The sequence below is a fragment of the Flavobacterium rhamnosi genome (assembly GCF_048286515.1).
In the GTDB taxonomy this organism is placed as follows: Bacteria; Bacteroidota; Bacteroidia; order Flavobacteriales; family Flavobacteriaceae; genus Flavobacterium.
In genome coordinates, this window is sequence record NZ_JBLVPS010000025.1 from 1 (window position 1) to 54,806 (window position 54,806).

General features: G+C 37.4%; 40 protein-coding genes. 21 read left to right on the forward strand and 19 right to left on the reverse strand.

The window, feature by feature from the left end:
• The first annotated feature begins 486 nt into the window (after window positions 1-486).
• The 7 genes from ACNQGN_RS16170 to ACNQGN_RS16200 all read left to right on the forward strand — a co-directional run bounded on the left by ACNQGN_RS16170 (window position 487) and on the right by ACNQGN_RS16200 (window position 8,584).
• Complete coding sequence (locus ACNQGN_RS16170; RefSeq protein ID WP_417988869.1) at window positions 487-729, forward strand: hypothetical protein; 243 nt, start codon at window positions 487-489, stop codon at window positions 727-729.
• A 507-nt stretch (window positions 730-1,236) separates the two neighbouring features.
• Window positions 1,237-2,307: a type I restriction endonuclease gene (locus ACNQGN_RS16175; RefSeq protein WP_417988870.1), complete on the forward strand. Its 1,071-nt coding sequence runs from the start codon at window positions 1,237-1,239 to the stop codon at window positions 2,305-2,307.
• 223 nt (window positions 2,308-2,530) lie between these two features.
• A complete protein-coding gene (locus ACNQGN_RS16180; protein WP_417988908.1) occupies window positions 2,531-2,707 on the forward strand; it encodes a hypothetical protein in 177 nt (58 codons plus the stop codon).
• A 662-nt stretch (window positions 2,708-3,369) separates the two neighbouring features.
• Window positions 3,370-4,467 carry an SGNH/GDSL hydrolase family protein gene (locus ACNQGN_RS16185; RefSeq protein WP_417988871.1) on the forward strand — a complete coding sequence of 366 codons (1,098 nt, stop codon included), beginning with the start codon at window positions 3,370-3,372 and terminating at the stop codon, window positions 4,465-4,467.
• The gene (locus tag ACNQGN_RS16190; protein ID WP_417988872.1) at window positions 4,457-5,836 is read left to right on the forward strand and encodes a sialate O-acetylesterase; all 1,380 of its coding nucleotides are present in this window, start codon (window positions 4,457-4,459) and stop codon (window positions 5,834-5,836) included. The genes ACNQGN_RS16185 and ACNQGN_RS16190 overlap by 11 nt, the downstream gene beginning before the upstream one ends.
• A gap of 30 nt (window positions 5,837-5,866) precedes the next feature.
• A complete protein-coding gene (bglX, locus tag ACNQGN_RS16195) occupies window positions 5,867-8,161 on the forward strand; it encodes a beta-glucosidase BglX (RefSeq protein ID WP_417988873.1) in 2,295 nt (764 codons plus the stop codon).
• 237 nt (window positions 8,162-8,398) lie between these two features.
• Complete coding sequence (locus ACNQGN_RS16200) at window positions 8,399-8,584, forward strand: hypothetical protein (RefSeq protein WP_417988874.1); 186 nt, start codon at window positions 8,399-8,401, stop codon at window positions 8,582-8,584.
• A 24-nt stretch (window positions 8,585-8,608) separates the two neighbouring features.
• Here the strand turns inward: ACNQGN_RS16200 and ACNQGN_RS16205 are convergent, their stop codons facing one another.
• From ACNQGN_RS16205 to ACNQGN_RS16230, 6 genes are all read right to left on the reverse strand, one after another.
• Window positions 8,609-9,898 carry a glycoside hydrolase 5 family protein gene (locus tag ACNQGN_RS16205; RefSeq protein ID WP_417988875.1) on the reverse strand — a complete coding sequence of 430 codons (1,290 nt, stop codon included), beginning with the start codon at window positions 9,896-9,898 and terminating at the stop codon, window positions 8,609-8,611.
• Between the two features lie 135 nt (window positions 9,899-10,033).
• A complete protein-coding gene (locus ACNQGN_RS16210; RefSeq protein ID WP_417988876.1) occupies window positions 10,034-11,275 on the reverse strand; it encodes a glycoside hydrolase family 26 protein in 1,242 nt (413 codons plus the stop codon).
• Window positions 11,268-12,464, reverse strand: coding sequence for an AGE family epimerase/isomerase (locus tag ACNQGN_RS16215; protein ID WP_417988877.1), 1,197 nt, complete (start codon window positions 12,462-12,464; stop codon window positions 11,268-11,270). Before ACNQGN_RS16215 ends, ACNQGN_RS16210 begins: the two co-directional genes overlap by 8 nt.
• Window positions 12,465-12,472: 8 nt before the next feature.
• Window positions 12,473-13,666: a glycoside hydrolase family 130 protein gene (locus ACNQGN_RS16220; RefSeq protein WP_417988878.1), complete on the reverse strand. Its 1,194-nt coding sequence runs from the start codon at window positions 13,664-13,666 to the stop codon at window positions 12,473-12,475.
• Window positions 13,667-13,690: 24 nt separating this feature from the next.
• Window positions 13,691-15,082: an MFS transporter gene (locus ACNQGN_RS16225; protein ID WP_417988879.1), complete on the reverse strand. Its 1,392-nt coding sequence runs from the start codon at window positions 15,080-15,082 to the stop codon at window positions 13,691-13,693.
• 33 nt (window positions 15,083-15,115) lie between these two features.
• A complete protein-coding gene (locus ACNQGN_RS16230; protein WP_417988880.1) occupies window positions 15,116-16,261 on the reverse strand; it encodes a glycoside hydrolase family 26 protein in 1,146 nt (381 codons plus the stop codon).
• A 279-nt stretch (window positions 16,262-16,540) separates the two neighbouring features.
• Here ACNQGN_RS16230 and ACNQGN_RS16235 point away from each other — a divergent pair, with 279 nt between their 5' ends.
• The 6 genes from ACNQGN_RS16235 to ACNQGN_RS16260 all read left to right on the forward strand — a co-directional run bounded on the left by ACNQGN_RS16235 (window position 16,541) and on the right by ACNQGN_RS16260 (window position 26,848).
• On the forward strand, window positions 16,541-17,419 hold the full coding sequence (locus tag ACNQGN_RS16235) for an AraC family transcriptional regulator (protein WP_417988881.1): 879 nt from the start codon (window positions 16,541-16,543) through the stop codon (window positions 17,417-17,419).
• 319 nt (window positions 17,420-17,738) lie between these two features.
• Window positions 17,739-20,930 carry a SusC/RagA family TonB-linked outer membrane protein gene (locus ACNQGN_RS16240; RefSeq protein WP_417988882.1) on the forward strand — a complete coding sequence of 1,064 codons (3,192 nt, stop codon included), beginning with the start codon at window positions 17,739-17,741 and terminating at the stop codon, window positions 20,928-20,930.
• Between the two features lie 17 nt (window positions 20,931-20,947).
• Window positions 20,948-22,543: a RagB/SusD family nutrient uptake outer membrane protein gene (locus ACNQGN_RS16245; RefSeq protein WP_417988883.1), complete on the forward strand. Its 1,596-nt coding sequence runs from the start codon at window positions 20,948-20,950 to the stop codon at window positions 22,541-22,543.
• An 18-nt stretch (window positions 22,544-22,561) separates the two neighbouring features.
• Window positions 22,562-23,596 carry an IPT/TIG domain-containing protein gene (locus ACNQGN_RS16250; protein ID WP_417988884.1) on the forward strand — a complete coding sequence of 345 codons (1,035 nt, stop codon included), beginning with the start codon at window positions 22,562-22,564 and terminating at the stop codon, window positions 23,594-23,596.
• Between the two features lie 86 nt (window positions 23,597-23,682).
• A complete protein-coding gene (locus ACNQGN_RS16255) occupies window positions 23,683-24,921 on the forward strand; it encodes a glycoside hydrolase family 27 protein (RefSeq protein ID WP_417988885.1) in 1,239 nt (412 codons plus the stop codon).
• Between the two features lie 787 nt (window positions 24,922-25,708).
• Window positions 25,709-26,848 carry an acyltransferase family protein gene (locus ACNQGN_RS16260; protein WP_417988886.1) on the forward strand — a complete coding sequence of 380 codons (1,140 nt, stop codon included), beginning with the start codon at window positions 25,709-25,711 and terminating at the stop codon, window positions 26,846-26,848.
• Window positions 26,849-27,422: 574 nt separating this feature from the next.
• Here ACNQGN_RS16260 and ACNQGN_RS16265 read toward each other — a convergent pair.
• Complete coding sequence (locus ACNQGN_RS16265) at window positions 27,423-27,707, reverse strand: hypothetical protein (RefSeq protein WP_417988887.1); 285 nt, start codon at window positions 27,705-27,707, stop codon at window positions 27,423-27,425.
• Window positions 27,708-28,025: 318 nt separating this feature from the next.
• Between ACNQGN_RS16265 and ACNQGN_RS16270 the strand changes: the two genes are divergently transcribed.
• The 7 genes from ACNQGN_RS16270 (at window position 28,026) to ACNQGN_RS16300 (ending at window position 34,924) form a co-directional block, all read left to right on the forward strand.
• Window positions 28,026-29,501, forward strand: coding sequence for an MFS transporter (locus ACNQGN_RS16270; RefSeq protein ID WP_417988888.1), 1,476 nt, complete (start codon window positions 28,026-28,028; stop codon window positions 29,499-29,501).
• Window positions 29,502-29,751: 250 nt separating this feature from the next.
• On the forward strand, window positions 29,752-30,801 hold the full coding sequence (locus ACNQGN_RS16275; protein WP_417988889.1) for an MFS transporter: 1,050 nt from the start codon (window positions 29,752-29,754) through the stop codon (window positions 30,799-30,801).
• A 78-nt stretch (window positions 30,802-30,879) separates the two neighbouring features.
• A complete protein-coding gene (locus ACNQGN_RS16280; RefSeq protein WP_417988890.1) occupies window positions 30,880-33,096 on the forward strand; it encodes a molybdopterin oxidoreductase family protein in 2,217 nt (738 codons plus the stop codon).
• A gap of 18 nt (window positions 33,097-33,114) precedes the next feature.
• A complete protein-coding gene (locus tag ACNQGN_RS16285) occupies window positions 33,115-33,684 on the forward strand; it encodes a 4Fe-4S dicluster domain-containing protein (protein ID WP_417988891.1) in 570 nt (189 codons plus the stop codon).
• A 10-nt stretch (window positions 33,685-33,694) separates the two neighbouring features.
• The gene (locus ACNQGN_RS16290) at window positions 33,695-34,207 is read left to right on the forward strand and encodes a Rieske (2Fe-2S) protein (protein WP_417988892.1); all 513 of its coding nucleotides are present in this window, start codon (window positions 33,695-33,697) and stop codon (window positions 34,205-34,207) included.
• Window positions 34,208-34,236: 29 nt separating this feature from the next.
• Window positions 34,237-34,485, forward strand: coding sequence for a DUF6755 family protein (locus ACNQGN_RS16295; protein ID WP_417988893.1), 249 nt, complete (start codon window positions 34,237-34,239; stop codon window positions 34,483-34,485).
• 175 nt (window positions 34,486-34,660) lie between these two features.
• Complete coding sequence (locus ACNQGN_RS16300; RefSeq protein WP_417988894.1) at window positions 34,661-34,924, forward strand: helix-turn-helix transcriptional regulator; 264 nt, start codon at window positions 34,661-34,663, stop codon at window positions 34,922-34,924.
• 245 nt (window positions 34,925-35,169) lie between these two features.
• Here the strand turns inward: ACNQGN_RS16300 and ACNQGN_RS16305 are convergent, their stop codons facing one another.
• The 8 genes from ACNQGN_RS16305 to ACNQGN_RS16340 all read right to left on the reverse strand — a co-directional run bounded on the left by ACNQGN_RS16305 (window position 35,170) and on the right by ACNQGN_RS16340 (window position 51,346).
• Window positions 35,170-35,787 (reverse strand): hypothetical protein, encoded by a 618-nt coding sequence (locus ACNQGN_RS16305; protein ID WP_417988895.1) that lies wholly within the window; start codon window positions 35,785-35,787, stop codon window positions 35,170-35,172.
• Between the two features lie 175 nt (window positions 35,788-35,962).
• Window positions 35,963-37,309, reverse strand: coding sequence for a TlpA family protein disulfide reductase (locus ACNQGN_RS16310; protein WP_417988896.1), 1,347 nt, complete (start codon window positions 37,307-37,309; stop codon window positions 35,963-35,965).
• A 149-nt stretch (window positions 37,310-37,458) separates the two neighbouring features.
• Window positions 37,459-38,196, reverse strand: coding sequence for a fibrobacter succinogenes major paralogous domain-containing protein (locus ACNQGN_RS16315; RefSeq protein ID WP_417988897.1), 738 nt, complete (start codon window positions 38,194-38,196; stop codon window positions 37,459-37,461).
• A gap of 50 nt (window positions 38,197-38,246) precedes the next feature.
• Window positions 38,247-43,262 carry a beta strand repeat-containing protein gene (locus ACNQGN_RS16320; protein ID WP_417988898.1) on the reverse strand — a complete coding sequence of 1,672 codons (5,016 nt, stop codon included), beginning with the start codon at window positions 43,260-43,262 and terminating at the stop codon, window positions 38,247-38,249.
• A 50-nt stretch (window positions 43,263-43,312) separates the two neighbouring features.
• Entirely contained in the window at window positions 43,313-48,283 is a 4,971-nt protein-coding gene (locus ACNQGN_RS16325) for a beta strand repeat-containing protein (RefSeq protein WP_417988899.1), read from the reverse strand.
• A 9-nt stretch (window positions 48,284-48,292) separates the two neighbouring features.
• The gene (locus tag ACNQGN_RS16330) at window positions 48,293-48,979 is read right to left on the reverse strand and encodes a hypothetical protein (RefSeq protein WP_417988900.1); all 687 of its coding nucleotides are present in this window, start codon (window positions 48,977-48,979) and stop codon (window positions 48,293-48,295) included.
• Window positions 48,976-49,287, reverse strand: a complete 312-nt coding sequence (locus ACNQGN_RS16335; RefSeq protein WP_417988901.1) for a hypothetical protein — start codon at window positions 49,285-49,287, stop codon at window positions 48,976-48,978. Before ACNQGN_RS16335 ends, ACNQGN_RS16330 begins: the two co-directional genes overlap by 4 nt.
• Window positions 49,288-50,059: 772 nt before the next feature.
• Window positions 50,060-51,346, reverse strand: a complete 1,287-nt coding sequence (locus tag ACNQGN_RS16340; RefSeq protein WP_417988902.1) for a DEAD/DEAH box helicase — start codon at window positions 51,344-51,346, stop codon at window positions 50,060-50,062.
• Window positions 51,347-51,992: 646 nt separating this feature from the next.
• Here ACNQGN_RS16340 and ACNQGN_RS16345 point away from each other — a divergent pair.
• Window positions 51,993-52,169 carry a hypothetical protein gene (locus ACNQGN_RS16345; RefSeq protein WP_417988903.1) on the forward strand — a complete coding sequence of 59 codons (177 nt, stop codon included), beginning with the start codon at window positions 51,993-51,995 and terminating at the stop codon, window positions 52,167-52,169.
• A gap of 207 nt (window positions 52,170-52,376) precedes the next feature.
• On the opposite strand, the gene ACNQGN_RS16350 is transcribed toward ACNQGN_RS16345, so the two are convergent.
• From ACNQGN_RS16350 to ACNQGN_RS16365, 4 genes are read right to left on the reverse strand one after another with little or no spacing between them, the layout of a single operon-like run.
• Complete coding sequence (locus tag ACNQGN_RS16350; protein WP_417988904.1) at window positions 52,377-53,147, reverse strand: metallophosphoesterase; 771 nt, start codon at window positions 53,145-53,147, stop codon at window positions 52,377-52,379.
• Window positions 53,147-54,094, reverse strand: a complete 948-nt coding sequence (locus ACNQGN_RS16355) for a HipA domain-containing protein (protein ID WP_417988905.1) — start codon at window positions 54,092-54,094, stop codon at window positions 53,147-53,149. Before ACNQGN_RS16355 ends, ACNQGN_RS16350 begins: the two co-directional genes overlap by 1 nt.
• On the reverse strand, window positions 54,091-54,420 hold the full coding sequence (locus ACNQGN_RS16360) for a HipA N-terminal domain-containing protein (protein ID WP_417988906.1): 330 nt from the start codon (window positions 54,418-54,420) through the stop codon (window positions 54,091-54,093). The genes ACNQGN_RS16355 and ACNQGN_RS16360 overlap by 4 nt, the downstream gene beginning before the upstream one ends.
• A complete protein-coding gene (locus ACNQGN_RS16365) occupies window positions 54,407-54,628 on the reverse strand; it encodes a helix-turn-helix transcriptional regulator (protein WP_417988907.1) in 222 nt (73 codons plus the stop codon). The genes ACNQGN_RS16360 and ACNQGN_RS16365 overlap by 14 nt, the downstream gene beginning before the upstream one ends.
• Between the last annotated feature and the right edge of the window lie 178 nt (window positions 54,629-54,806).

The window sequence follows — 54,806 nt, forward strand, 5'->3', positions numbered from 1 at the left end:
CTGACGGTGATTTTGCGGTTTACTAGTTGAAACCACTGGTAACGCTGAGCGTGTGGCTGTTTTTAAGTGTGTCTTTTTATTTTACTCATAGGCATGCGGGTTTTAGCGGGTTAAACTACTGCGAGACTATGAAAAAGATGAAGCGGTGCTAAGAATGTAAGCGGGTAGTGCCAAGAGAATAAAAAATGGCGCAGAACTCAGCTTATTGCATCAGAGGCATTGGCATACCTTAACCACAAATAAGTGAGCCCACGCCATGGTCGTGAGCATCTTAACTTATCATCTCGTGGTTTTAAAACGCCAATTTTCTGATACGAGATTCAAAGCGAATGCTTCAAATATTTTTATATGAAGAAACGCAAATTTAATAAATGATTATCTATTATTTCAAATAAATACATAATCTAAAAAGCAAATGTATGAAATATATTCTTATATTGTCAAATTTGACAATTATTTTTCTGCAATTTGCCTCAATTTCACATTGTGAAAGAAATTAGAAAAAAATATTATATAAAATTCGGAGAGAATCTGAAGGTTCTTTTAACTAAATATGGAAAAGATGTTATGACAGTGGCATCCATAGGTAAGATTGAACCTAAACAGGTTTATAGAGTATTGAATGGTGAACATGGCGCGTCAATGGGGACAATAATCTCCATTGCAAAAGGTTTAGAAATACCCGCAAAAGAGTTGTTTGATTTTGAATTTGATTTAAAAAAAGAATAATTGGATTATAAATTGATATTCCGGTGCGAAGGGGGTTCTGCGTCAATTTTGGTAAAAATATAATATAAAAGTTTGCACATTTATTTTCAATAAATCCTTTTCCTTTTACAAAGACTATCCCAATTTTATCGAATAGATTTATATTATATACTCTTCTTTGTACTCTACTTCAAATGTCCTTTTTTTTACCATTTTTTACTAAATTAATAGACTTATTAAGAAAAATGGTGTTCTCCCAGTCAATTATTGAGCACCAAAATTGACGCAGAAACCCCTTTGCAGCGAAATCCCCAAATCTTGTTTAGACGATCTATTGTTGATAAAAAAGAATATAATTGTAGTCTAAATCGCCTATATTTACTTTCTAATTAATAAAAAAACGCAGTTAGAAGGTTATTAGACATGCTGATGCTGTAGGCAATCATTTTTGAGAATGTTGCTCAAATTGAAGTAGCTATGAATAAAATCATTACTTTTAAGATCTAAACAAAACCAACCGAATAAAATATGGAAGCAGATTTAAAATTAAAACTTGAGCAATTGCATCAAAGAGTTGATTCATTAAGAGATCAAATCAATACTGAAGAAGCTACAAAAAATGCCTTTGTGATGCCATTTATTCAAATATTGGGATTTGACATTTTTAATCCAACAGAAGTAATTCCAGAATTTATTTGTGATATTGGAACAAAAAAAGGTGAAAAAATAGATTACGTAATAAAAAAAGATGGAGAGCCAATTTTAATAATAGAGTGCAAACATTGGAAAGAAAATGCCGATGCGCATAATTCCCAACTTCATAGATATTATCACGTTTCAAAATCACGATTTGGGGTTTTAACAAACGGACATACCTATAATTTTTATGCCGATTTGGAACGACCAAATATAATGGATGAGAAACCCTTTTTTACTTTAGATTTAGCTAATCTAACAGATTTTAGCTTAAAAATTCTTGAAAATTTCACTAAGCAAGGTTATAATTTAGTAAGTATATTAGATTCAGCAGAAGCGCTAAAATATATAAAAGCAATACGTAATGAATTCGAAAAAGAATTGCAAAATCCTTCTGATGAATTGGTGAAGCTTTTAGTAAATAGATTTTTCGATAAACCATTTACTGCTCCAAGACTTGCTGCTTTTAGAGAATATACAAAAAAAGCATTTTCCAATTCCATAAATGAATCAATTAATTTCAGACTTAAAAATGCTTTAAACATCAATGACACAATTCCTTCGAAAGAAAATCAAAAGCTAACTTCGATTGATGAAAATGTTGATACACCAAAATTTATAACAACGCAAGAAGAAATTGAGGGATCACAAATTATAAAAGCAATTTTAAGAGAATCGATTCCTTCTAACCGAATCTTTTTCAGAGATACACAATCTTATTTTGGAATTTTATTAGATGATAATAACAGAAAACCTTTATGTAGATTACACTTTAATTCTTCCAATAAACATATCGAATTATTTCATAATGGAAAAGACAACGGAGAGAAACAAGTGTTATTAAGCCTTGACGATATTTATAAATTCAAAAAAGAGTTATTAGCAACAATCAACAACTATTAAGTTATGACTGCCTAGAACAGGCCGTCAAACGCAATCGCTGGTTTTCGGTTTAGTGTAAATTCTTTTTCCTATTTTCGCTTTCTCCTAACGGAGAAAACTCGTTCGTCAAACCACGACTACGTCTGGCTGCGAAGCTAACTTACGATGACCATGGAAATGTTAAATAAAATGATGAGAAAAATAAAAGAACTAGACAAAATGTTATTCTTAACTAGGTTATTTTATTGGAAAATTGAACAAAAATAAGGGAATGCCTTTATACGAAAAAGGTGTTGAGTTGCCCAGCGATATTTCAGGAGTACTTTACACAATAATAGATGATAGCGAAAACTGGAAGTTTAGATTAGTAAAAGAATTAAAAGCTGCAGGATATGCAGTCGATGCAAATGACATTTTATGAAAACATAACATAACAGAGTTTCGTTGGGCTTGAAAAACCAATGATGAAACTTCTGTTGAATGGAAGTGCTTGGATCCTCAACTATGGGGTTGTCGTAAAGTTTAGAGAGAACATTATAAGCTGATTTAGTTTCCTCTTTTTTGGAGTGGTTTCAGTTATTAATAAAAATGGTTTTATCTAAGTTGATTCTAGATCACCAAAATTGACGAAGAACCGTGAAAGAGTACAGCTTATCCCGTTTAAACTGGACAGGTGAAACAGAGAGTTATACTCCCTATCTTTTCAATTCAAAAGAGTTCATTATTTCACTGATTCTCATGCCTTCAAAGATTACAAATACCACATATTTTATTTCTTCAGTTACTTGTCCGGTTTTTACCAGGATTATTTCTATTCTTTTGTCTCCAGAGAGTCACTTTGAATCCTTCTTCTAAATTGAATTCAAGTTCTTAAGACCTGCAAGAGTGGTTAATCTGATAATTTCTCCAGTTCCACCCCACTATTTAATTGGCCTCAATTGATTATCTTATAGTTGTTTTAATACTATGCATTATTAATATATTATTCTAGCTATTTTTAGATTGTAAATTGATATTATAGTATCAATCCTAAATTTATAAAAAACATAATTTTACATAATTCTAATTAAATTTTATTTAAAAATGATATTTAAAAAACAGCTGTTATTTTTACTTCTTTGCCTAAGCCTATCTTCTTTTGCTCAATTACGGAAATTAAATCCCGCTTTTCATTATTCAGGAAGAGTCGAAAACCTAACAGATGATAAAGTCAATTTGATAGGCTCGGCTTCTTCCGTTTCGTTTAATTTTGAAGGAAATTCTTGTGCTATTTCCTTGCAAAGTGTTGATTACACGGAACATCACAATTATGTTTCTTTAGAGCTAGATGGAGATTATATTGGCCGGCTGAAAATAGAAAAAGGCGGAGTGCAGTCTTTTTCAATAGCAGTTTCAAAAAAGAGAAAAACGCACCGTCTTACTATTTATAAAGCTACAGAAGCCTCGAACGGTCTGGTTTTATTTGCGGGAACAACAGCCAAATTGTGCAAAATAACTTCTGAAAATAAAAAGAAAATAGAATTAATAGGGGATTCCATCACCTGCGGAATGGGCAATGACTTATCTTCGATTCCTTGTGGCGCTGGAGAATGGTTCGATCAGCACAACGCATATTTGGCTTATGGTCCTGTAGCTTCACGAGCTTTGAATTTAGATTATGTGTTGAGTTCCGTTTCCGGAATTGGGATGTACCGCAACTGGAACGACGAGCATATAGACGAATCCATTATGCCGGAAGTATATGAGAACCTTTATTTGAATAACACGACTAATAAGAAACCGTACGATTTTACTTTTCAACCGGATTTGGTTAGTATTTGTTTGGGCACGAATGACCTTTCGGAAGGCGACGGGAAAAAAGAACGATTGCCTTTTAACGAAGAAAAATACGTTTCCAATTACATCAATTTTATCAAGACAGTTTATCAGCATGCGCCTAATACCAGAATTGCGTTACTGAACAGTCCAATGGTTTCAGGAGACAGAAATATAACTTTGGTGCGTTGTTTGAAAAAAGTAATTCAGGCCTTTGAAAATGACAAAGCGCATAAAACCATTGCCCTATTCGAATTTCAACCTATGAATCCTAAAGGTTGCGGATATCATCCTGATATTGCCGATGACCAAATTATGGCAAATCAATTAATTCCTTTCTTTAAAAAAATACTCGATGAAAAATAAAATAGCCTCGTTTGTTTGCTTTCTCCTACTTTGCAATACCGCTTTGGCAAATGTTACATTGCCGAATGTACTTTCGGATAATATGGTTTTACAACGTAATTCGCAAGTTGCCATTTGGGGTTGGGCGAATCCACAGGAGGAGGTAGTTATAACTCCAAGCTGGAATCATCAGGAATATAAAATCAAAGCCAGCAATCAAGCTAAATGGGAAATTAATATACCAACGCCAAAAGAAGGCGGACCGTATACAATTGCTATAAAAGGATACAACGAAATTGTGTTGAAAAATATTCTTATCGGAGAAGTATGGATTTGCTCGGGACAATCTAATATGGAAATGTCCGCCAGTTGGGGAATCGAAAACGGGGATGAAGAGGTGAAAAATGCTACGAATCCCAATATCCGATTTTTTATGATTCCCAAATTAACGGCAACTTCACCACAAAATAATGTGGTGGGAAGTTGGACGCAATGCACACCGGAAACAATGAAGTATTTTAGCGCAACAGGCTATTTCTTTGCTAAACGATTACAGGAAGAGTTGAAAAACGTGCCTATCGGTTTAATTGGTTCGAATTGGGGCGGAACACCAGCTGAGATTTGGATGCCGGAAGAAGTCATTCAAAGCGATGCGGTTTTACTGGAAAGTGCCAAAACCAGGAAAGAAGAATCTTATGGGCCACACCAACCGGGACGTGCTTTTAATGCAATGATTTATCCTTTGACAGGATTTAAAATTGCAGGTGTGATTTGGTACCAGGGGGAATCCAATGTAGGGTCACAAGTTTATGATAAAACCTTTTCGGCATTAATCACTTCTTGGAGGAAATTATGGAATTATGAGTTTCCGTTTTATTACGTTCAGATTGCGCCGTATAAATATGGTGAAAATCATTATGGAGGTGTTGAAGTTAGAAATGCGCAACGCAAAGTAGTACAGGAAGTTCCCAATACGGGTATGGTCGTAACGAGTGATATTTCACCGGTTGACGATATTCATCCAAAAGACAAGAAATCAGTTGGACAGCGCTTAGCAAATTTGGCTTTAGCCAAAACGTATAAAACCAACACCAATTTAGTTAACGGACCTCTTTTTAAGGAAATAAAAACAGCGAAAAGTACCGTTATTGTTTCGTTTGATTATGCTGACGGACTGTACTTTAAAAACAAAAAATCAAATCAATTTGAAGTAGCAGGCACAGACAATGTTTATTATAATGCGGTTGCTGTAATCCAGAAAAACCAAGTAATTTTGAAGTCGGATAAAGTGAAAAATCCGGTAAAAGTTCGTTTTGCATGGACGAACACGGCACAATCAGAGTTATTCAATAAAGCATATTTACCTGCTTCGTCTTTTACAAGTGAATGATAAAAAATTAATATAGCCCGAAAGCAAATTATGAATACTAAAGAAATAATTACAGCAGGAATTTTTACCCTGATTACCATCTCAACTATGAATGCACAGAACAAGCCACATTTAGATATGACAAAACCGATTGAAGAGCGTATCGATTTGTTACTGAAGCAAATGACTTTAGAAGAAAAAGTGGGTCAAATGAACCAATACAATGGTTTTTGGGAAGTAACAGGACCTGCGCCAAAAGGAGGAAATGCGGAATTGAAATACAAACATCTCCGGGATGGTTTGGTAGGTTCGATGTTGTCTGTTCGTGGCGTGAAAGAAGTGAAGGCAGTTCAGAAAATTGCAGTTGAAGAAACTCGATTGGGAATACCATTAATCATTGGTTTTGATGTTATCCACGGGTACAAGACTTTGAGCCCGATTCCGTTGGCAGAAGCTGCAAGTTGGGATTTGGAAGCCATAAAAAAATCAACTCAAATTGCTGCAGATGAAGCTTCGTCAGTTGGAATCAACTGGACTTTTGGTCCCAATGTGGATGTTTCAAACGAGGCACGTTGGGGTCGTGTGATGGAAGGCGCCGGAGAAGATCCGTATTTGGGAAGTAAAATTGCTACGGCAAGAGTAACAGGCTTTCAGGGTGATACGAAGGCGGATTTGCTCAAAGTAAATACGATTGCAGCTTGCGCAAAACATTTTGCAGCCTATGGTTTTGCTGAAGCAGGAAGGGATTATAATACAGTAGATATCAGTAATTCAAAATTGTATAATTCGGTTTTACCACCTTTCAAAGCTGCTGCTGATGCCGGTGTTCGTACGTTTATGAATTCATTTAATATTTTAAATGGTGTTCCTGCAACAGGAAACAGCTTTTTACAAAGAGCTATATTGAAGGGAAAATGGAATTTTGACGGATTTGTGGTTTCAGACTGGGCTTCGGTTCGTGAGATGATTGCGCACGGCTACGCCAAAGATGGTGCTGAAGCAACTCAAAAAGCAGTAACTGCAGGCTCTGATATGGACATGGAATCACATTTGTATGTAACGGAATTAGCTAAATTAGTCAAAGAAGGAAAAATAAATGAGGCTTTGGTTGATGATGCAGTTCGCAGAATTCTAAGAGTGAAATTTGAACTGGGATTGTTTGATGATCCGTATAAATATTGCGATGAAAAACGTGAAAAAGCAACGCTTGGAAACAAAGCCAATAACGAAGGTGTTTTGGATATGGCCAAAAAATCAATTGTTTTGCTGAAAAATGATTCTAATTTGCTTCCGCTAAAAAAATCAGGACAAAAAATTGCTTTGATTGGTGCTTTGGCAAATGACAAAAACAGTCCGTTAGGAAGTTGGAGGATTGCTTCGGATGACAATACAGCCGTCTCGGTTTTGGAAGGAATGCAACAGTACAAAGGAAACCAACTGACTTTTGAAAAAGGAGCGGATCTGACGGTGGGAAAAACAGCTTTCGTAGATGAATTAGTTTTTAATACCACCGATAAAAGCGGATTTGATACTGCCAAAAAAGTAGCGGCCAATGCTGATGTTGTGGTTATGGTTTTAGGAGAACATGGTTTTCAGAGTGGGGAAGGACGAAGTAGAACCGATCTTAATTTGCCTGGCGTACAACAGGAATTATTAGAAGAAATTTATAAAGTGAATCCAAATATTGTTCTGGTTTTAAACAACGGAAGACCATTGGCTTTGCCTTGGGCAGCGGAACATATTCCTGCTATTGTTGAAGCCTGGCATCTCGGAACACAAACCGGAAATGCGGTTGCTCAGGTACTTTATGGCGATTACAACCCAAGTGGAAAACTACCAATGTCATTCCCAAGAAATGTAGGTCAATGTCCTATTTATTACAATAACTACAGTACCGGAAGACCTGTAAATAGCGATAAAAATGTTTTTTGGTCTCATTATACCGATGTGGAGAAAAGCCCGCAGTTTCCTTTTGGTTTTGGGTTGAGCTACACCACTTTTGAGTATAAAAACCTAAAAATAAATAAATCGACTTTCGCCAAAGGAGAGTCAGTACACGTTTCAGTGGAGGTTACCAATTCAGGGAATTATGACGGAAAAGAAGTAGTTCAATTGTATATTCATGATGCTGTAGCGAGTTTAGCCAGACCAATAAAAGAACTAAAAGGATTTGAACTGATCCACTTGAAAAAGGGCGAAACGAAAACAGTTACGTTGCTGTTAACCGACAAAGAATTAGGATTCTTTGATAATGACGGAAATTATTTAGTTGAGGCAGGAACTTTCAAAATCATGATTGGAGGAAGCTCTGACAAAGGATTAGAAGGTGGGTTTGAGTTACAGTAAGTTCTATTGTAAAAGATATTTTTAACACATAGAATTTTTAAAATTTTATGTGTTTTTTTTTATCTTTAAATTCTATGATTTTCAATCATTAAATGCAATATAATAGTTGCAGAAAAAGTGGTTTATTGCTGTCGCAAATTTCTATGCTTATGACACAATTTCGGTTCAGTAGCTAATTTTTAGAATGGAGAAAACAGTGTCAGAGCTGCTTTTAATAAAGGAATTACCCATTTTTATTTGGCCAACAAGTATGGCCCGGTTCCGGGTTCAGCGGAAACGTATTGTGCTAAAATCCTAAAGAGTAATTTTCAAGGAAATCTGCGTGATGAAATCGTAATTACGACCAAAGCCGGTTACACGATGTGGAATCTGAATTTCACCCTTTTTAACAGCCATTTTGTAGAGACGCACGGCTGTGCGTAGCAACAAAATGGCGTTAAAAAATAATTATTTCAATTTCAAATTATACATTTTTACCAATTCTAACGTTAATTTATCAGAAGAGAAAACGGTGTTCAAACCTTGTGGTTCCTGTGGAGGATCAGCGGTGAAGGGATCACCTATATTCCATTTTCCTGTTGCATTTATAGCTTTTCCTTCGCCACCAAAACCCCAAAAATTAATACCTTGTAAGGTCTCATTATTGTTGTGACTTAACACTAATCGGTCAAAGAAGGCTTTGTAAAACGCATTTCTATCCACTACTGAAGAATTTGGCAATAGACTTTCGTCGGCTCTTGGCAATCCGAACTCTTCAATAACAATAGGTCTACCTGATTTTTTGGCTATTTCAATATGTTCATTTATGTATGCAGTAGCTTTTTCAATCGCAATTGGTAAAGTTGTTTGTGCATCTTCCGCCTTGAACCAACCCCAGTTTTTTGGCCAGATATGCATCGTCAAATAATCAATTTTTGGATTTAGGTGGGTACGTTCAAGAGTAGCCAGGTCGTCATTTGAACCCGCTTTTCCTTCAGAGCCTGTCGAAATTAAATGATTGGGGTCTAAACGATCAATCAAATCCACTGTTTTGTTCAGCCAGAGCGTAAATTTTTCTTCGTTTTCAATACTAAGAACGCGGGGTTCATTGCCTACTTGCCAGGCCATAATAGCAGTATCCTCTGTATATTTTTTGTTAGTATAAGCGTTTGTTCTGCCCAAAATGTACTTGATGTGATTTTCAAAAGCCTCCATACACGGTTCACAGCTGTGGTACTGCTTTATATAATCCATAAATTGTGGCCAGGTGTTTGGTTTTACATTCGGATTTGGAATTTTTCCGTAGCCATTCCATTCTAAATATTGTGACATACCACCAGACCATTCCCAGTTGTTATTGAGATACAGAACCGCATACATATTGCGTTGTCCCATTTCCGAAATCAGAAAATCCAAGCCGTCCAATAGATCCGCATTGTATTTTCCCTGTTCGTATTGCAAAGCCGGACTAACAGTATAATCGTAGGTTCCGCCATCAGCACCTACTAAAATTCTAAGATTGTCAATGCCGTTTTTCTTCATTAAATCCAGTTCGCGAAGCAATCGTTTACGATCACCCACTTTTTTGGAACCCAGTAAAGTGCCATACCAATAATTGGTGCCAACATACGAATACGGTGTGTCACCTTTGTAAAATTGTGTTCCTTTTACGGTTATTGGCGCTTGTTTTTGTGCCGAACAAACTGTTGCCGAAGCCCCAATAACGAGTAGCATAATTTTTGAAACTAAATTCTTCATATTTTTTTATTTAAGGGCTATTTCCAGCTGTGCGTTGCAATTTTTTACTTTTTAAAGAAAAAATATAAAGATTTCCACTACTAGGGCTGGGGCGATAATTGTCTTAAGGAGGCTATTATCGTGTCATTCTTGCTTTTAATTTGGCAATACGTACATTTTGGGTAACGTATTCACTAAGATGGACTTTGGTTTATTTACAAAACTTGTGAAATCAGCGGCATTTGTGGCAGAAGGAGTCGGTACGTAATAGGCATCTTTAGTATTATTCCAAAACATTACAAAACTAATTTCTACACTATTTGCGGTCATTGCGTTGTATAAATAAGTAGAGAACCAACCAGAAATTGGCGTGTTTGTTGCTGTAATCAGATAACCCGTTTCAGTCATTGCTGCAATTTTCACTTTGGTTTTAGCCAAGTCAGAAACTATTTTGAGTTTTGCATTTGCTCTGTCTGAACCTGCTTGTCCCTGATTATTAAAATCTCCATAGTTATCTATTCCTAGCACATCTACGTAGTTGTCACCGGGATATCGACTCAAATAAGCGGTTGCTGTGGAGTAAGAATTATCAGGAGAAAATGCATATAAAACGTTGTGGATGCCTTTGGTGTTTTTTAGATAATCAACCGTAAATTGATACGCTGTTTTATATTCCTCAGGCGTACAATAATTGGCACCCCACCAGAACCAGTTTCCGTCAAACTCATGAAAAGGTCTAAAAATAATGGGGATTAATTCACCATTGTCTCCTTTTAGATTGGAAATTACTGCTGCTATTTTATCCAGTTTTGTTTTATACCAATCGTGTTTAGAACCGCCAGGCAAAATGCTTTTGAAAGCGGTAACTTTTTGGTCGGCAGTCATATCATCCGCATAAAAACTATCTTCTTTGTTTGGCTCTCGCAAATGCCAGCAGAAAATAGTAATCATGCCTTTTGCGTAAGCGGCTTTCGCATCATCTGTAATCTTTTTTTCTTGTTGGTAAAACCAATTATCGGCTTGACCAGTATTGTTTTTATCGGTAATAAACATGAAATCCGCACCTAGTATTACCGGATCATTTCCAGTCGTTTTTTTGATATCGGACATCGATGTGGAACCATTGTTATAAAAAGAATTGAAAGCATCTTGTTGACCGATGGCAAATTTAGTTTTAGCCAGTTTCTTTAAATTATAGAATAAAGCAACCGTTTCTGCAGTGGCACCAGCATCCACCATATATGTTTTGACATTGAGTGTAGTTAAAGCATCTGTTGGAGTACCTGGTACAGTGGTTGGTGGAGTTACAACAGGATCTGGAGTATCAGGATTTGAAGAACAACCAGAAATCAAAAGCGTTAAACAAATGACTATTTTAAAAAGATATGCCTTATTCATTTTTGATTGTTTTAATACGGTTAATAATTTCTATACAAGCACGACCATTGTGATACGGGCATTTCCAAAAACCAGCTTTGTCTTTTTCGATTAAGGAATAATCTGCATTTATCCCCCAATACCATTCTCCATTTTTAATGTCGAGAATGTAAGTTTTAATAAAATCCCAATTCTTCAGCACTACATTTAGATATGTTTTATCTCCGGTTAGTTCATAAGTATTAAAAAAGCCAATCATCAATTCCGCTTGTGGCCACCAGTGTTTTTCGGCAATTAATTCATTGCTTTTCGGGTCTAATTCATACCATAAACCACCATCTGCATCAATTCCTTCCCTGGTGACATCCGTAAGCTGGATGGCGTGTTTTGTATAACGTGCAATCAAGGCAACGTCTTGCGAAATTTCGGCACATTGCAATAGCAGCCAGGCCGCTTCAATATCATGACCATAGGAAATAACATCTGGTTTTTCCATCCAGTTTTCGTCAAAAAACAGACTTAAATGGCCTGTTTCTTCATTTATGAAATGGGTGTCAATTACGTGTAGTAATTCAATAATATCTTTTTGTAAAGTGTCGTTTTTCCAGACTTTATATAAATTGGCATAGGCTTCCACGATATGCAAATGGGTATTCATTGTTTTCTTTTCGTTGGCGTCTTTATCGCTCAGGCGTAAATCATCAATGTTTTTCCAATCGCGGGTAAAAGCTTCGAGATACCCTTTATGGATTGAATCGTAACTGTGTTCTTGAATTTTTTTGTACAAAGCAATGGCAACTTCCAATGCTTTTTCGTCTTTGGAAACAGCGTAATATTCCGTCATGCCATAAATCACAAATGCAATCGCATAGATTTGATTTTTGGTGTCTTTTGGAGTTCCATCGAAATGGAGACTCCAAAAAATTCCACCAAATTCCGTATCATAAAAATGAGATATAATATAGTCAAAAGCTCTTTTTGCAATTTTTTTATGGTGTTCGTCTTTGGTCAGTTTGTATGCTGAAGAAAACGTCCATAGGATTCTTGCATTTAAAACGGAACCTTTTTCTGCTTTAGGATTTATTTGGTCGTTATGATCTATCTGGCCAATAAATCCCTCATTTTCACTGTCAATTGTGCACTTCGACCAATAGCCAAGAATAGAATCGAGTTCAGCAGTAAGTTCGGATTGCAGTTGTTTTAATTGCATGGACACGGTTATGAAATTGCTTTGTTTTTATGTACTTGTTTAATGATTGTATTGACAGAACCTGCTGAAGTAAAAGTGTCTTCAGGAGTGTTCATTACATAATCAATCAGTTTTTCAACCGAGGAAACGGCCACATGCATTCTGGTGTCTGAAGAGGCATAGTAGATAAATACAGTTCCGTCTTCGTCTTCAATCCAGCCATTAGAAAACAGTACATTGGAAACATCTCCAACTCTTTCTATTCCTTCAGGAGCCATAAAATGTCCGGCAGGTTTATGGATTACTTTTGAAATATCATTTAAATCAGTCATAAACATATACAGGGTATAGCGCAGTCCGGCAGCAGTATTTCTAACGCCATGCGCCAGGTGTAACCATCCTTTAGCAGTTTTGATAGGAGCTGGTCCTAAACCATTTTTAAGTTCGTAAACAGTATGGTATTGTTTTCCGTAGATGATGGATTCCTGCTGCACAATTGGATTTGTCATATCATCAATATAACCCAATCCAACACCCCCACCATTTCCGATGTCAATAAACCCATCTTGTGGACGTGTATAAACGGCGTATTTTCCGTTTACAAATTCAGGATGAAATACTACGTTTCTTTGTTGTCCGGTATTCGAAATCAGATCAGGTAAACGTTCCCAATTCACCAAATCTTTGGTACGAACAATTCCTGCATTAGCAATTGCGGAGCTAGTATCTCCTTTAGGAGCATTTGGGTCTTTTCTTTCCGTACAAAAAATGCCGTAAATCCACCCATCTTCGTGTTGTACCAAACGCATATCATACACATTAGTATCCGGTTCTTCCGTTTGGGGCAGGACACAAGGCTCCTCCCAAAATTTAAAATTATCAACCCCATTTGGACTCTCCGCAATAGCAATAAATGATTTTCGATCAAAACCTTCTACACGAACGGCCAGAATGTATTTATTATTCCATTTCATAGCTCCGGAATTTAAAGTTGCATTAACACCAATTCTTTCCATAAGCAAAGGATTAGTAGTCTCATTTAAATCATATCTCCATTCAATTGGAGCATGCTTGGCTGTTAAAACAGGGTTTTTATAGCGCTCGAATATACCGTTGCCAACAGAAGATTGTGGTTCATTTTTTTTCGCTATCAATTGTTGAAATTCGTTTTTAATTTCAATTTTCCTTTTTTGGAAATCGGTACGTATTGTTTGTGTATTCATAGTTGAAAGTTCTAAAATCAAGTATTATTTAGTTAAATTTCTTTTGTCGTTAAGTTCTTGTTCGATAATCTGTAATTTTTTTTCTGTAAGCGGATAGCATAAAATGAAAAGCACGGAAAGCACCGCTGCTGCTGCAGGAAGAATGCTTAGCATCATCTGGATTCCATTTTGAGTAACTGCAGTTTGTTCAATATTTGCCTGAAAACCATAGTAGCCTAAAAGCCATCCGGTTGCTGCACCTCCAATGGTCCATCCAAATTTTTGAGACATTGAGGAAGCTGAAAACACCAATCCTGTGGCTCTTCTGCCTTGTTTCCATTCGGAATAGTCAGCGCTATCAGCGTACATCGACCATATTAAAGGGAATATGCAACCTGCACAAATGCTTATCAATACCTGGAAAACCATAATCAGCAGTACCTCTTCTTTTCCGAAAAAGTAGAAGGCAACACTTAAGACAGCAGCCAGGGACATTGCTCCGAAAAAGGTATTTTTTTTGCCAATTCTATTTGCGATTGGAGTCGCGGCAATCACCCCGATAATATTTGCTGCCTGACCCAAAACTAAGTACAGGGAAGTAGGAGTCATGGCAAAAGTTTCTCCAAAAAGGTTAAAGCTATAACTTACAGTGTTGCTCACATAATATTTAAAGTAATACACTGCTGCTCCATCGCGGATGGAATTGAATATTAAGGCACCAATTCCGGCACCAAGGAGGATCCACCAGGGTTTGTTTTTCCAAAGGTCTTTCAGGTCTTCTTTTAAATCAGTTTTCTGATCTGAAATGGGTTGCACTCTTTCTTTTGTGAGAAAAAAACATCCCCAGAAAAAGATAGTAGTGATAATTCCAAAAACAATGATGGTGTACAACCAACCTGTTTTTGAATTCATGTTGCCGCCAAAATGATTTACCAATGGCTCAATTAACCAAAGGGCCAATAAACTTCCACCAAAAGCAAAAACCATTCGATAGGAAGAAAGCGTAGTACGTTCTTTTCTATCCGAAGACATTACGCCCAAAAGGGATGCATAAGGAACATTAATTATAGAATACACCATCATCATTAACGAATAGGTTATATAGGCGTAGATTATTTTTCCTTTTTCATCAAAATCGGGTGTATAAAAGGTTAGTATTCCTATAATGGCAAATGGTATGGCTGTCCACAAAAGATACGGTCTGAATTTTCCCCATCGTGTTTTTGTACGGTCAGCAATAATTCCTACCAATGGATCAAAACAGGAATCCCAGATTCTTGTGATCAGGAACATAGTTCCCACAACAGCAGGTGCCAAGCCGAAAACATCGGTGTAAAAAAACATTAGATACATACTGAATATCTTCCAAAACATGGAGGAGGCAGCATCTCCCAAGCCGTAACCAACTTTTTCTTTTATACTTATTTTATTATGCATTTTTTGGGGTTTAAAGGTCTAGAGGTTAATTAATTATTTTTTATATAGGTTTTCTTTTGCAGCTTCTTTTTCGAATAAAATTTTGTCAAGATTATAAAAAGCTAAGAAGTCTTTTTCGCTTACCTGCCCTTTATAAGGTGCGTAATAATGCATTTTTTGTTCTTTTTCTTGCCAACCATGGTTTCTCCAGACTAAGACATAGGAAATCTTATAATCACCTATGGCTTTAATAAGGGTGTCAGTCCACCATTTATCATAAGGAATTGCCTCGTAACCTGTTTCGGCAAAGGCCATGATTTTATTCTGTTCTTGAGATACTTCGTTCATTATTTTGAATTGTTTTTGGCAATTTTCAATAAAGGAATTGTCTTTTGTAGGGTCGTCGTACTGATACTTGTCAAAACTCAAAATGTCTGCATAATCAGAACCCGGATAGTATTCCAAAAATTCTTCTTTTGTTTTGAAATCTGCAGTATTGTAAACATATAATAAATTATGAACACCCTTTTTTTGCAAATAATCAAAGGTAAATTTCCATAAATGCTTGAATTCTTCCGGGCTGCCATTGTTTTTGCACCACCAAAACCAATTTCCGGTGAGTTCATGATAGGGACGATATAACATCGGAATTGGTTTTCCGTTTTCATCTTTTAAAGTTAAAATATATTTTGCTGCTTCATCTAACCAAGATTTAAATTTTTCGTGACTTTCACCGCCTGGTAAAGCCGAAGCCAAGGATTTTGGAGTGGTGTCCCAGGCATTATTTCCTGTCAAGGGATTATCAAAATGCCAGCTTAGTGTTATTATGCCCCCTCTTGTGTGCGCATCTTTAATGAATTGTCTCATTTTGTCGAAAGGAATACCATCAATGTTGTTGGCTGATTTTTTTTCCAGACCGCCAAGATCCCATCCGTAAACTGCCGGGTAATCTCCGGTAACCTCTTTTACATCGCTTCTTCCTGCCTCATATTTCCAGTTTACACCGTAAGCTAAAGCATCCTGATGACCAAAAAGGATTCCTTTTTGAACTAAGTTTGTTAATTTTTTGTATAAAATTATTGTCTCTGGAGTAGATTTTTTATCAGAAATAGACAAATTAGTATCATTTGATGGCGCCTTTGAAGAACAGGATACCCCGAGGTAAAAAAGGATGAAAAGTGAGGAAATTGTCTTTGTCATGTTGCTAATGGTTAATTGGTGTACATATAATGAGCGTCCTGTGTTCGAAATTTACTTTGAAAAAAAAAATAATTATTTGATCTAAAAAACAACAACCATTTTGGGAATGTAATTATCAAAACTATAAAAATAGTAAGTAATAAAAATGATTCGTATGTATTATTGATAATGTTTTTAAAAAATTAATAATTGTATTTTTCAAAGGTAATTGGATGCTACGCTGTTAATTAATATTATTTTATCAATTTTATATCATATTATTGCAAATAAAAAAGCTTTATGAGTAATTTAAAAAATTTTTACAGAGAAATTCCGCCGCTTTCTTCCGGGGACAGTTTTTTGGTTTTTGACAGAGTAAAAGATAGTTTTGATTTCCCGGTGCACTATCATCCTGAATTTGAGATCAATTTCATTGTAAATGGTAAAGGAGTGAAACGGGTTGTGGGGGATAATATTGAAGAAATAGACAATGTTGAATTGGTACTTATTGGACCCAATTTATATCATGGTTGGGAGTTGAATAAATGCACTAATAAACAAATTCATGAAATAACCATTCAATTTCATAACGATTTATTTCATGAATCCTTGTTGTCCAGAAGAATAATGAGTCCTATAAAGGACATGTTTAACCGATCGATACATGGTATTTTATTTTCAAAAAAAACAGCAGAAGAGCTTTCGTCAAGACTGATTAAAATTTCAAAATTGGACGGAATGGATTATTTTTTAGAGATAGTCTCTATATTATATGATCTTGCGAACTCTAGGAACCAAAGGCTTTTATCTACTTTTACCGTCGATCATGATACGTTTGAAGATTATGATAAAATGAAATTGGTTTATGAGTATGTACAAAAAAACTTTGCTGAGAAAATAACTTTGGAAGAGGTTTCCAGTGTAGCGAGTATGACCAGTATTTCATTTAACAGATTTATTAAAAAGAGAACGGGAAAAACTTTTGTCAATTATATAAATGATATTAGAATTGGCTATGCTGCCAGATGGCTGGTGGAGAAAGATTTAAGTGTTTCTGAAATCGCTTTCAAGTCCGGTTTTAATAATATAGCTAATTTTAATCGAAGTTTTAAGAGTATAAAAAAATGCACTCCCAGCCAGTATAGAGAAGATTTTTCGGGATTGAAACGAATATTGTAATATTTTTTTTTTTTCTTTTTTCTTCTATGCTTTAAATAGAATCGAAATTGTTGGAATCGCTTGCTGTTGCTGACTTGGTAATTATTCTTATCGTAATTTATTAGCGGTTAAAATAAATATAATATAAATATAAGTAGTTTATATTGTGTATTTATACTAATTACTCCTGATAAAGTAAAAATATTATCATCAAATGATATAATACTATTGATTTAATGTTTAGTTCTGTTATAGATTTGTTAATTATAATCCAGATTAATTAACACACATTTAATTTCTGTTTTAGAAATGAATAATCTTAACTAACTAAACATTTATTATGAAAAAACTATTGTCAAATTTAATTCATTGGAAAGGCAGTCGCAGTGCCGTTCCTTTGATGTTATTTTTAGTATTAACCAGCAATTTTATTACTGCCCAAACCAAAGTTCAGGGTATTGTTTCGGATGAAAATGGACTTACTATTCCTGGAGCGAATGTTTCTGTCGTAGGAGCAAAAACCGCAGTCTCAACAGATTTTGATGGAAAATATGCTATTGATGCTTCCTCTAATGCTATTCTTTTAGTTTCTTTTATTGGTTTTGATACGCAAAGAGTAGGAGTGAAAGGAAGAAGTAAAATTAATATCACTCTTATTTCAACTTCAGAAAGTTTAAAAGAGGTTGTTGTAATTGGTTACGGAACGCAGAAGAAAAAAGATGTTAACGGAGCAATATCTTCCGTAAAAGCTAAAGATTTAGAGAATTTAAAACAGGTCTCTGTCGATCAAATGCTGCAAGGTAAGGCAGCAGGGGTCTCTGTAACAAATAATTCTGGTTCTCCAGGAGGGGCTGCTTCTGTAAGAGTTCGTGGTACAACTTCTATCAGTGGAACAAATGAACCTTTATATGTAATTGATGGAGTTCCTGTTTCTGGTGACGCTACCGGGAAATCTACAAGTGGGCGTTCTTTAGCTGGTAAAGATGGGTTTTCTTCGTCAGGAGGAAGTGGAAACAATGCTGTAAGTCCTTTGTCTATGATAAATCCGAGTGATATTGAATCGATGGATATTTTGAAGGATGCTTCTGCTACGGCTATCTACGGTTCAAGAGGAGCTAATGGGGTTATTATTATTACTACAAAATCAGGTAAAAAAGGTGCAGGAAGAATTGCCTATGAAAACTTTACTTCTTTTAGTTCTGTTACTAATAAATTGGATGTTTTGACTTTACCTGAATATGCTACTCTAAAAACAAATTTGGCTAACTTATGGGGTTTTCAGACACGTCAGGAATTTTCTCATCCCGAATTGCTAGGCTCAGGTACTAATTGGCAGGATGAAGTATACAGAACTGCTATTACAAAAAGTCACCAATTATCGTTTTCAGGGGCTAAAGAAGGAACTAGTTATTATTTATCAGGAAGTTATTTAGATAACGAGGGAACTATTATAAATTCTGGATTAAAAAGATACACGATACGATTAAATCTGGATTCTAAAGTTAAAAGTTGGCTTAGAGTTGGAGGAAATCTAACAGGAGGTGTTACAAATGAAAATATAACTGTGAATCAAAGTTTTACTGGATTAATAGGGAATACCTTATTGCAAGCTCCGGATATACCTGTTCGAAATTTAGACGGAACATTTGCAGGACCTCCCACATCGGAACAAAATGTAACGTATTATAACCCGGTTGCCGAAGCATTAACGAGAGAGAATAAATTAGTTCGTAAAAATTTCCTAGGAAATATTTATGCAGAAGCGGATCTTTTTAAAGGATTAAAATACCGTATTGAGGTTGCTGCAAATACTGAATTTTCTGAAAATGATGATTTTAGACCCTCTTATGCGTGGGGAAGTCAAGTGAATTTATTAGCGGATCTGGATACCAGAAGACAAAATTGGTATTCAACCAATATCAAAAACTTATTGACATATGATAAAACTATCGGGAAACATAAATTTACAGTTTTAGTAGGTCAGGAAGCTAATGATTCTCATTGGGAAGGCTTAGTTGCGTCTGCGCAAGGGTTTAAAACCAATTCTATTCATACTATTAATTTAGCTGATGTTGATAATAATACCATTACGCAATATAAAGGAAGCGCTTCTCTTTCGTCTTTTTTTGGACGTGTAATTTATGATTTTAATGATAGATATAGTATTACTGCTTCTACAAGACAAGACGTTTCCTCTAAATTTGATCCTACTACAGCTAATCAAAAAGGTGTTTTTAATGCTGTTTCTGGTTCGTGGAAACTATCTAACGAGTCTTTCATGGAAGGAACACGTAAATATGTTGACAATATTAAGTTTAGAATCGGTTACGGTGAAACCGGAAACCAACAAATCGAGAACAATAGATATTCAGCGATGTTGGCTGTTCAAAACTCTGGTTTAGGCAGTGGTTTTTTACCATCGAATTATCCTAATCCTGACTTGGTTTGGGAATCATTAAATCAAACAAACTTTGGTCTTGATTTTACGATGTTAGACAATAGACTATCGGCAAGTTTAGATTATTATATAAAAAAATCGGAAGGATTCTTGTTTCAGGTGCCTTTGCCACTATACTTAACTGGCGGCGGTGGTCAATACGGAGGGATTTCTGCCCCATATTCTAACTTAGGTACAATGAGTAATAGAGGATATGATGTTACTTTAGGGTACGATACTAAATCGTCAGGAAATTTTAACTGGGATGCCTCTTTTGTTGTGTCACATTACAAAAATAATTTAGATGAAATTGTAAACGGAATTGTATTAACCCAAGACGTTAATACTAACGGATACCAACCAGTAGTTGTTACCAATACAACTGTTGGTAATCCTATCGGGATGTTTTACGGTTATGTTGCCGAAGGAATATTTAAAGACCAGGCAGCTTTAAATACTGCGCCGCTACAGTTTGGCCAGCCAGTAGGGACTGCGGCCGGAGAAACGACTTTAGGGGATGTGAAATATAAAGATATTAACGGAGATGGTGTTATAGATCCAAATGATAAAACATTTATTGGCAACCCGCATCCTGATTTTACTTTTGGATTTACAAATAATTTTAAATATAAAAATTTAGATTGTTCTGTTTTCCTGCAAGGATCTTATGGGAATGATGTAATGAATTTAACCAGAAGAGCAGGAACAACAAACGCCTCTTTATATGATAATCAGTTGGTTGAAGCACTGGATTATTATTCAGATACTAATACAACAAGTAATAACCCGAGACCTATTGCTAATACATCAAATAGCAACTTAGTAATTTCAAGTCGTTATGTAGAGGATGGATCTTATTTAAGAATTCAAAACGTTACCGTAGGGTATTCCCTATCTCAGGAACTTATCTCTAAATTTAAATTGTCAAGATTAAGATTATACGGATCAGCTCAAAATTTATTTACGTTTACTGATTATTCTGGTTATGATCCAGAAATAGGTTCATTTAATCAAAATGTTCTTTTGTCAGGAATTGATAATGGAAGATATCCGACAGCCAGAACATTTTCAGTAGGAGTAAACGTAGAATTTTAAATAAAAATATAAATAAAATGAAAAAGAAATCTTTTTTAAATAGATATAGTTTGCTCCTTGTAGCAACAGCATTTCTGGTGTTTGGGTCATGTCAGGAAGATTTTACAGACAGGCCTTCAGAAGACGGAATAAGCTTAGATGCTTATTATAGCACAAATGATCAGGTGATTTCAGCAACAAACGGTATGTATAGCAGAACTTGGTTTCAGATGTACAATAAATTTTGGTGGGCTATTGAAGTAGGTTCAGGAAATATGTACTCAGGATCTCCCGATGTTAGCGGATTGGTAACATTTTCGCTAAACGGAAGTGATCCTGAATTGATAAACGGTTGGTCTGCATTATGGGCTAATGTACAGCAATCAAATATGATTATCAACTTTTTGGAAGCCAGGGTTGGTCCGGCAGTTGATCAAGACATATTAAATAACACTATGGGTGAGGCCTATTTTATAAGAGCTACCGCTTATTTTGATTTAGTGAGACTTTGGGGGCCAGTTCCTATTGTCGAGAATCCTTTAGATTATACCAGTAATCCATACGTAAATACAAACACTGTAGAGGATGTGTATAAATTGATTACCATGGATTACTTAAAAGCGATTGATTTATTGGTTGAAAAAAACAGAGGTGCCAATTATGCTAATAATGGTCATGTTTCTAAAGGTTCTGCTAAAGCATTCTTAGCCAAAGTATATTTGTATCAAAAAGATTATGCTAATGCTCAAGCAATGGCAGAGCAGGTTATCAATAGCGGAGAATTTAAATTATTAGGTGGTGATCAGTTACCTGCAAAAAGCTTTGGAGACTTGTTTACTTATGGAAATAATAATAACGAGGAGTCAATCTTTGCAATTCAATGGAAGGGAGATGGCAATTATGGATCTGCAAATAACTGCAATACACAATTTGGATTTATTGACGGAACCTTGTCAACATCTAATGCATCGTATGCCGGAGTTTTTGGACCAAGTCAGGATATATTTACTTTATATGATGTTTCTGATAAACGAAAACATGAAACTATTATGGTTGCCGGAGATTCTTATCCAAATATAAAAACCAGTGAAGGAATTGGTTTTACTGTTCCTGCTGATAAAAATTTAGCGCAGGGATCAGGCGGAGCAATTAAAAAATATTGTATCGGTGCTGTAAACGGAGCTGCTACTGGTCAGGCTGATGCTTGGGCAATGATGGATAACAATACCTATGTGATGCGTTATGCTGAACTATTGTTAATTCATGCCGAAGCAATTTTAGCAGGTGGAGCAAGTACTTCAAATGCTGCAGCGTTGAATTCTATAAATGCTGTTAGAAAAAGAGCAGGATTAAGCAATTTGACCTCCATAACTTTTGATGCTATTTTTCTTGAAAGAAGAAAAGAATTGTGTTTTGAAGGAGACTATTGGTTCGATTTAGGACGTATTGATAAAACTAAAGCAATCACAATTATGACGGCGCAAAATAGAGGCGACCGCTTTGCAGAACGTCATTATACACCTACATTCAGTGCAGATCATGCTGCAAATGATTTTTATATGGATTACCCGGATAATGAAGTTGCTAAAAATCCAAAATTATTAGATGCTCCAGTTCCATATACTTTTAAATAATTATTAAAATTTGATATTATGAAAAATATAAAAATAAAATACCTGTTGTCCTTTTTCACAATGGCTCTAATGGCTGTGGGTCTATTTTCTTCCTGTGATAATGAAAGTGCTGCTTCTGATTCAGGATTAACTATTACAAGTGTTGCTAAAGCCGTTGCAGGAGATTTACTTCCGGTTACCGTTGGAGATCCTAAAAATTATTATATCATTAGAGGATCAGGCTTTACTACGGTTCAAAAAATTTACTTTAACGATTTTGATACTTATTTCAATCCAGTATTAGTTACAGATACTGAAATCGTTATATTAATTGACGAGAAAACGCCGTACGCAAATGCAAGTAATAAACTAAAAGTTGTTACAAAAAACGGAACATTACTTTATGATTTTGTGGTTGCTCCACCAACGCCAAAAGTAGATAGCTATAATTCGATTAATGCCGCTGCAGGAGATGTTGTGACTGTTTATGGAAATTATTTTTTAGATCCTATAGTTAAAGTAGGGATAGAAAATGTAGCTGTAATTTCTTCTACACTAACTGAAATCAAATTTAAGATGCCTGCTGATGCAACGGATAAATATGTTACAGTTACCAATATCTCAGGTTCTACGGTTGCAACTCAAGCAATAGGTTCAGCACTTTATGATGATGCATTGCAGGGAGATGCCGGACATTGGACCTGGAATGGTGCTGATACTTTTAATACAGGTTTTACGGAGGATAAAGTACAGGGATTGGCATCTATAAAATTAATATTTGGAGGATGGAATGGTGCCGATATGAAATTTGTTTCAAGAGATGTTACAAAATATAAGGCCTTCAAAGTTCGAGTTAAAAGTATTTCGACAAATTCCGATGCAAGTCTAAAATTTGTTTTTGGTGGATGGGCTTTTCAAATCACCAAAAAAATATCAACAGAGTGGACTACTATTGAAGTCCCGTTTTCAGAAATTGGAAACCCTACCACTTTTGACCAATTGACATTACAAGAGTCGGGTGGTTTTGGAGGCAATACGATACTAATGGATGACATGGGGTTCGTGTTAAAATAAAAATTTTTTGGTTGAGTTAGTTTAAGACATTCCCTAATTGTGCAATTAGGGAATTCTTTTTTAAAACGTAATAATAAAAAATAAAAATGAAAAAAATTATCTTCTCACTATTTGCTTTTAGTATGTCAATTTCAGGATTTAGCCAGGGAAATGTTTATAGTCAGGGAACAGGTAAATTCGACGGGCTTGCCATGACTCCGCCGATGGGCTGGAATTCCTGGAATACTTTCGAAACTAATATCGATGAAAAATTGGTAAAAGAAACTGCTGATATAATGATTTCATCAGGAATGACTGCTGCGGGATATAATTACATCGTTTTGGATGATGGGTGGATGGCCAAAGAGCGAGACAAAGATGGTAATCTGGTTCCAGATCCGATAAAATTCCCAAGCGGAATGAAAGCATTAGTAGATTATGTTCATGGCAAAGGATTAAAGTTTGGTTTATACAATTGTGCCGGTACTCATACCTGTGCCGGATATCCGGGTACACGAGGTTATGAATACCAGGATGCCCGTTTTTATGCGGATTTAAATATTGATTTTCTTAAATATGATTGGTGTAATACCGAAGGTATAACTGCAAAAGAAGCGTACACCACGATGAGTAATGCGCTAAAAATTGCTGGGAAACCCATTGTTTTTAGTTTATGTGAATGGGGAGATAACAAGCCTTGGAACTGGGGTAAACCAGTTGGGAATCTGTGGAGAATTTCGGGAGATATTTATCCGTGTTTTGATTGTGAATATAAACATGTTGATGGAAATTGGTCCTCTTGGGGATTTATGAAAATTATCGAAATGCGTAAAGATATTCGTAAATATTCCGGTCCGGATCATTGGAATGATTTTGATATGCTCGAAGTAGGAAACGGGATGACAAATGCAGAGGATAAATCCCATTTTGCTATGTGGTGTATGATGTCCTCACCGCTTATTGCTGGAAATGATTTAAGACAAATTTCTAAAGGAACCTTAGCTATTTTAACAAACAAAGAGCTAATCGCCGTTAATCAAGATAAATTAGGAATTCAAGGATTTAAATATTTGGAAGATGATGGGCTGGAAGTTTGGGTGAAACCGTTATCTGACGGAAATTGGGCAGTAACTTTTTTGAATCGAAGTGAGGTTAAGAAGAAGATAAATTTCGATTGGAAAAAGCATAGGATAAGAGATGTCGACTTCAATTTGGAAACTAATTTTGACAGTATAGTTTATAAGATAAAAGATCTGTGGAAAAACGCAGCAATTGGCACAACTAAAAAAGTTTTCAGTTCTGAAATAGACTCTCATGACGTTATTACTTTAAAATTGTTTAAATAAAATCATATGATTCTGTCGCATCAAAAATAATCTTTAGCTATAAGTTCGTTTAAATCATTTGATTTATGAAAACGAAATGTCATTATTATGCGAAATCTATTATTCTTATGCTGTAGTATCTGGCAGTATTGTAGAAATAATAAATAAGTAAAACCCAAAGAAATGTATTCTTCTTTGGGTTTTTATGCATAATGTGTTGTCCTGTAAAGGAGGTTTCGATTCCCTTATGAAAATCTTGGTATATACAAGGGTTTCGATACATTACTTTAGACAGGAATGCTTAACTTTCAGGGCCTTAATTCATGTTCTAAAAACCTTGAACACATGAATGGGTAAAAGTGGGATTTAAGTTATTTACATGTTAAGAAAGAAGCAGATGATTAATCCTCGTATAATTATGCTTAAAATGTTCTGTTCATTGATAGCATAAAAGCATTAATAAGAGATTTTTGATCGGTAGATATGGCACAACCCTATTTTCTTTTCTTAACCAAAGTCAATGAAATTATCAATTATCCCCGCTACATTTGCAATCTAAAAATATCCAAAAAGAAGTCATTACGGAGGCTGTTCAAAAAGAACAAAAATCACTTTAAGTTTATCCGCTTTAGGAAAAATAAAGAATTAAAATAGCGAGAAAATTCAAAGGGATTATTATTAGAGGACAATAGACGTTATATGAAACAGGAATAAATTTAGATATTTAAGAAAATGAAAGTCGTTTTAATTCTATTTGAGAATAAAAACCAAAATAGTTTTCTATAGTAAAACCATAAATTAAAAAAAAATGAATGAAAGAAGGTATGATTTAGATTGGTTAAGAGTAATTGCAATCTTGCTATTGCATTTATTTCATTGTGCTATGCCTTTTGTTGCTGAGGAAGGTTGGCACATAAAAAACAAAGAATTAAGCAGTCTCATGTTGGAATGCAATTATTTTATTTCTAGATGGAGGATGCCACTATTATTTTTAATTTCGGGTATTGGCACCACTTTTATTATGAGCAGTGTGTCCAAAACACGGTACGTAATACAACGATCTAAAAGATTGCTATTGCCATTAGTAATAGGTATGCTACTAATTGTTCCGCCTCAAATCTATTTTGAAAGACTCTTCCAAGGGATAAAATACGATTCCTTTCTAACATTTTATCCTAGTATTTTTTCAACTGGCATTTACCCTAAAGGAAATTTCTTTTGGCATCATTTATGGTTTATAGCCTATCTTTTTGTCTACTCGATACTGGCATTACCATTCCTTCTGTTCATTAAATCCGAGAAAGGAAAAAAAGTTGTATCAAAGTTAGCCAATATAACAAGAAAGATGGGGATGTACTGGTGTGTAATTCCACTTTATTTAGCCTTCTTGCTTTATTTTTGGTATCCTAATGATACGCATGCTTTAATTGGTGATTGGGCAATGTTCACAAAATATTTTACGTACTTTATTCTAGGTTCTTTTATTGGTATAAACCAAATATTTTGGAATGATATTGTGGAGAAAAGAAGGCAATATTTAAAAATTGCTTTTTTGAGCACCATCCTTATAAATTATTTTCGTTGGAATGATTTAGAACCTGAATGGGGTTTTAATTTACCGAACTTGATGTTTATAGCGTTAGGAATTTTGAACGTCTGGACATGGCTACTAACTATTTTTGGGTATGGAAAAAAATATTTAAATTTCAACAACAAAATTTTAGTATATGCAAACGAAGGTATTTACCCATTTTATATTTTACACCAAACTTTTATAGTCATCATTGGGTATTATGTAATTCAGGTAGATGAAAGTATAATTAACAAATATCTCTTTTTAACATTTGTATCCTTTTTCCTTTCAATTGGTGTATATGATTTTTTTATAAAGCCATATAATCATATTCGAATATTATTTGGGATGAAGAAAAGTAAACCGAACGGATAAAAAAAAATATTTAACATTGCGATTCAGACAAAATGTATCTAATTATAATTTTTTATTTAAAAAAATATGATTTCATTTTCTTCTAAATTGGAAATAACTCTTGAATTAAAAAACTAAACAATATAAGAAATAAATCACATAGGCGATTCGTATTTTAGTATAAGTAATTTGCCTTAATTGCCGTTTTATTGTCTTTCTTAAATCATATCGCGTGAACGATCTTACTCTAAGTAAGGATTTAAAAACAAGAAAGGTTCAATCATCAATCAAATCCTGAAAAGAGAAAAGCTTACTCAGAATATCAAATCAAAATGGCTGATCAAGAAGTAATAAAGCACTAAACAGGTTTGTAAAATATGGTATAGTAATAAAAACTCGCTTTTCCGATACAGTTTGTATTGAGAAAATGTAAAATATTGTATTTCAGATTGAAAGCATGAACACTAGTTTTAAATATTATAAAAATATTTAAAACTAGTGTTCATGTTTAGTATTATAGCCCCTTTGTTTAGGAAGATCTCTCTTGATATTGCAGTGGAAAGAGCAGTTACATCTAGTTACGTTCCGTTCGTTTTCAGAACACTCCCGGCAATTTTAGCATTTTATTTCCAACCATATCAATCACATAATGAAACTCCCGATTGTGATTTTTGTGCAAAGCCTCCGTCTCAACATCCGCTATTTTGTAATTAATTATTTGATGTTCTTTTACTCCAATATCTTTTAGGGAGGCAATACACTGCAGGTTTCCTGCCGTTACAATAAAGTTTTTGAATTGATTAGATAAAAGCATTTTGGTAAGTATGGCACCTATCCACCCGAAGTCAGCATGGTATTCGTTAAAAATCGACCCATTCATCCATTACCATCCATATATGGATGAATAAATACAAATAAGAAATGGCCACTGAAGCTTCGGTCTCTTGTTTGGATTATTTTTAGATGAAAAATGTAAAAAGTGATGTTTAAATGGTACTTTTTTCTCTAAAAAAATACTTTTTTAGGACTGGAAGTATAATGTCGTAAATGTATTGTTTTTAGTTATTTGTGTGTAAATTTGTGTTAAACTGAATTAAATATAGGCTTTAAATTGTTCTTATTATTGGCGGACTGATATATATCATATTTTAGGAAGCGCCAACAGATTAATTTTACATCATTAACAAAAAGTTGTTTTATGAGTAGTTTATCGCAATCACACAGAATATTATTTTTAAACACACTCGCTTTTGCGGTTTGTTTTGCCTGTTGGACTTTAAATGGAGTTTTAGTTACTTTTTTAGTAGATCAGGGAATTTTTGACTGGAATGTAGTTCAAATAGGATGGCTTTTAGGTATTCCGATACTTACAGGTTCGCTTATGCGATTGCCGATGGGAATTTTAACCGATAAATATGGAGGTCGTGTGGTATATTCGGCTTTGCTTATTTTGGCTTCAATTCCTTTGTTTTTACTTCCATTTGCAGCTAATTTCTGGATGTTTGCTTTATTGAGCTTCCTGTTTGGAATGGTAGGGACTAGTTTCGCTGTTGGTGTGGCCTACACTTCACTTTGGTATCCAAAGGAATGGCAAGGACGTGCTTTGGGTATTTTCGGAATGGGTACTGCGGGTGCTGCTATTACTCCTTTTGTAGCACCAAGTTTGTTGAAGTATTTTTCAGAATCAGATCCGGTAAATGGCTGGAAATACCTGCCAGTAATTTATGGCTCAGTATTGTTATTTATGGGAATTATTTTTATTCTTTGTTCGAAAACAAAAAAAATAGAGGCAAAATCAAAGTCAGTCAAAGAACTCTTACAGCCGCTTAAAGAAGTACGTGTATGGCGTTTTGGAACGTATTATTTTTTGTTATTTGGTTCTTTTGTATCGTTTTCTCAATGGTTGTTGCCTAATTTCATGAATGTGTACCACACTTCTTTAATTTTGGGAGGGCTGTTTACCACTTGTTTTAGTTTGCCAGCAGGTATTATTCGTGCCTTTGGTGGGTTTTTATCAGATAAATTTGGTGCTCGAAAAGTGATGCATTGGGTTTTGAGTTCTTCAATAGTATTGAGTTTTTTGTTATTGTTTCCAAAAATGAATATTACTACTTCTGGTAATGGTTTAATGGCGGGTAATGCAGGAACGGTTACGGAAGTTTCAGCTTCTAAAATTGTGGTAGGTGAGAGAGAATATCAGGTTCATCCAAAAGATGTTACTGCAGAGCACAGTCAATTTTTTCCTTCAAAAAAAACCTGGCAGGAAGTAGTTGTTTCCGAAAATCAAAAAGTACAGAAAAAAGAATTAATCGCAGACGGAATTACGCAAATTCATTTTGAGGCTAATATGTGGGTGTATCTCATTCTGGTAATCTTAATTGGTGCTTGTTGGGGAATTGGTTCAGCGGCAGTTTACAAACACATTCCTGAATATTTTCCAAATCAAGTTGGAGTAGTAGGAGGAATGGTTGGAATGATTGGTGGTTTAGGAGGATTTATAGGCCCGATAGTTTTTGGATACCTGCTTGCTTTTACTGGTTTTTGGACTAGCTCATGGCTCTTTATCTTTGTATTATCAATTGTTTGTTTGGTTTGGATGCACAAAACCATAATTAAAATATTCAAAAAAGAAACACCTGGATTTACAAGAGATATCGATCACATCAAACATTAAGAGGACAGGCAGTAATTTGGGTTCTGTTAACGGTGGAGCAATCAACTTTTATATTGACTTGATTTTTTTCACTATATTAGCAAGAATGATAAATTGGTGGTTTTATAACCATAGAAGAACTGAAATACCAAGTTGGATTATGATTTTATATCCATTTTAAAAAGGGAAATTATTTTATATACCTACAAGGCTCTCGGGTCTTGTAGGTTTCTTAGCGAAATGACTTAGATACACTTATTAATTTTAGAAAATGAAAAACAGAACTTTTAATACCAAGGCCTTACTTATAGCCACTGGAATGTCAATATTCTGTATTGTGCTGGTGTTTTTTGGTTCCAGAAATTTACAGAATTTTGATGCCGCTTTAATCACTTATTTATTCGGAACGGTATTCGCTTTTTTTGGCATTGTATACCGCTATTCTGTTTGGTTGCAAAGACCACCCACATGGATTTACTTTAAACGGGGGATAACATATCTGGTTACGGGAAAAGTGTTTTCGCATTTTTGGTTTGCATCGAAAGAATCCATCGAAAATATTGCCTTTCAAAAATTTATTTATCCAAGGGGTAAATACCGATGGATGGCGCATTTTATGATTGCTATAGGTTGTACTTCGGCTTTTTTAATTACAATACCTTTGACCTTCGGGTGGATTCATTTCACGATGGCTCCGAATAGCATCTCGTTATATGAAGCTCATTTTTTTGGTTTTAAAGTGATGGAGTTTAAACTGGATTCTATTATGGCGTTTCTGACTTTTCATGCGTTAAACTGGTCTTCCTACCTGGTTATTCTGGGTTCTTTGTATTATCTGAGAAGACGATTGACGAATCCGGGATTGATCGCTACGCAAACATTTGAAGGGGATTTACTGCCGCTTATTTTGTTGATTGCAATATCAGTTACTGGACTAGGATTAACGTATTCGTATCAGTTCATGAAAGGGTTTGCTTTTGATTTCCTGGCGGTAATTCATGCGGTGACTGTTATCATGTTTTTGATTTGGATTCCGTTCGGGAAATTCTTTCATATTATTCAGCGTCCTGCCCAGATTGGCGCCCATATTTATAAAAAGGAAGGTATGAAACAGGGAATGGCAGTTTGCAAGCATACAGGAGAAGAGTATGCTACAAATATGCACATCAATGACCTTAAAAAAGTAACCAAACAACTTGGTTTTGATTTTAGTATGGAAGATGGCGGTTCTCATTTGGATTTGAGTCCTGAGGGAAAAAGATCCCGTTTGGCGCAAGCCCATTTGAAAGCAAGACTAGCAGGCGGAAATTTATTTGGATAGTTTTTAGTGATCAGTATTCCGTCGCAGTTTACAATGAGAATATAACATAAAAATACCAAGAACAGAAAATATAAAAACATGGCAAAATTACCTGTTTCAGCAGAGAATATAATAGAAGTATTTGGGCCACATCTTAATTACAGTCCGAAAGAAGGCTTTGACGGAAGAGACGAACCAGATGAAGTGGTCAAAACACACTGTTGCTTTTGCGGGATGCAATGTGGAATTCAATTATTGGTAAAAAGCAATAAAGTGGTAGGATTTGAACCCTGGATGGAATTTCCTTTCAATGAAGGAAGACTTTGCCCAAAAGGAGTGCAACGCTATTTACAAAACAACCATCCAGATCGCCTTTTAGGACCAATAAAAAGAGTAGAAGGTCAGGGATTTGTGCCCACTTCTTGGGATGAAGCTATGGATAAAACGGTCTCTGAAATTAAACGCATTCAGGAAAAATACGGAAAAGATGCTTTTTCGATACTTTCAGGCGTTTCATTAACCAACGAAAAAAGTTACCTGATGGGTAAATTTGCCCGTGTGGCTGTAAAGACAAAAAACCTGGATTATAATGGACGGTTGTGCATGGTGAGTGCCGGAGCGGGGAACAAAAAAGCGTTTGGATTAGACCGGGCATCTAATAATTATTCGGATTTAGAATATGCCGAAGTGATTATTGTGGCCGGAGCCAATATTAGTGAAACCTTTCCGACATTGACGCACTGGATTTGGAAAGCGAGAGATCGCGGAGCCAAATTAATTGTTATCGATCCAAGAATGATTCCGCTTGCCAGAACTGCAGATGTGCATCTGGATGTAAAACCCGGTACCGATTCTGCGCTTTACGGAGCCATGCTGAAATACCTTGTGGATCACGACATGCTCGACCACGATTTTATAAATAATTATACTTCTGGATTTGATGTTACTTTAGATTCCGTTAAGGATTATACCTTAGAATGGGCGGAAGAAATAACGGGAATCAAGAAAGAAAAAATAAAAGAAGCCGCGGAGTTATGGGGTAAAGCCAAAACGAGTTTCTTACTTCATGCTCGTGGAATTGAACACCATTCTAAAGGAGTAGATAATGTTTTGGGTTGTATTAATTTGGTTTTGGCAACAGGACGAATTGGCAAACCATATTGCGGATATGGAACGATTACCGGTCAGGGAAATGGTCAGGGGGGAAGAGAGCACGGTCATAAATGCGACCAGTTACCCGGGAACCGGGATATCGAAAATCCAGAACATCGTAAATATATTGCGGGTGTTTGGGGAATTGATGAAAAGGATATGCCTGGAAAAGGACTTTCGGCTTATGAAATTATTGAGGCAATTCATCGCGGCGAAATCAAAGGACTGTTGTCTATTTGCTTCAATCCTTTAGTGTCATTGCCGAATAGCAACTACGTTAGAGAAGCCTTGGAGAAACTGGAGTTTTACGTTTGTATCGACTTTTTTCTAAACGAAACAGCACGCCATGCTGATATTGTTCTGGCGGGTTCTTTGCAAGAAGAGGAGGAAGGAACTACCACCTCGGCAGAAGGTAGAGTAATTCGAATTCGTCAGGCAGTAACCCCTCCGGGAGATGCCAGAACAGATACTTCGATTATCTTGGAACTGGCGAAACGTTTGGGGCAGGAAGATAAATTTACATATGATACCAGCGAAGCGATTTTTAATGAATTGCGTGTCGCTTCAAAAGGAGGAACAGCCGATTATAACGGAATTACCTATAAAAGAATAGAAGAAAACATGGGAATCTTTTGGCCATGTCCAACAGAAGACCATCCGGGAACACCGCGTTTATGGGAAGATAAAAAGTTCAAAACGCCCGACGGCAAAGCCCATTTTAATCCAGCACCCTACAAGCTTCCAGGTGAAGTAACTGATGCTGATTATCCTGTGATTTTAACTACGGGTCGTGTCGTTTCTCAATATTTAAGCGGTACCCAAACGCGTAGAATTGGTAAATTGGTGGATCAGTTTCCGGAACCATTATTAGAGATTCATCCTAATTTAGCGAAACAATATGGCATTCAACAAAGAGAATTAATTAAAGTTTCTACCCGAAGGGGGGAAGGGATTTTTCCTGCTAATATAGTAGAAACCATTAGAGAAGATACTGTTTTTATTCCCTACCACTGGTCGGGTAAAAAATCAGCAAATCAGCTGACACCTGGCACATTAGACCCGATATCTAAAATACCGGAATTTAAAGTGTGTGCCTGCCAGTTGGAACCACTGAAAGAAATTGCTCCGCCATCCAAAGAATCTAAGGCTTATGCCAGTGTTTAATCTATAAAAAGCTAAAATATGAACTATACCAGTTTTAATACAAACGAAGAGTTTTTTGTAGATATGCAGCGTTGCATTGGCTGCAAAGCTTGTGAGTTGGCCTGCGCTGAATGTGAAACAAACGGTCAGGACTCTATGATTCATGTCAATTATGTCGATCGTGCTTCAACAGTTCAGACAACGGTTCAGGTGTGTATGCACTGTGATGATCCTGTTTGTGCCAGTGTGTGTCCTGCTGATGCGATATCAAAAGACGAATTCGGAATCGTGCATACCGCCAATACAGAAAGATGTATCGGTTGTTCGAATTGTGTGATTGCTTGTCCTTTTGGTGTGCCAAAGAAAATTGAAGAGTATGATTTGATGATGAAGTGTACCATGTGTTATGACAGAACCAGCGTTGGAAAAAAACCAATGTGTGCCACCGTTTGTCCAAGTGGTGCGTTGTTCTACGGTACAAAAGCAGAAATCGAAGAAATGCGCCCAAACAGTTCCCCTGTGAATACCTTTGTTTTCGGAAAAGAGATTGTAAATACTAAAGTGAATATCATGATGCCTAAAGGCAGTACTCAGTTGATTATTTATTAAAAAAAGCCCCATGTCAAAAGAAGATAATTTAAATGAAAACTGGAAAAAAGACTTTCCAATTTTAAAACAAGAAGCCACACAAGTAAGTCGTCGTGATTTCGCAAAGTTTCTAACGCTAGTTTCTGGAGGATTAATGGTTGGTAGTGGTTTGGTTGCGGCTAAAGCTTATTTATTGCCTAAAGAAGAAGTGGCAGGCGAGCATTTTGTTTGCAAGCAAGACGAAGTTCCGGTTGGAGGAACACGAGGTTTTGTTATTGAAGGGAGTACTGTCCCTTATATACTGATCCATCTTGAAAATGGAGAATACAAGGCTTACGAGCAAAAATGTACACATCTTTCCTGTTCTGTTTTTTACAAACCGGGAACTGGGATTATCCATTGTCCTTGTCACGAAGGTTCGTTTGATGCTATGACGGGAGATGTACTAGGGGGACCGCCGCCAAGAGCTTTGCCTAAACTGGAAGTGTTTTTTAAAGACAACGACATTTTTGTAAAAGCATCACATGAAAAGGTGTTGAGTTAAGAATCAAGAGTAATTAAATTTCAATTGTTATGAGTAATTTTAGAACAAGCCAGAACAAAGCTAATCCCAACAAGCTAAACAATATCCTATCTACGCTTATATTCATTTTAATCTTAAATGTGACTATTCAGATTTGGTTGTTGTATGCCTCGTTGAACAATGCTTTAGATAATAATAGAGAAATTCTCATTCCCGCGTTTATTGCTTCCTTGATTTTGTTTTTGATAGGTTTCAGCTGGCTTTATTATTTGCCAAAAGGGAATTATAGAAAGTTGTAGTAATATAGCAGACAATCTAATCTATAGTAAAAGACGCTACTCAAGTATTTGTGAGATGAATTTGGAATAATACTGCGCAAGTAATAATCTACAATGATTAATGAATAAAAGGATACTAAAGTATACTATTGGGGCTATTTTATCTGTATTTGGATATTAAAATATATATAAAATCATGTTAGGATCAACCAATATTAAAGATGTAAAGCTTAAAATAGGTGAGTGGTGTAAACAAAAGAGACATTTATATGGATTGTCTCAGGATGATTTAGCAAAGGTATTGGAAATGTCACGACTTACAATTAGAAAACTCGAAGAGGGCAAGAATGTTACTCTTGATACTTTATTAAAGGTCGTAAATCATTTTGATATGCTGGAAAGTATTTATAAAGTTATTGATACCGATATTTCTAACAATAATATTAATTCTTTATACTAGATCATGGTAGCGAACGGACTCATAGATGTTTTTGTCTTTGGTGTTGAAATAGGTAAATTAGGGTGTAATGCAGATGAAAAAAGAAGTTTCTTTCAGTATAATCCATTCTTTTTAGATTCTGGCCAGTACAGGAGGATGTTTCCTTAAATTTTTAAGAAGCACAAGCATCTTCAAATATTTCCGCAATTTAATGGGGATATATTTAGCGAGCTTCCGCCTATGATTGCTGATTCGCTTCCGGGCGTTTAATAAGTTTTACTATTTTGACCTATTGGTACCATATAGGTAAATTTAAGAAAATTATTGCCAACAATTGCGACACCTGCAATTGAAGCACGATCTCTTGTTGACTTCTCACCATACATGGCGCTTAAATCTGTTCTTGGCAAAGCATTAAACGAATATTCAAACGCAGTAGTATCAGTTATATGCCATCTAAAAGTCAAGTTCAATCCTAAGGACAAGTGCGATGATACTTGATTATACGATAATTCTCCGCCCCATTTACCGTGCCTTCCAATTAATGAGGGTTCAATACTTGGAATAAATACGGTGTGTATGGGAAGTCTTAAAGCATTGCCATAGAGATGAAAATGATATCCTACACCTATCGTATACTTGTCGAAATCAAGTCTTGGAAACGCTTCATAACCAATGTTTATTTCTACATTATTACCTACCATTCCAAATCGGAATTGATAATTTAATGAAGGCCTATTATTAGTGGGGGGGCTGCCTATAACCTCATTTTTCACGGTTAAACCTGAGGTAAAGGAAACATAGGTGTCTTTTTGTTGTTGGCTATATCCTGAAAAAATTGTAAAGGCTAACAGTACTGTTAGAATTGTTTTAAATTGGTTCATTTTGTTTGTGTAATAATATCCTTGATAGATGTTTCTATAGCTACTGCAAGTGGACAATTGGGATTAATTAGGATATTTTTTTGCGTCTGGAATAAAATTAATGCATTGAAAAGTGTTGAGAGCAGGTGTATTATTAAGAATAGCAGCATGCGAACATTCACATAATTCCGATTATCTACTGTTTATTTACCATCTCCAGCCAAGCCTGAACTTGCTCCGGTGAAATAGGTTTCAATACAATTTTGTTATAAGTATCCAACAAATACAAAGTAGGCGTACCAAAAACACAATAATCACGAGCCCCTTGTCCTTCCCATCCTTTAAGGTCGCAACTTGAAATCCAGGGAAAATCTTTAGTAAATGCCTCATATTTTTCTTTTTCATTGTCTAATGAAATCAGAATCACTTCTACACCATACTCTTTTTTCCACTGGGCATAAAAGGTTTTAATTTTTGGGATTTCTTCAATACATTTACGACACCAGCTAGAGCCAAAGACGACTAACTTATACTTGCTTTTGATCTGAGAAAGTTGAGTAAAAGTGGATTTTGTATTTTCAAATTGCAATTCGGGTGCTGTATTCCCTTTTGCCATTTTGCGGTACTGTTCAAACAATGCTTCAGACTTTCCGTCCATCTGGCACGAATCGTCTGATAGCATTGCCAAAGCCAAATGCTCGGCGGCAGGAAACAAACTCCGTTTTTCCAACAGGATAAACAAATTTTCGGCTACCTGCTGCAACAAGGTCGGCTGGGATTGCAAACTTTTGATTACCGCATCGATACTTGTGCTCATGTGGGAATATTGCTTGTCGCCATAACTTTCCAGCAAGGTAAAATACTCCTCGAATAATTGCTTGTATAAGCCGGATCGAATCAACTTGTTGCTGCCAAAATCCATGCTGTTAAATTCTTTTTCATGCTCTGGCATCCGTTCGATATAGCGACTGGTTGTTTGCGGCATATCAGCCAAAAGTCGGCGCAGCTTTATATAATAGGTTGCATAGGAATCCTGGGGTAAAGCAGCGACGAAATGGGAGAACATCTTGTTTTGTAGGGCTAATTCTTTTTTAAAAATCTGCTGGCTTTTCGCTTCCTTTTCATATAGTGGAATCAGATAGCTAAGCGCTAAACGCTTCCCTTCGATATTTTGATACAAATGCAAACCTTGGCTCAAATTGGTGTTTTCAAGCGAGTGATTAAACTTTAAACTCCCATAATCCTCCAGATTATCCCATTTCATCTCAAAATTTTCGCGATTCAGTAATACAATTAGCCTCTTGTCAGGTATGATTTCCAGCACCGCTGCACCTTTATAGCTGGCTGGATAAGCGATACTAAAACGGCCATTGACATCTGTTTTGGCACTAAAAAGCAAGGTGTCTCTGGCCGGAGAAAATCCTTTAAGCAGGATATCCGTATTGGAAGCTTGTAGAAACGTACCACTTATATTAAATTGTTTTTGGGCATTCGTTAGGTTCCAAAATAAAAGAAAGAAAAAGACCTTTTTTGAAATAATCATTGTTATTTAAATCATTTAATTTATACATTGTGAAATGAGAAAACATAACTTTTTTGCTCCCGCAACAATACAGTAGCTTTCGTTATAGTGAAGCCGGATTTCAATTAAAAAACTCCTGGCCAAAAAAGGCAGGAAAAAAAATGAAAACTTTAGTTTTTTATGCAACGCACAGAATTACCTGCCGCACGACGATCGAAGCCGCTGACTACAGATCCGGAATTGATATTCCGAAAGCGGGCATTGGGGCCAGATATTGTGCTAAGCCACATATAGGAACCATTACCCGCACTTCCGAGTGTGCCATCGGATCGGAGGCGCGTGCCTGCAAAGGCAAACTTGAAATCACTATTAGAGTAGGCAGTAATCATACTAGTAATATTATATTGCGTTAATTCTGCATTTACTTCAGTCTCAGTAGGTACGCGAAAATTATCAGGACACGGGTTGTTTACCTGAGTGCCATTTTGCCATCTTAAATTGTTATTATCTATCCTCCAGTCGTAAGGTGTACCACCTACTCTGATGAATAATGCATTTATTGGAGTATCCGTATCAGCTAGCGTGCTGGTTATTGAATTTACAGGTGTTCCCGCTAAAGAGGAAGTCCAAACCATACTTGCGTGGCCGTCATTCCCACGACCCCATTGATATAAGCAGCCATATGCCTCATAATCAGTAGCCGAAGTAGCTGCTCGGCTGGCCCCCAAATTTCTATCCATCCAGATTTTTCCAGTAGCAGATGTAAGAGTGACTACTTTAGTTTGAGTGGTACCGTCACAAATGGCATTGCCGCCCGCTGGTGCTGGTGCTGACGGAGGGCCACTATCTTGAAACAAACCATGAAATGGGGGCAGCGTCACCTGTGAAAAACCGGCTTGGTTTAGCATTATAAATAAAAGAATATAACGAATTCGCATAGTATTATTGTTTCATTTAATTAATTCATGTTACCACTGGTGATAAATACATTCGTAACAGGGCTTACAATGGTAGCTATAGAATAAGGTCCTGCAGTTTTAGTGTAATTGGATTTGTTCACTACAGCGGTTCCACTGCCAGTTAGGGTAATTACACCAGCGCCGTATTGTACGATCAAACAGTTGAATCCTGCACTAAGGCCCGCAGGAATGGTTAACGTAATCGCTGAACCATTTGTAAAGTTGAGCACCTTCCCGTTATCAGCTTGTACCAGAGTATAAGTAGTGGCTGATACTGTGTTTACGACAGTATTAAACCCTACAATTGTGCTGGTCCCATTTGAGCTTCCTGTAATAGATTTGTTGGTCAACGATTCCACGCCGTCAAGAGTAGCCAAAGTCCCGCTTGTGGGTAGGGTAACAGCGGTGGCAGCCGTTGCTGTTATATTGGAGGCAAATGGCCCGGTAGTGGTCAAATTTCCTCCAAGGGTTAGGGTCTTGCCGATGTTGGCAACGCCAGTTCCCCCGTTTGCCCCCGCCACAATTCCCGAAACATTAAGCGCTGTACCGGAGGTGCTTGCATTGGGCAAAGCGTATTCAATACCTGATCTGAAATTGGCAGCCCTGTAATCACTTTCATAGGTAATATTTACTGCATTATCGCCGCTGTTAGTTCCCGAAACCGCCGTCGTTCCGGTAACGGAGAGAGTGGGTGTTGCAGCACCTGAAAGAACAACACCGTTTATGGATGTTGGCGTGATTGCTGCTAAAGACAAAGATAGGGCAGGAGTCGGTGCCGCTGTCACCGTTCCTGAAATTCCGTTGGCTGTGGTCACCGAAACACCCGTCACCGTTCCGGTTGAGCCGGCATACTGTGGAATGTTCAGTGTGCTCCCGACTAAAGTTGAAGCACCGCTGGTGCCGGTTGTAGTAAGTGTTATAGCCGTCTGCTTACCGTCTAATTTCTGGATGGCTCCCAAGATAGTATCTGTACCAGATACTGCTCCAGATCCACTGGCAAAACCGGTCAATACTTTCGTTATAACCGCGGCATTGGTTACCCAGGGGGCTGCAGCCGTTCCTGTTAAATCTCCCGCCAGTTGAATCTTGCCCTTGCTGCCCGTTGTAGCATCGGGTGTTGTTTCTGCCACCAGGTCGTCAAGAGTTGCCAAAGTTCCGCTAAGAGGAAGGGTAAGGGCGGTTTCTCCCGTTGTTGATAAAGTTACCAGATGTGGTCCGGCCATGACAAAATCCCCTCCGAGGGTTATGGTATGGCTGCCGTTGTTAACTCCCGTTCCTCCGTTTGCCCCGCTTACAGTCCCTGTAACGTTGGCTGCAGTCCCTGATGTGTTTTGGTCCAATCTCGGAAAATCTGCTGGTAAGGCAATTGTATGTTGTCCAGTTACAGTGGTGTTTTTTAATATACCACTAGGCAATGCGCTAGTTGGTTCAGCATAATCGGTTCTAACCGTGGCAATGCTGGGCATTCCCGTTGCGGTGGTGTTTTTCAAGATCCCAGTTGAAAGACCGGCTAGGGAAGTACCGTTTATTCCTGCTACCCTGGGGGTTGCTGCCGTTCCTGCCAGATCCCCCGCGAGTTGAATTATACCTTTGTCGCTTGCTGTTGCATCGATTACTCCGGCCGCCAGGTTTCCATCTAATTTCTCGATGGCTTGCAGGATATTGTCAGTCGCCGTTATTGCTCCGGATGTTCTGCTGAAACCGGTCAATACCTTGGCTATAACCGCGTCATTTGTAACAGTTGTTGCGTTTCCTGAACTAGTGACTTCGCCAGTCAAATCCGCATTGGTGGTAACTGTTCCTGCCGTCAAGCCTGCCGCTGTTCCGGTAATGTTGGTTCCTACCAAGGCCGTAGGCGTATCCAGGTTCGGCGTAATTAAAGTTGGCGTAATCAAGGTTGGCGAATTATCCATGACAAACTTGGAACCCGTTCCTGTTTGAGAAGTTACCAAAGTGGCATTTCCCGAACTTGTTATCGGTCCCGTCAGATTGGCATTGGTGGCACTGGCAGTGAATACGTCGGTAAGAGTGGCCAAAGTTCCGCTACCAGGCAGGTTAACAGCGGTGTTGGCTGATACAACTAAAGTTGTGCTATAACTCCCAGCCGTGGTAAAATTCCCTCCAAGGGTTATGGTATTGAGACCATTGTTAATTCCCGTACCGCCGTTTGACCCATTTACAATCCCTGTAACGTTCGCTGCAGTACCCGATGTATTTTGGTCCAATCTCGGAAAATCTGCAGCTAAGGCAATTGTATGTTGTCCGGATCCATTGGTGTTTTTTAGTATACCGGTAGCCAATACGGTAGTTGGTTCGGCATAATCGGTTCTAACCGAGGCAATGCTTGGCACTCCCGTTGTGGTGTTGTTTTTCAAAATCCCTGTGGCAAGACCGGCTAGGGAAGTCCCGTTTATTCCTGCTACCATGGGGGATGCTGCCGTTCCGGCTAAATCTCCCGCGAGTTGAATCCTGCCTTTACTGATCGTTGTTGCATCAGATATCCCGCCCGCCAGGTTTCCGTCTAATTTCTCGATGGCTTGTAAGATAGAATCTGTAGTAAGTATTTGCCCAGCTGCACTGGTGAAGCCGGTCAATACCTTCCCTATAACTGTGGCATTTTTAACGGTTGTCATGTTTCCAGAACTGGTGACTTCGCCGGTTAAATCCGCATTGGTGGTAACCGTTCCTGCCGTCAAGCCTGTCGCTGTTCCGGTAATGTTGGTTCCCTCCAAGACGGTAGGCGTACCCAGATTCGGCGTAATCAAAGTTGGCGATGCGGAAAAAACCACACTACCGGTTCCAGTTTCATCACTTAATACACCCGCTAATTGCGCCGATGTTGTTGTCGCAAACTGCGATAATGGATTAGCCGTTGCCGCCTCTCCGATACTTGTTGTAACCCAGCTTGCATTTACGCCATCAGTTTGTAAAACCCTTCCTGCATTCGCTGTTTGTGTCGGCAATAAATTATTTAATGCAGAACTTGATGTTATAGCCCCCGTTCCACCGTTTGCAACCGAAATCGCTGTTCCATTCCAGGTACCCGAGGTGATTGTCCCAAGGGTGGTAATACTTGATGAACCCGCTGCCGGTGCGCGCAATGTATCCGTTGGATGCACGTGATCTGCCCTGGAAGAGGTTGTTGCAATTCCCGCAGACGCTGTGCCATCTATAATCGGAGTAGTTGATGAAAGCTGGCCAAGAACAAAGGCAGTGGTTGCAACTTGATCCGTATTTGTATCAAAAGTTGGCGTTGGTGCCAGCGCGATGCCTGTTAATGTTGGCGATGCTGAAAACACCACCATGCCGGTTCCGGTTTCATCACTTAACACACCCGCTAATTGCGCCGATGTTGTTGTCGCAAACTGCGATAGCGGATTAGCCGTTGCTGCATCTCCGGTACTTGCTGTAACCCAGGTTGCATTTGCGCCATCAGTTTGTAAAACCCTTCCTGCATTCGCTGTTTGTGTAGGCAATAAATTATTTAATCCAGAACTTGCGGTCGTAGCTCCCGTTCCACCGTTTGCAACCGGAATCGCTGTTCCATTCCATGTACCCGAGGTGATTGTCCCAAGGGTAGTAACACTTGATGAACCTGCTGCCGGTACGCGCGATGTATCTGTTGGATGCACGTGATCCGCTCTGGCAAAAGTTTTTCCAGTTCCTATAGCCGCTGTCCCATCTATAATCGGAGTCGTTGATGAAAGTTGGCCAAGAACAAAAGCAGTGGTTGCAACTTGATCCGTATTTGTATCAACAACCGGCGTTGGTGCCAACGCAATGCCTGTTAATGTTGGCGATGCTGAAAACATCACCGCGCCGGTTCCGGTTTCATCACCTAACACACCTGCTAATTGCGCCGATGTTGTCGCTGCAAACTGCGATAGCGGATTGGCCGTTGCTGCGTCTCCAGTACCCCCTGAATACTGTGGGATATTTAATGTGTTTCCGACTAAAGTTGAAGCTCCGCTGGTTCCGGTTGTAGTAAGTGTTATGGCCGCCTGCTTTCCGTCTAATTTCTCGATGGCTTGCAGAATATTGTCTGTCGCCACTACTGCTCCGGTTCCACTGGTGAAACCGGTCAAGACCTTCCCTGTAACCGCGTCATTCACTAGAGTTGGGGCTTCTGCCGTTCCGGTTAACTCTCCCGCCAATTGAATCTTACCTTTGCTAATTGTTGTTGCATCGGCAGTAGCAAGTGCGTTCACGTATGTTTTTACTGCTTTCACGCTTGGAAACTTCACGTCGGACGCGCCATCGATTGTTAAATCCACCGATTTGTTAGCCGTGTCTTCTTTGGTTCCCTCGGCAGTGGTGGCGCGAGTCGCTTCCGTTTCCAAGTTTGTTGCAGCTGTTGTATCACCGGCATCCACGTATGTTTTTACCGCCTTTACGCTTGGAAACTTCAGGTCGGATGCGCCATCGGCTGTTAAATCCACCGATTTGTTGGCCGTATCTTCTTTTGTAGCTTCGGCTGCAGTGGCACGGTCTATTTCGGTACTTAGATCCGATCCTGTTGTTGATGAGCTAACATTAACAATCGATATGTCTTTGCTTATTGCCAGCAGGGCGGCATTTTGAACAGAAGCCATTAAACGGGGATTAGGATTTATTGGATCATAGGTAACTAAAGGATAGCCATTTGCTGTTGGACGGAAAAGTGTTCCAGAAGCGTAATTAAGTGGTTCTGTCTGAGCAGGATCACTTGCTCCGGAAAGATATGTAACGTCAACAATAATATGAATAGAATTTGAACTCTGGATTGCGTCTATCCGAAACAATTTACCGTCACCATCAACAATAATGTCGCTTACTTTTATATCCAGCGCACTAAACATATAATTAATATCTGAAAAATCTCCCCCTATAGTATATTCCGAACCAATCACTGATGAAGAATAAACATCAGTAACAGCAAATGCACCATTTACCGAATTTTGGGCTGTACAGTTCAACCCGAAAAGTAAAAACGTTATAATCAGTAAATAATAACCAGTTGTTTTTATTGTTTTCATTATTTTTTTTATTTTTACGATTAGAGCCATCTATAGCCAATTAATAACCCCTAGAACCCTATAGTAAAACTCCAGTTTGTCAATGTTGAGTAAAGCGCAAATACTTTTATTGTATTATTCGATACTGGATCAGCTATTAATATCGAATTTGAACTAACATTTGGAGTTAATAATCGCTGTCTTCCAGCTGTATTTCTATCATACATGTAATAATAGAGAGGCAATCTTGCGTCAGTATTATCGTTATTTATGCTGGTATCTCCGTAAACCACATTAAGGTAAAGGGATGGTGCCGTACCATCTGCAAATCCGATTAATGAATTGGTTCCGATAATTTGTATGGATTTCAATAGCACTCCATTAGGCACAATAAATTCAAACAAGTTATTCTTACCAGAATCTGCATTGGATAGAAAGTCAAATCCATGCTTTAGTGAAACAGTAATACCCGGCCCGGTTGCTGCAACAGTTATACTTGTCCCTGCAATGCCACCCGGATGATAATACTGAAGAGCACCAGCCACTAAAGGGGCAACCCATGTTGCAGCGGTGCCTCCCGCATTTACCGTCAAAACTTTATTAGCATCTGCAACACCAACAATATCGGTTATTTTGTCTAATTTGGTTTTATCAGCAGGAAGCATCAAACTCGCGTCGAGAGTCGAGCCCGCAGGGATTATGGCATCCGTCCCGGTATCAGAGAGTACCACTCCCTGGGTTGTGGAATTGGTATAGGTTAAATTGGTTGCTGATCCGACGCCGGTCGCATTCAGTGTACCAGCTGTAAAAGATAATCCGGTGCCTAGGGTAATTTCACTGACGACCGTTCCCGCTAGTCCTGAACCTAACAATTTGTTGGCGCTCATGGTTTGCATCTTACCATAAGTGACCGCACCTGGAGTAATAGTGGCCGCCGCTGTAACATTTCCGCTCCCGGTAAATAGAGGCGAAGTGTAAGCAACGTCACCTGTGGTACTAATAGTTCTACCCGTTTGTAAGGCTGTTGCTGTTGCCGCATTACCGGAGATATTTGTTTGGTCGCCGGTATTGGTTCCAGACAAATTACTTCCGATCACGGTTCCTGTAGCAGCTACCGATGTTGGCGTGATTGCCCCTAAAGTTAAAGTTATGGCTGGTGTTGTTGTTGCTGTTGCAACTGTTCCGGTAACTCCATTTGCTGAAGCCACTGAAACACTTGTTACGGTTCCGCTTCCACCTGTCGCGTTCAGGGTACTGCCTGAAAAAGACAATCCAGCACCTATGGTAATTTCCTCTGCAACCCCGCTTCCTGCGGTGCTCCGCCCTAACAATCTGTTTGTGGTTAGGTTTTGAAGTTTAGCATAAGTGACCGCGCCGTTAGAAATAGTGGCTGCTGCCGTGACATTTGCGCTACCGTTAAAGGCAGGTGAAGTGTATACAACATCGCCAGAGGTACTTATAGTTCTACCGGTTTGAAGGGTTGTTGCCGTTCCCGCATTGCCTGTAATCGTTGTTTGGTCGCCAGTATTGGTTCCTGATATGGAATTTAATTTGATTTTGTCGGCAGGAAGCATTAAACTTGCGTCGACAATCGACCCGGCGGGAACTGTGGCACTTGTTCCGGAATCCGAGGTTATCACTCCCTGAGTTGGGGAATTGGTATAGGCTAAATTGGCTCCTCCAACGCCAGCCGCATTCAGGGTACTGCCCGAAAAAGACAATCCAGTACCCAGGGTAATTTCACCGACACCATTTCCAACTTGTCCGGAACCCAACAATTTGTTGGCGGTCATGGTTTGGATCTTGGCATAGGTTACTTTATTTGCGCCAATTGCGGTTGTATTGCTACCCGAAGAGGTAACGTCTCCCGTTAAGTCGGCGTTGGTGGTAACCTTTCCTGCGGTTAAGCCAGGCGCTGTTCCCGTGATATTGGTTCCCACTAATGTTGAAGGTGTGCCTAAATTAGGTGTTACCAATGTTGGCGATGCGGAAAACACCGCATTGCCCGTTCCGGTTTCATCACTCAATACACCTGCTAATTGCGCCGATGTTGTCGCTGCAAACTGCGATATCGGATTAGTCGTTAATGCATTTCCGGTACCGGCCACAACCCATGTTGCATTTGTGCCATCAGTTTGTAAAAGCCTTCCTGCATTCGCTGTTTGTGTGGGCAATAAATTATTTAATCCTAAACTTGCGGTCGTAGCACCTGTTCCACCCTTTGCAACCGAAATCGTTGTTCCGTTCCATGTACCCGTAGTGATTGTCCCAAGGGTCGTAACACTTGATGAACCCACTGCTGGTGCACGGGATGTATCTGTTGGATGCACATGATCCGCTCTGGCAAATGTTTTTCCAGTTCCTATAGCGGCTGTCCCATCTATAATCGGAGTCGTTGATGAAAGCTGGCCAAGAACAAAGGCGGTAGTTGCAACTTGATCCGTATTTGTATCGACAGCTGGCGTTGGTGCCAGCGCAATGCCTGTTAATGTTGGCGATGCTGAAAACACCACCGTGCCGGTTCCGGTTTCATCACTTAACACACCCGCTAATTGCGCCGATGTTGTCGCCGCAAACTGCGATAGCGGATTAGCCGTTGCTGCGTCTGCAGTGCCCCCTGAATATTGTGGAATATTTAATATGTTTCCGACTAAAGTTGAAGCGCCGCTGGTTCCGGTTGTAGTAAGTGTTATTGCCGCTTGTTTGGCCGCCAAATCCGTTACCAAATTTGTTACTTGTGATTCTGAAATCTGAATTGGCGAGTTAGCCGCTGCAGTTACTAATCCTTTCTCATTTACAGTTATAGCAGGAACAGACGCCGCCGTACCAAAACCACCAACGTTTGCATTTACGGTCGCCAAAGTCAATATTCCTGAGCCAGTAACATCGCCTGTATGCGTGGCATTAGTTACCAATCCGTTATACAATGAATTTATTGCGTTGTCGCCTGTATTGGTTCCAGACAAATTGGCTCCAGTCACATTTGCTGTAGCAGCTACGGATGTTGGCGTTATTGCCCCTAGAGTTAATGTTATGGCTGGAGTTGTAGTTGCTGTAACGGATCCGGTAACTCCATTTGCTGGAACCACTGATACACTTGTTAGGGTTCCTGCTGCTGCGTTCAGGGTACTACCCGCAAAAGACAATCCGGTGCCCAGGGTAATTTCACTGACGGCAGTTCCCGATAGTCCGGAACCCAGCAATTTATTAGCGGTCATGGTTTGCAGCTTGTTATAAGTCACTTTATTTGCGCCAATCGTAGTTGTGTTACCAAAAGAGGAAACATCTCCAGTCAAATTTGCATTGGTTACTACCGTTGTAACATTCCCTGAAGAGGTGACCATGCCTGTTAAAGGACCGATGTCATTTAATTTGATTTTGTCAGCAGGAAGCATCAAACTTGCGTCGATCGTCGATCCCGCAGGTATTATAGCACTCGTTCCAGTATCGGACATTATCACACCCTGGGTCGGTGAATTGATATACGTTAAATTGGCTCCTGTTTCACTCGCTAATACTGCAGCTGCTGTTTTAGCATCGACATATGTTTTTACTGCTTTTACACTTGGAAACTTTAGATCAGATGTGGCATCGTTTGTTATATCAAACGATTTGTTTGCCGCGGATTCTTTGGTTGCTTCCGCCTCGGTAGCACGGTTTATTTCCGAGGCTAAATTGGTCGTAAATATAGCGTCCGTAGTTATGCGGTTATTCGTTTCGGTAGCCAGGTTCGTAACCAGCGCATTTTCTGCATTGGTGGCTCTGGTAACTTCAGCGGCCAACGCCGTTGCTCCTGTTGATGCATTTGCATCTAGGTATGTTTTTACTGCTTTTACACTTGGGTATTTGGTATTTGAAGCAGCATCAATGGCTATATCCTGAGATTTGTTGGCAGTTGATTCCTTTAGATCTAACGCTGTCAAAGTTGCGATAGATATTGGTTTGTTTAAATCGCTGGTGTTATTTACATTGCCCAATCCTACCTTTGTTGGACTGATTCCTAATGCAACTTTCTCATCTGTTACGCTTCCATCAGCCAATTTTATCGTGCTGATACCACCGTCCACAATTCCAGCTATTGTTTGAGCATCAACATAGGATTTTATTGCTTTTACAGTTGGGTATCTTATATCTGAAGTTCCATCTGTAATAACATTAATACTTTTATTAGCAATGGCTTCCTTTGTATTTTCGACAGCAATAGCACGGCCAACTTCCGAGGACAAATTGGTCGTAAATGTTACGTCTCCAGTTATACGGTTATTTGTTTCGGCAGCCAAGTTCGCAACCAGCGCATTTTCTGCATTGATGCCTCTGGTAATTTCTAGAGCTAATGCTGTTGATCCTATTGATGCATTTGCATCCACATAAGTTTTGACTGCTTTTACAGTTGGGTATTTGGTATTTGAAGTAGCATCAATGGCCACATCCAAAGATTTATTGGCAGTTGATTCTTTTAAATCTAACGCTGTTAAAGTTTCAATAGATATCGGTTTATTTAAATCGCTTGTATTATCTACATTTTTCAATCCCAGATTATTTTTTGCCCCAATTATTGTCGTTGCATTTGTACCTCCGTTTTCAATAGCAATTACACCAGTAACATTTTCTGCGTTAGCAGCCGTGAATGAAAAAGGAACCGATGAAAAATGCTGATTACTTATTTCTTCATACGAGCCACATAATACGTTCAAATCTAACGCCACTTTTAAACTCATTAGACTTGGCGAACTCCATACAATTTTATCGAATGAAGCTGTATATCCTCCTGATTGACGTCCTGAACCAATAATTAAATTTACCATACCGAATTCATCTGTAGTGGTCTGAATTGTTTCCTGATATTCATTTTGTGCGGCAGCATCAAAGATTGTAAACTGTAAGCAAATTTGTTTGTTAGCTAAAGGTACATTGTCATTATTTACACCGGGTAATTTTTCTCCATTTGGATTTAAAATAACTGCTTGATAGGTTATTCCATTATTTTGGGCATAGAACATTGAAGTAACCAATAGCATTAGTAGTAGAAGTCTCTTTTTCATAATATTGATTTAGTACTCTTTTTCGTAGCTCATTTCATTACTCTCCTCGTTAACTTTCTCATTAACTTTTTCAATAATTTTTTTATTGACTTTAAGATGAATACCAAATTGAATTTGCTTTGTATAAAATGATAATTTTTCATCACTGGAATTTGATACGTTAATACCTGTAGAATAATTATATCCAAAACTCAAATAGCCATATTGTGATAATTTACTTTTTACCTGAATTCCTATAAAGGGCACAAGCACTAATCCAGAAAATTCTTTTTCCTTTGTTAAATCGAACAGTAAGCTATTCGTTTTTTGCTTACCATAAAGAATGGTGTCTATATTTAACCCTATTTTGGTGTCGATGTCAAAATAAGTGGTCTCTATAATATTAAATTGGAAGGAGTTTTTAATGCCAATATATTCAGTTTTCCAATTGTAGCTGTTTAAATCTGAATTAGCAGTGGAATTATACTCATCTAATGTCAAACTAATATTGTATCCAAATTTTTTGTTTTTAAAGGTTTTTAAGTAACCGATTTCAAAAGTAGTTCCTGTGCCTATCTGGAAGTCGATGTTTGTTGTTTCAGTTGTACTTTTGAATTTATATTTAGTATAATTCTTTCCGGTACGAAAATATGTTCCCTGACAGTATCCATTCGTAACAGCTATAAAAAACAATAGTATTATTGTTGGTTTGGTCATTTTAATTTTATTGTTTTGGTTGAATAATTATAATTTTCTCGCATTAGTTTTAGGATGTGTTTTTCCTCTGATAAATAAATAGTATCAATAGTCAGAACATTTTCATTGGCTTTCTTTTCCAGATAGAAAACCACTTTCCCAGGTAAATCAAAAAAAGTTAGTTTGATTAAGCCCTTAATTTTAGATGAAAATTCAAAATTCACAACCGCTGAAACGGGATTTGGATCGGTCGCTGTTATTATGTCTTCCGGTATAAAACGTGAATTTGGCCCACGGTTTGTACTTTGCTGATACCCTTGATTAATCACTAAATTGTTTTTTTAATTTCCTGAAATACTTTGTAGCCCTATTGTTTCTTTTGTTGTGAGAATTGGCTATGGACTTCGTTTTCAATGGATAGTACTAAATGCATAAAAACGGGATGATTTATTTCGAATTTTTTATTAGCAAATTTTATAAATATCGCAAGGACTACACTAGACATATGTCTAAAAAGAAAGAAGGCTGATTTTATATAAAATAAAACAGAAAGTCTATGCCATTTTTCAGGATAATGGCAAGCAAAATAAGTAGGAATTGGAACGAATTGTTGACTTGAAAAAAATCAATTTCGACCTGTTTTTAATCTAGAACTGAATTGGAAGAACCCTCGGGATTTTTTAATGCTAAATTGATATTCCAATTATCATGAAAACCATCCCATTCGGACTGAGATAATTTGAATATTTCAATACTTTAGCACCTACTGTAATAGTGCAGCAGTTACCTTTTGTAGCATTAATGGTAATACAATGTACGCCCGAAGGGACATCATGATAAACAGTGTCTGTTTGAAAAGAATCATTGTCTAATAGGTACTCGTATGACCCAAAACCATTGGTAATAGTTACGATGATCGCATACGGTCTTCAAAGGAAGCTGCCACCTTTGCATATGCGATGGCCAGGCTCAATTTTTCAACGAGTACATTTATGGGACTAGAATTACTGTAACTACCAATATTCGTTGTCTTTTTTAGATAGTTACAGTATAGATTCCTTCCTGGGTGGCTTTATACTTAACTCCGATACCCAAATGAGATTATCTATTAGAGCGTCTGTCATTATTTTGATTTGGGCGTCTCGAATTAGAGTTGTTGTTCCCGCTTCTTGAATTAGCAGTATTTGTTTTTTTCGGGTTTGAAAAACGTTGTTGCCTTCCTTGACCTTGTTTAATAGGTTCTGTTGATGCGTTAGGATCTGGCTCAAAGTCTTTAATGTTTTCTACAGGCAATTTCATGCCGACCAATTTTTCTATATCGCGTAAAAAAGTGGTTTCGTCTGGACTAAATAAAGAAATAGCTTCTCCACTTGCTCCAGCTCTTCCTGTTCTACCAATTCGGTGGACGTAATCTTCGGGAATATTCGGCAATTCAAAATTAACAACATGTGGTAGTAATGGTATATCCAAACCTCGAGCTGCAATATCTGTAGCTACCAAAGCTGTCAGGCTTCCGTTTTTAAAACCAGCTAAGGCTTTGGTCCGTGCACCTTGGCCTTTATTACCATGAATAGCAGCTGCTTTAATGCCAGAACTAATCATACTTTCGCACAGCTTATTAGCACCTTGTTTGGTACGCGTAAATACTAAAATCTGTTTCCAATCTCCTTCAGTAATAAGTTTTATTATCAATTCTGTTTTTTTCTCTTTTGCAACAGGATATACTTTTTGGACAATAGCATCCACTGTTGTGTTTTCTGGGGTAGCTTCTACATGAACGGGGTTGTGTAAAATACCCATTGCCAATTTCTTAATGTCTTTTGAAAAGGTTGCCGAAAACATCAAGTTTTGCCTTTTTGAAGGTAATACTTTTATAATGCGTTCAATATCTCGTAAAAAACCCATGTCGAGCATACGGTCTGCTTCATCTAAAACTAAGATTTCAACTTTAGAAAGTGATATTAAACCTTGATTCTGTAAATCGATTAATCGACCAGGAGTTGCGACTAAAATATCAATACCTTGACGCAATTGACCAACTTGTGGATTTTGGTTTACGCCTCCAAAAATCACTGTGCTACGTAAATCTAAAAATTCACTGTATTCTTTTATATTGGCATATACTTGAGCGGCCAATTCTCGTGTTGGAGTTAATATTAAGGCACGAATGGGTCTTTGTCTTAAGTGTTGCCCTTGCGATAATAATTGTAATATTGGAAGTGTAAAACCTGCTGTTTTTCCTGTTCCTGTTTGTGCTGATGCTAATACATCTTTGCCTTCTAAAATTGGCGGAATTGCTTTTTGTTGTATTGGAGAAGGTGTTGTGTATCCTTTTTTGCTGATGGCTTTTAATAAAGCATCAGATAAGCCTAATGAGTTAAATGACATAAATAGTGTTTATGAAGTAAACACGATTGTTTGAATACTTCTTTAAGTTGGCGCAAAGGTACTGCTAATTTTCTCGGTGTGGTTTTGATTGCTTGATTTCGTTTAAATAAAGTATAAACTTCGTTTTAATCTGTTACAAACAATAGTGGAGACGATAATAATTAGGGTCAATGCTTGTTATTCCTTTAAACGGAATGGAATATCAATAATTAGTTTACTACACCCATTTTTTTGAACTCTTAAATAGTTCTAAATCTGCTTATAATGAAATTTTATAATTAAGGTAATGAAGACGCTGTCACAAAAAATTAATGCCTGACCCAACATTTCTGTTCCCTTTTTGTTTCCTTTTATTTAAAAAAAAACGGGACTTCCAGAGTTTTGCGAAGAGAGATGCTCTGATGCCTTTATGAAGCAGTAAATACAAGGGTTGCTGTCCCGTAAAAATTTATAAATATTTAAAGGGAGGTATACAAAAACAATCCAGATATTAGGTCTTCAATCGCGACAAGCTTTTGTTAAATTGAAAAATTTAGTTTACTAAACTCTGGAGCGAGAAGAAAAGGTTTTATTAATTGTTCAATCTTAAAATTCTAATTATGAATATAGTAAAAAGAGCAAAAGCTCCAACTCCGAAATTTTTAAAGTGCTTCGAAATATAGGATTGGCATTGGCTGCAGTTGGCGGAACTATTTTGGCTGCGCCAATTGCTTTGCCAATTGTTGTTAGTTCAATAGGAGGGTCTTTGGCTGTTTCTGGTGACATATTATCGGCTGTAAGTCAATTGACCACAACTCAGGAAAAAAGTAATGCAAGCAGGTAATCACACATTAATAGGTACCGCTGGCGGTACATTTTTAAGTGTATTGCCGAATTTGCATTCGGAAGATGTTTTAAAAACGGTTGTACTAGCATCTGTTGGTGCGTTTGTTAGTTTTACAATATCTTTAGTATTCAAATTTTTCATTAAGAAGCACAAAAAATAGTCTAATTAATTGATTTTAGGTTTATTGTACTGTTTTTTAGTTTTTTATATTGAAAATACAGAGCTGTTATTAAAGTTTTCATTCTCCTTGTATTTTACATATCCCAATTGATTGGTAATTAATTTTGTTTTTCCAATTCTAAAATCTTCTACATTAGAATGATGATGACCATAGATCCAATACTCTATTTCATTATTTTCTATAACTGATGACATTTCTGTTCCAAAAGCTTCATTTATGTGGCTATGGGCATATTTCTCAGGATAATTGATAAAAGTAGGAGGGTGGTGGGTTATCACCACTGTTGGATTATTTGTTTTAGTTTGGAATGTTTCTTCTAAAAACAATCTGCTTTCCAGATGGAGTTGGTTATAATCTTCAACAGTTAGTCTTTTTTCATTTTTTCGAATTACTCTAAAATCCGAAAGGCTTTGTTCTATGATAAATTGTTTTTCAGTTGAAATGTTTGACCATAAGGTTGAAAATACTAGTCTCACTCCATTAATGTTTTTTACCGTATTGTTTAGTAAAGTTACATTGTCTCTAATTTTTTCCTCAAAAGAACCACTTCTTTTGGAAATATCTGAGTTATAATATTCATGATTACCAGGAATCCAATAGGTATGCTCAAAATGTTCGGATATATAATCAAAGAATTTTTGATGTTGATGTATTTCTTTAAAAAGTACAATGTCACCAGCCAAAATAAGAACATCTCCTTTTGGAATAATCGGATTTTCCAAAACCCATTTTCGGTTGTCTAAAAATTCTAGGTGGAGATCTGAACAGTATTGAATTTTCATATTATTTTCCATTATAAAAGATTTAACCTTGAAAATCGCTCTGTAATTAATTCTTTATACCCTAGTTTGAAATCTTCACTCAAAAAACTTTTGTCAATTAGATCCAGCCATTTGACTTTGGCTTTTTCCATTTTATTGAATATATTTTCCTGTTGTTTCGCCTCTAAATTTAAGGTTGTAAAAGCTGCTACAAAATCAGTTCTCCTTATTTTTTTCTTTTTGGCGTTTAATGTCAATGCCAGATCTTCATCGTCTGCTGGATTTACAATAGCTGTTGCTACCATATCATAACCTGGTGATAATACAGGGCCTATTCCTGGCTGATTAATTAAAGAGAAGTTCTTGAGGTGCATATCAGCATTTCCGGTAAGGAATGAAAATAATACTTGCTCAAAAAAATTGACTACATCCAAACCCGGGTTGGTTGAGTATTTTATTATAGCTTTTGCTATTTGTTCATAGGAGCCATGGTATTTGTTTTCGGTTAACCTTTCGGTTAATTGGCACATGTCTTCCATGTGTAATTTATCTTTTTTATTGCGATCTATCCTTTTGGTGATGTAGGCTAATTTTCCTGATTCTAATCTTATCAAGCTGTGCGGTACCACTTTTATTTTAGCTAGTGTAGCTAAGTGCATAGTAAGATCTTCAACTTCGGGTAGTTGTGGAAAATTGGATGTTGGTGGTTTTAGAATATACCCTCCCCAAAGACCTAGAATTGTAAATCGTTTGGGTTCATTTCTATTTTCACTGGGTGTGAGTTCTAACGACAGTTTTGGTTGTACTCCCGTTACTGTCATATGACTTTTCACCACTTGTAATGCCAATTCTTCCATTTGAGTTTCTGTAAATGGGAGCTCAGGCGGAGTAGGTACACCGAATATTTTTTTGCTGCAGGATGTATGAAAATCTATTTCGTTTTCCTGTAGGTTTTCATAACAATATAGACATCTGCTCATACTTTCTCTTCATTTATGGGATGAACACTAACCGCACCAATGCAATCTTTACAACAAGACAATAATAAACCCATCCGGTCTCTTGGATTTAATTTCCAATTTTTTTCGGCTATGTCGAGTAGCCATCCTTCGGGAATTAAACCATCGAAAAAAGGAAATAGTACTTTACTAGTGTATGCCGCTTCTTGTACTGGTAATGTCAAACTAACCGGTTCTGGATTGTTGATTTTCAAAAAGGCGGGGTCGTAAACAAAATGGTATCCGTTTTCGTCTTGAGAAAGCCAACCCGCAGTTGTGTTGTGTATTTTAATTTCAGCCTTTATCATCTACTGTAGTTTTATAGATTACTGGGACAGCTCCTACTTGATAGCCGAATAATTGCAACACTTGGTTTACTTTATCTAAACGCACCGTTTCTTTGCCTTGTTCTAAATCACGAACAAAACGAAGTCCTACGCCTGCTTTTTCTGCCAATTCCGGTTGTGTGAGATTGGTTGCGTTTCTTTTTTCTTTGACGAATTCACTTAATTTCATATGTGTTTTGTTTTATTTTTTTAATTCGACACCAATAGAGACCTGCTAAAGTTCTCTTTAGGACACTTAAATCAGCAATGATACCTTTGTTAATTTTGTTTTTAAATTATTCTTCTATTACTCAGTGTTTTGTTTTATAAAAGGATAAGAAATTGTAAATTTTCATATTCGAGCTTCC

Coding starts and splice junctions, on each gene's coding strand:
- ACNQGN_RS16250 (WP_417988884.1), top strand. CDS start 22,562: ATGAAAAATATAAAAATAAAATACCTGTTGTCCTTTTTCACAATGGCT.
- ACNQGN_RS16285 (WP_417988891.1), top strand. CDS start 33,115: ATGAACTATACCAGTTTTAATACAAACGAAGAGTTTTTTGTAGATATG.
- ACNQGN_RS16225 (WP_417988879.1), bottom strand. CDS start 15,082: ATGCATAATAAAATAAGTATAAAAGAAAAAGTTGGTTACGGCTTGGGA.
- ACNQGN_RS16215 (WP_417988877.1), bottom strand. CDS start 12,464: ATGCAATTAAAACAACTGCAATCCGAACTTACTGCTGAACTCGATTCT.
- ACNQGN_RS16230 (WP_417988880.1), bottom strand. CDS start 16,261: ATGACAAAGACAATTTCCTCACTTTTCATCCTTTTTTACCTCGGGGTA.
- ACNQGN_RS16290 (WP_417988892.1), top strand. CDS start 33,695: ATGTCAAAAGAAGATAATTTAAATGAAAACTGGAAAAAAGACTTTCCA.
- bglX (WP_417988873.1), top strand. CDS start 5,867: ATGAATACTAAAGAAATAATTACAGCAGGAATTTTTACCCTGATTACC.
- ACNQGN_RS16240 (WP_417988882.1), top strand. CDS start 17,739: ATGAAAAAACTATTGTCAAATTTAATTCATTGGAAAGGCAGTCGCAGT.
- ACNQGN_RS16305 (WP_417988895.1), bottom strand. CDS start 35,787: ATGAACCAATTTAAAACAATTCTAACAGTACTGTTAGCCTTTACAATT.
- ACNQGN_RS16360 (WP_417988906.1), bottom strand. CDS start 54,420: ATGATAAAGGCTGAAATTAAAATACACAACACAACTGCGGGTTGGCTT.
- ACNQGN_RS16295 (WP_417988893.1), top strand. CDS start 34,237: ATGAGTAATTTTAGAACAAGCCAGAACAAAGCTAATCCCAACAAGCTA.
- ACNQGN_RS16190 (WP_417988872.1), top strand. CDS start 4,457: ATGAAAAATAAAATAGCCTCGTTTGTTTGCTTTCTCCTACTTTGCAAT.
- ACNQGN_RS16210 (WP_417988876.1), bottom strand. CDS start 11,275: ATGAATAAGGCATATCTTTTTAAAATAGTCATTTGTTTAACGCTTTTG.
- ACNQGN_RS16265 (WP_417988887.1), bottom strand. CDS start 27,707: ATGAATGGGTCGATTTTTAACGAATACCATGCTGACTTCGGGTGGATA.
- ACNQGN_RS16220 (WP_417988878.1), bottom strand. CDS start 13,666: ATGAATACACAAACAATACGTACCGATTTCCAAAAAAGGAAAATTGAA.
- ACNQGN_RS16330 (WP_417988900.1), bottom strand. CDS start 48,979: ATGACCAAACCAACAATAATACTATTGTTTTTTATAGCTGTTACGAAT.
- ACNQGN_RS16365 (WP_417988907.1), bottom strand. CDS start 54,628: ATGAAATTAAGTGAATTCGTCAAAGAAAAAAGAAACGCAACCAATCTC.
- ACNQGN_RS16340 (WP_417988902.1), bottom strand. CDS start 51,346: ATGTCATTTAACTCATTAGGCTTATCTGATGCTTTATTAAAAGCCATC.
- ACNQGN_RS16275 (WP_417988889.1), top strand. CDS start 29,752: ATGAAAAACAGAACTTTTAATACCAAGGCCTTACTTATAGCCACTGGA.
- ACNQGN_RS16280 (WP_417988890.1), top strand. CDS start 30,880: ATGGCAAAATTACCTGTTTCAGCAGAGAATATAATAGAAGTATTTGGG.
- ACNQGN_RS16355 (WP_417988905.1), bottom strand. CDS start 54,094: ATGAGCAGATGTCTATATTGTTATGAAAACCTACAGGAAAACGAAATA.
- ACNQGN_RS16255 (WP_417988885.1), top strand. CDS start 23,683: ATGAAAAAAATTATCTTCTCACTATTTGCTTTTAGTATGTCAATTTCA.
- ACNQGN_RS16245 (WP_417988883.1), top strand. CDS start 20,948: ATGAAAAAGAAATCTTTTTTAAATAGATATAGTTTGCTCCTTGTAGCA.
- ACNQGN_RS16310 (WP_417988896.1), bottom strand. CDS start 37,309: ATGATTATTTCAAAAAAGGTCTTTTTCTTTCTTTTATTTTGGAACCTA.
- ACNQGN_RS16260 (WP_417988886.1), top strand. CDS start 25,709: ATGAATGAAAGAAGGTATGATTTAGATTGGTTAAGAGTAATTGCAATC.
- ACNQGN_RS16205 (WP_417988875.1), bottom strand. CDS start 9,898: ATGAAGAATTTAGTTTCAAAAATTATGCTACTCGTTATTGGGGCTTCG.
- ACNQGN_RS16270 (WP_417988888.1), top strand. CDS start 28,026: ATGAGTAGTTTATCGCAATCACACAGAATATTATTTTTAAACACACTC.
- ACNQGN_RS16325 (WP_417988899.1), bottom strand. CDS start 48,283: ATGAAAAAGAGACTTCTACTACTAATGCTATTGGTTACTTCAATGTTC.
- ACNQGN_RS16235 (WP_417988881.1), top strand. CDS start 16,541: ATGAGTAATTTAAAAAATTTTTACAGAGAAATTCCGCCGCTTTCTTCC.
- ACNQGN_RS16350 (WP_417988904.1), bottom strand. CDS start 53,147: ATGGAAAATAATATGAAAATTCAATACTGTTCAGATCTCCACCTAGAA.
- ACNQGN_RS16320 (WP_417988898.1), bottom strand. CDS start 43,262: ATGAAAACAATAAAAACAACTGGTTATTATTTACTGATTATAACGTTT.
- ACNQGN_RS16300 (WP_417988894.1), top strand. CDS start 34,661: ATGTTAGGATCAACCAATATTAAAGATGTAAAGCTTAAAATAGGTGAG.
- ACNQGN_RS16185 (WP_417988871.1), top strand. CDS start 3,370: ATGATATTTAAAAAACAGCTGTTATTTTTACTTCTTTGCCTAAGCCTA.
- ACNQGN_RS16175 (WP_417988870.1), top strand. CDS start 1,237: ATGGAAGCAGATTTAAAATTAAAACTTGAGCAATTGCATCAAAGAGTT.
- ACNQGN_RS16315 (WP_417988897.1), bottom strand. CDS start 38,196: ATGCTAAACCAAGCCGGTTTTTCACAGGTGACGCTGCCCCCATTTCAT.